Raw genomic sequence first — 57,671 nt, 5'->3', positions numbered from 1 at the left:
ACACGGGAATCAATAAACACTTTTGTACTTATTACTTTTGTTGAAGTAGTGAAAGGTACTACGATCTGTGTATTCACTGTTACCGGAACATAAATTTCAAACAAAGAAGCATTTATACCAAACTCTCTCATTTCATACATAATATCTGACTGGATACTCCCAACAATTTCAAAATGAACAGGTATCTTCGGGCCTAAATTAGCAAGAATCGTGCTACCTGTTGCTTGGCCAATAGGTATCTCCACAACAGTGGGATCTTGGTCCGCTAATTCAGCAGGTGTGTCTCCATATTGAATTGGATCTAATTCAGGATCGTCTGTATCCAAGGTTTCTCCCTTGTTCATCCCGTATAGAAAGTATTCAGCTTTTTCAGTGCTTTGCCTAAGCACTCTATTTACAATAGAAGAATTCCAACCAAGCTGAGCAACATTGCCACTGTTATCCATGCTCATACTTACAAGATCTTCAAATGTCATACTTTCTGTAGACTTTACTGCTGCATTGATCGTACGAGTGGCAAATTCGGTTGTCTTTTCTTCTGCTATTGCCATTAAAGGGGGTTTAATTCCCTTATCAATAATTATAATACTTACAATAATAGCCGCCAAAAATAATATACTAGTCACAGCAAAAGCAAGTTTTGCTGGAGAAGCTGTTCTAGTTTTACCAAGCTGTCTTCTGCGTTTCAACACAAAAAAACACCTCCTGTACAAAGCTTATGCTTGTATACGGGAGGATAGTATTTTAATTTCCATCAAGATTTACATCCACTATCGTAACATTCGTCACTTTTCCCAGGTCCAAATCATAGGGAGTGCTTAGTGTATAAGTATTTTCTTTCATTACACGTATGACAGGTCTATCACAAAGATTTTCATTCTGTCTTACAACTATTCCTTCACTTTTGTTACTAAGAAGGACTGTAATGCCATTAGGATAAATAATGATACTATTTTTAAAAGCCTCTACCATGTTTTTATCAAATAACCTCACCGCCCCTGCATAGAGGATCTCAAGCCCCTCATGCGGAAGCATGGCTTCACGATACACTCGGTTACTCGTAACTGCATCAAAAACATCAGCTATACCAATTAATTTACCGTATGGATGAATGTCATCATCCTTAATACCTCTCGGATAACCAGAACCATCTAGCCTTTCATGGTGCTGATAGACACAGTGGGAAACTACTGTTGGCAAATCTGCTTGCTTTCTTAAAAACTCAAAACCGAATACTGTGTGGCTTTTCATTGTTTCATATTCTTCTTCTGATAGTCTACCTGGTTTATTTAATATTTCCGGTGAGATGAACATCTTACCAATGTCATGCAGCATAGCACCGATTCCGATTTCAGTTAGCATCTTAGATGAATAATTCAATTCTACTCCAATTGCCAATGAATAAATTGCTACATTTAACGAGTGCTGAAATACGTAATTATCTGTAATAAATATATCTGTTAATAATGAGAATGATTTCTTATTCGATTGTATTTCTTCAAGAATTTGATTAACGACAATAGAAAGCTTCTTTTTGCTATTATCAAGAATAAAAGCTCGCCCTACCAGTCCGTTCTCCTGTATTTCATAGAAAATATCTTTCATCATTTTCGTTGCATCAGAACGTAGTTTGTTAGAAATAACCGGTTCTGCTTTAATATCATCAGTAAGCTTATCTTTTATGTACAAATAAGTTATCCCTTGCTTAATCAGCCGTGCCAGTATCTTTTCAGTTAAGGTTATCCCTTCCCTAATCAGCACTACACCATTATCATTATGTACGGTCTGAGCAAGAATCTCTCCGGGGTTAATCAAGTTGGTATTTACAAGCTTCATAAGGTTCTCCTAACTGTTAATAAATAATATTTTCAGCCATAATATGACACTTATCGACATATGTTATATTAAAATAATAGCAAATTTAATGACAAATAGCCATTATATAAAAGAGATGTAAGGAAGAATCGCTCATTTAGTTATTAAATAGTAGCGCAGGATAACCCGTTGTATAAACACCAAAAATAAAAAATGCCCTCCTCATTATGGAAGGCATTTCTTCATGCGATTTTTAACAATGCTTCTTTCCCTGTCATTCCAACTTCCCAGCCATAGGTTCTCGAAGCGTCGGTAATTTTTTCAAGTGGAGCGTTCAATAAATCATCAATGGATCGCACACCTACAGCTCTTCCTGCAACTACTTTTCGATGAGCTAATTTTTCATTAAGCACATCCACATCCAGTGCAGCACACATAATATAACCAGTTTCATTCGTAATCATAATAAGATTTGTTTTTGGTAGTTCAACTTGAATCGCCGTAAACATCATTCCATCTACCTCTAAGGGGTTTACTGTTATCATACATGGCCAGCCTCCTTTGATTGCTACACAATATATGTATGCAAACAAAGGAAGTATGGTCACGAACCCGGATCCATAAATCACTTAAATTTTGTTTGTAATGTCTTAACCAATAAATCCCTTAAAAATTCCGGCAAGAAGAAGTCCTTCCTTTCCGACTTGGCTACTTCTGGCAGGAGCCGACCGAATGTGAACGTATCTGCTGTTGCTACCGTATATACTTTATTTGAATCCAGAGAAGAACCTTTTACGAACACATCTTTTACATATTCTTCTCCATTTACATGTTTGCCTGTTTCTACTTCTAAACCAGCGAATACCATTCTGCCCAATAGCTCACCACGGAACCCAAATCCTTTTAATTTTAACTCCATAAAATCTTTTGTGAGCGAAGCCCTGATTACTTCCAACAACTCGTCTCCCCTTAATTCAACAACACATGGATTGATTGGATGTGGACATATACGATGTACGTCACTGTAAGTAATATCACCTGCTGTTAATTGATCAAGAAGCAAGCCGGAATTTAACATGGCACAGTCTGCTTGAGTCCATGTCTTTAATGTATTTGTCAGCTCGCTCATTAAAGGTGTTTCTTTAAACCAGTTGACTGTCAGCCCCTCATTTAAATGGATTACTTTTTTACCAAGTATTTCTTCGGCTTGTTTTTGTAATTCAAAAAGCTTTTGTTCTGTATGCATATCTCTTCCCATTGAAGTAATATCTGTAGTAAACGCCTCTTTCCTAACAAGCTTATTAGCAGTATGATCCCATGTTAATGAGACTTCGCCTACAAAGGCACAATGCTTTCCTGCAGCTGTAATTAGACTATTATTAACTTCTTCACCTGTACGCAACAAGTGATGGGTATGCCCGCCAATAATTATGTCTATAGCAGGGAATCTTCTGGCAATTTCCTGATCCTCATTAATCCCCAAATGTGATAAAAGAACAACAATATCAACAGATTCTTTTAGTTCAAAAATATACTTATCCAAAGCTTCAAACTGGGAAGATATATGCCATCCAAGCAACTCATAAAAATCATTAAACGGTGCTGTTAGACCAATAATACCGATTCGTACCCCTGTCTCCGTTTCAAAAGCTGTGACTCGCTCTAACCAGTTAGGATTATTACTATCTGTACTGTGTAGGTTTGCACAAACCACCTCAAATTCAGCCTCATCATACAAATGAAACAAATCTTTATGTGATAACGTTATACCTTCATTATTACCTATCGTTACCGCATCAAACCCTAGCTCATTCATCAATTGCACATTTGCTTTCCCTAAGGAAGCTTCGCTAATAGGATGCACGCGATCTACATGATCACCAACATCTAAAAGGAAACAGGATTCGTTGCGATAACGCTTCCCAGCAATACTGTCCTTTAGATAACCTGCAACTCTCGACCAGTTATTAAAATTGCTATGAAAATCGTTCGTATAAAATATGGATATATTTTCTTCCATTAAAAATCATTGCTCCTTACATCAGACCTTCAGCTATCATCCGTATACCTATGATAATTAAGATAGCCCGTAAAATCCATTCCAATGTTTTTCCAGTCAGACGTTGGTTCACGATAGCACCAAGTTTTCCACCAATCCATGCTCCCGGAATAAAAAATATAGCGTATTGCCAAATTACATGCCCTAAGACAATATGTGTGCTAGCTCCAATTATACTAACAAAGAAAATCATAAACATGGATGTTGCTGTGGCAATATGGGCTGGAATACCAAACAACAGAATCATCGCAGGTACCATAATAGATCCTCCACCAATTCCAAAAAGCCCGGACATCGTTCCAACCATAAACGCCAGTAAAAAAGCCAAATAGATATTAACTGTATAATTGTATGTTTCCCCATTTAATGTAAAGCTTCTTACGTTCTTTGCATGTGTTATATCTACAGCTTTCTGTTTCCTTTTAATAAAAAAAAGCATAGAGATTATGATCATTACAAATCCAAAATATAATTGAAAATCATCAACATTTACAAATTGATTCAGCCAAGAACCTAATATACTTCCTGGTATGCTGCCAGAAAGAAAATACAAACCAGTTTTATAATCTATTCTGCCAGTTTTAAAATAAGCAATTGAGGAAGATAGCCCGGTAAACACCATAGCAACAAGAGAAATTCCTACAATAGTTTGCGGAGTTGCCCAGGAAAAAGCCTCTGAAAATTGATAAAGAAATAGCATGCTGGGAATCATTACTATTCCCCCGCCGAGCCCCATTAAACCACCCACAAAGGCCGTAACTATACCTATAATAATGCAAATAATATATACCAAATGAATCCCTTCCATCCAAAATAATTTTCAAGATAACTATGTATATAAAAAGCTTTAAATTATGTAAAGCAATTCCTCTAATTTACCATTCTTATTTAAATTATATATCAAGAAGTCGGAAATAATTAAATTCCAAGTTCTATACTACAATATCCAAAAAAAGACTAAGACGCAATAGCTACGTCTTAGTCTTTTAAAATTTGGCCTTAACCGATTGAACCTTCCATCTCAAATTTGATGAGACGGTTCATTTCAACAGCATATTCCATTGGAAGTTCTTTTGTAAATGGCTCAATAAAGCCCATTACAATCATTTCAGTTGCTTCTTCTTCACTTAAGCCACGACTCATTAGATAGAAAAGCTGTTCCTCTGAAACCTTGGATACTTTTGCTTCATGTTCCAATGAGATATTATCATTATTAATTTCGTTATATGGAATAGTATCTGATGTTGATTCATTATCCATAATCAACGTATCACACTCAATGTTGGAACGAGCACCAGAAGCTTTCCGTCCAAAGTGTACGATACCTCGGTAGGATACTTTCCCACCATGCTTAGAAATTGACTTAGATACAATAGAAGATGACGTATTTGGCGCCAAGTGATGCATTTTAGCACCAGCATCCTGCAATTGTCCTTTTCCGGCAATAGCAATAGAGAGGGTCATTCCACGTGCACCTTCTCCTTTTAAGAGCACTGCAGGATATTTCATAGTCAACTTGGAGCCGATGTTACCATCAATCCATTCCATCGTAGCATTTTCATCACAAGTCGCACGTTTTGTTACTAGGTTATATACATTATTTGCCCAGTTTTGAATAGTAGTGTAACGACAATACGCATCCTTTTTAACAAAGATTTCTACTACCGCACTGTGAAGAGAATTTGTTGTATAAACCGGCGCAGTACAACCTTCCACATAGTGTACTGAAGCACCCTCATCCACAATGATTAATGTTCTTTCAAACTGTCCCATATTTTCTGAATTAATACGGAAATATGCTTGTAGCGGTGTACTTGTTTGTACACCCTTCGGTACGTAGATGAAAGAACCACCAGACCATACAGCAGAGTTTAATGCTGAAAACTTATTGTCTGTAGCAGGAATTACTTTACCGAAGTATTCTTTAAATAGCTCTTCATTTTCTTTCAGTGCGGTATCCGTATCTTTAAAGACAATACCCAACTCTTCCAGATCTTCTTTTAAGCTATGATAAACTACTTCAGATTCATACTGAGCAGAGACACCAGCAAGATATTTTTGTTCTGCTTCCGGGATACCAAGCTTATCAAATGTCTGCTTGATTTCCTCTGGAACTTCATCCCATGTGCGCCCTTGTTTTTCTGAAGGTTTTACGTAATAAACGATCTCATCAAAATTCAATTCTGATAGATCTCCGCCCCACTGTGGCATTGGACGTTCATAAAAATGTTCTAAAGCTTTCAAACGGTAATCAAGCATCCACTGTGGTTCTTCTTTCATTCTGGAAATTTCTTCTACTACTTCGCGTGTAAGTCCTTTACCAGAGCGAAAAACAGAAACATCTCGGTCGTGAAAGCCATATTTATATTCTTCCATTTCCGGCATATTTTTTGCCATGTTAAAAACCTCCTTTAAGGTGTATGTGTTTCTTTAACAACAACTTACTCTTCATTAACACCTTTTTCCATTGCCTTCCAAGCAAGTGTTGCACATTTAATACGTGCAGGGAATTTAGCAACTCCCTGTAATGCTTCTATATCCTCAAGGCTTAGTTTATCCATGTCGACATCTTCACCTAACATCATTTTGGAAAATAACTCGGACATTTCCAATGCATCATCTATTTTTTTGCCTTTTACAGCCTGCGTCATCATAGAAGCAGACGCCATACTTATGGAGCAACCTTCTCCATCAAATTTTGCTTCCTGAACAATTCCTTCTTCTACTTGTAATTGAAGCTGGATGCGATCCCCACAAGTCGGGTTATTCATATCTACGGTTAGTACATCTCCTTCGATAACACCTTTATTGCGGGGGTTTTTGTAATGATCCATAATGACTTGTCTGTAAAGGGTATCAAGGTTATTAAAAGACATTACCAAAGAACTCCTTCGTTTTTAAAAGTCCATCTACTAAACGGTCTACATCTTCTTCTGTATTATATAAATAAAAGCTTGCTCTTGCAGTTGCTGTTACATCCAACCATCTCATTAAAGGTTGTGCGCAATGATGACCTGCACGTACAGCAATTCCCTCTGCATCAAGGGCAGTTGCAGTATCATGTGGATGAACATCATCCAGATTGAAAGTTACCAACGCAGCTCGTTCTTCCGGACCAAATATGGAAATACCATCAATTGTTCTCATTTGTTTCATAGCATAGTCAGCTAACTTATGCTCATGCTCCAATATGTTATCCATTCCCACTTCATTTAAAAAATCGATTGCTGCACCTAACCCGATGGCCCCTGCAATAATAGGTGTTCCACCTTCAAATTTCCAAGGCAATTCCTTCCAGGTAGAATCATAAAGGTTTACAAAATCAATCATTTCTCCACCAAATTCTACTGGTTCCATTTTTTCTAACAATTCCTTCTTACCATACAATACCCCTATTCCAGTTGGTCCACACATTTTGTGACCGGAAAATGCATAGAAATCACAGTCCATTTTTTGCACATCAACCTGCATATGTGGTGCTCCTTGTGCACCATCAACTAGTAAAACAGCACCTTGGTCATGAGCCACTTTGGCTATGTCGGTAATAGGGTTAATTGTCCCCAACACATTAGAAACATGTGTAATGGCGACAATTTTTGTATTAGAAGTAACCGTCTTTTTGACATCTTCCATTGACACGGTTCCATCATCCTGTAAAGGAATATATTTCAACGTTGCACCAGTCTTCTTGACAACCTGTTGCCATGGGATTATATTGCTATGATGTTCCATTTGAGTAATAACAACCTCATCACCCGGCTCTAAATTGGCCTGACCATAACTTGATGCAACCGTATTTATTGCTGTAGTAGTGCCGCGAGTAAAGATAATTTCAGCTGTACTTTTTGCATTAATAAAGCGTCGAACCTTCTCACGTGCACCTTCGTATTTTTCAGTGGCTCTTGTTCCTAACGTGTGAACACCTCGATGGACATTTGAGTTGTCTTCACGATAATAATTGTTCACAGCATCTATAACTGAGGCCGGCTTCTGCGACGTCGCTGATGAATCCAAATACACTAATGGGTGTCCATTTACTTCCTGTTGTAAAATAGGAAATTGTTGCCTGATGGCTTTCACATCCATTAGTATACCTTCCTTTCAATAACTTGTGTTAATTGATTTTTAACAGATTCAATTGGCAATTGATTTACAACTGGAGCAAGGAACCCATGAATAATGAGACGCTCAGCTTCTGCCTGTGAAATACCGCGGCTCATCAAATAATACAATTGGAGTGGATCCACGCGTCCAACTGAAGCTGCGTGTCCAGCTGTTACGTCATCTTCATCAATTAATAGAATTGGATTAGCATCACCACGTGCTTTTTCACTAAGCATCAGCACTCGTGATTCTTGCTCTGCATTTGACTTGGAAGCACCATGTTCAATTTTTCCTATTCCATTAAATATAGAAGTTGCACTTTCTTTCATTACCCCATGTTGTAGAATATGCCCTTCAGAATTTTTACCGAAATGGACAATCTTGGCGGTAAAGTTTTGAATTTGTTTACCACGTCCGACAGATACTGTTTTTGCGTTGGAAACAGCATTATCACCAATCAGGTGCGTAATATTTTCAGATACGGTGTTTCCGTCGTTCATTTGACCTAATGCCCAGTCAATTGTAGCATCACGGTAAGCGACCCCACGACGGTTATTGTAGACGGTAGTACCGGAAGCGAAATTGTCAACTGCACCAAATGAAATCTTGGCATTATCCTGTGCAATTACTTCAGTAACTATATTGGCTACAGTTTCCTCGTTTTGGTTCTGGGAAATATAATTCTCTACATAAGTTAGAGAGCTATTTTCTTCTGCTACCACAAGGACATGATTAAAAAGTGCTGCTTCGGGATCTTCTTGCCAAAAAATAGTTTGGATTGGAACATCAATCTGAACATTTTTCGGTACATGAACAAATATACCGCCATTCATTAAAGCAGCGTGTAGTGCTGTTAAGCGATGCTCGTCAACGGATACAGCGTCTTTCATGTAATAACGCTGTACTAATTCTCCGTGCTCTTTAAGTGCTGTGAATATATCTGTAAAAATTACACCTTTGTCTCTTAATTCCTTACTTAGCGTGCTATAAGCAACAGAGTTATTCCGTTGGATAAGTAAGTTTTCAGGAGCATTATCCTTATCAAGGAATTCTTCCAGCTCGGCAGGCAATTCCTTCAAAGAAGAAAATGTTTCTCCCTCTGCACCATGCTTAAAACGAGTGAAGTTCCATCTGTTAATCTTTGTTTTATCAGGCTTTGGCATTTCTAAGTGTTCTGCTTGCTCCAAGGCCTGCAGACGCAATTCCTTCATCCAAGCAGGTTCGTTTTGATTTACTGAATAATTTTCTACATACGACTTATCGTATGGCAGCTTTGTTTCCACAGTCATGTTACCCCTCCTTACTTCTACGCGTTTTGCCCTACAGTTTCGTCTTCAATTCCTAGTTCTTCCTTAATCCAATCATAACCTTCTGCTTCAAGACGTTGAGCAAGCTCCGGTCCTCCTGATTTAACGACACGACCTTGCATCATTACATGAACATGGTCAGGTGTAATATAGTTTAGCAAACGTTGGTAGTGGGTAATGATTAAACAACCGAAATTATCATCACGTAACTTATTAATTCCTTTAGAAACAACTTTTAATGCATCGATATCCAACCCAGAATCAATCTCATCCAAAATAGCGATTTCTGGTTTTAACAACATTAATTGAAGAATCTCGTTACGTTTTTTCTCCCCACCTGAGAATCCTTCGTTCAGATAACGTTGTGCCATATTTTTATCTATTTCTAGAAAATCAAGCACACTGTCCATTTCTTTAATGAATTTCATTAATGAGATTTCGTCTCCTTCTTCGCGACGAGCATTAATAGAAGAACGTAGGAAATCAGATGTGGTTACTCCGCTAATTTCACTTGGATACTGCATTCCAAGGAACAAACCTGCACGCGCACGCTCATCTACTTCCATTTCAAGAACGTCTTCTCCATCAAGGTGGACAGACCCATCTGTAATTTCATATTTAGGATGACCCATAATTGCAGAAGCAAGTGTGGATTTACCAGTACCGTTTGGTCCCATAACAGCATGGAATTCTCCACCTTTTATTGTAAGGTTTACACCTTTTAATATCTCTTTACCTTCGATTGACACATGTAGATTCTTGATTTCTAACGTTGACCCTGCCATATCTATACCTCCAGTTACTAGTAATTTAATTATATTTGAATAGATAAGATATCCATTCTCAATTTATTCTCATTACAATCTTAAATCATTTCGAATGTATTATCAACTCTTTTAGGTTGTATGGTTTATAAGGATTAAAACTTTATTCTTCTAAGCTTAAGGATTGTCATTTTGGTTTCAGTTAAATTCATTTTTCTTTACCGTTTCTAAGTATAATGGATGAGGATATTTTTTAACCTTACATTATGTTATTACAATGTCACTCAACACACGTTCCAATTATTCTCAGAGTTGGAGTGAACTGTGACTAACTTGGTTGACTGTAAAGGGGTTTTATAAAATCACATCACTAAAATCGGCTAAATAACACCGCTACGGAAAAACACTGCGCTTTTCGGGGGCGGCTGATGAGCCTCGGGCCAACACGATGTTAGTCATGAAGGCGTTGCGACAAAGGTTTTCGATGGGGCGAGTATGCGCAGCCCCAGGATGTCGCGACTTTAGCCTTCCAGCCACTATAACGCATTCCGGGCTCTCACCTATGCCTCATCTCCCCCAGAAGTCTCCGTATTTTTCCTTCGCTAAGGTCTATTTTTTCTGCTATTAAATGCCTTTAATTAATAAGTAGCATATACTAATTGATTGGAGTGTAGGGAGGCGACTCATGCCGGGCGGCAAAGAAGACACTGCGAGATTACGAGCAGATTTCGCACTTGTACACGGAGGTGTGAAAGCGTCCGCATGCAACGGAATTCAATGGGGCTTACCTCTTCAATATTTCAGTGAGCTTTCCAACAACAAAGATATTTTTCATACGTAACTTAAATACCAAAAGTTAGTTTACATTTTATCTATTTCCCGAACTAATCTAATACTTCTACCTAATATAGTGCCCTTTCTTAAAACATAGCAATACCGATGCCCACAAAGACACCGGTACAATTAATTCTCTATTTATCTCTGTATTTGGCTTTCTAAGTCCGCTTTCAGCTGTTTGCATTGTTCATATTCACGTTCTCTTCTTTTTTCTACTGCGAGACGATTTTCCAACTTACGTTCATACTCTGCATACCCAATTTTATGGGATTGTTGCATTGCTTTCTCCATTTCAGGAGTGTAATTCATACTTATTCCACTATTAATAGTGAATCATCCTTTCGGTTTGTTTACGTTACTTATCGTAACACAAGGACAATTCCCGCTTCAATGAGCTTATAAACGTATGAGTAAGCATTTAACTCCATATGACGTGGTAATATTCAGTATGTGCATCCCCTACATAAACATTTCGCTTATTTCAAGCATATACTGTTAAATGCTCAGTATTTACTCATTGCTTCCCACTGGGACAACTGCACCATCATATTTTTCCAATATATAGTCCTGGATCTCTTTGGAATGAAGAACTTCAACCAATTTATTTAGTGCTTTATTATCTTTATCTTCAGCTTGGACTGCAATCACATTCACATATGGTGACTTTTCGTCCTCAATAAATAAGGCATCTTCTGTAGGATTCAGTTCTGCCCCAATTGCATAGTTTGTATTAATAACCACAAGGGCATTCTCTTCTGTTTCATATAGTTCCGGCAATAAAGCTGGATCATAATCTGGTGTGAACTTCAAATTTTTAGGGTTTTCTACAATGTCATCTACTGTAGCCTCAGCTTTTTTCACATTCTTATCCAATTTAATTAAACCCTCTTTTTCAAACAATGCGAGTACACGGCCACGATCAGAAACAGAATTGCTCATAATAACCTCAGTACCATCAGGTATTTCCTTCGTACTCTTAATTCCTTTTGAGTAAGCTCCCATTGGTTCAATGTGTATACCATCAATATAATCCAGTTCATAGCCTGTATCTTCTATAGTCTGTTCTAAATAAGGTATATGCTGAAAGTAATTCGCATCTAAATCTCCGTTTGCCAAATCATCATTAGGTAATACATAGTCCTCATATTGTTCTATTTCCAATGTAATGCCTTCTTCTTTAAGTAAAGGTTTTGCCTCTTCTAATATTTCAGCATGGGGCACACTCGATGCTCCTACTTTAATTGTATTTTCATCTGAAGCTTTGTCCTCCCCACCACATGCTGCTAAAACAAGTGCCAATAATAATGATACAAAAGCAATAAATTTATTCATGTTAAGTTCCTCCTGATTAATTTGAATTTATCTCTTATCCAGCTTGTTAGCGATATAGTCTCCAATAAATTGGAAAATAAATACAATAATTACAATGATAATGGAACAAATCAATACAATATCGAAGTCACGACGCTGGAACCCGGAATAATATGCATAGCTTCCCAAACCACCAGCCCCAATTGCTCCGGCCATTGCTGTATAACCTATTAAGGCAATTGCCGTTACTGTTAATCCTGAAATAAGAGCAGGCATTGACTCAGGCAGTAATACCTTGAAAATAATTGTGCTAGTTTTAGCTCCCATTGCTTTGGCTGCTTCCACAACACCTTTATCTACTTCTCTCAATGCAATTTCTACTAATCTTCCGTAAAAAGGAGCTGCTCCAATAATTAAGGCAGGCAATGCGCCATTTGGTCCCCGAATCGTACCCATGAGAAAATTAGTGAATGGAAATAACAATAGTATAAGAATAATGAAAGGGATAGCTCTAAATATATTTACAAACGCAGCTACAACAAAGTGAACAAACTTATTTTGCCATATTCCATTTTTTGTTGTTAGATATAAAAGTAACCCAAGTAATATACCAAGAATAAACGTTCCAATTAAAGCAATGATTGTCATATAAAAAGTTTCATAAGTGGCGACCCAAAAATCTTCCAAATTAATATTCGGGAATAAATCAGTTAACATGCTGTACAACCTCCAATTCTACAGAGGTTTCTTTTTCGATATACTGAATAGCTTGTTTTATTTCAGTCTGGTCACCATCCATTTGTACAAATAGTGAACCATAAGCCCCTGCCTGTGTCTGTGTGATTTTACCCTGTAATATGTTAATGTCTATATTAAATTTTTTAGCAACTTGACTGATCAGGGCTTGATTAGTAGTTTCTCCAACAAAATGCAATCGTATAATTGTCCCGTGTTTGTATGACTGGATAAGTTGCTGCAAATCTTCTTCCTCTTCATTACTACCCATTACCTGTTCTACAAATTTTCGTGTAACATCTTGTTTTGGTTTTAAAAAGACATCCAGGACGTTTCCTTGCTCAACAATCTTGCCACTCTCCATTACAGCAACTCGATTACAAATTTTGCGTATAACATGCATCTCGTGAGTTATCAAGATAATGGTCAAGCCAAGTTTATTATTAATGTCCACTAATAAATCCAGAATTGAATTTGTAGTTTCAGGGTCCAGAGCAGATGTAGCTTCATCACAAAGCAAAACTTTTGGTTTGTTTGCCAATGCCCGGGCTATACCTACACGCTGTTTCTGTCCTCCGCTTAGTTGAGAAGGATATGCATTTTCTTTACCTGCTAAACCAACCAAATTAATTAATTCCTGTACTCTGTCATCTCGCTCAGTTTTAGGCACACCTGAAATTTCTAAAGGAAACGTAATGTTCTCTTTTACCGTTCGAGACCATAATAGATTAAAATGTTGAAATATCATCCCAATTTCCTGACGAGCTAATCGAAGTCCTTTTGTTTTCAAGGAACTAATTTCCTGGTTATTAATTGTTATTTGGCCTTCCGTTGGTTCTTCCAAGCGATTCAACAAGCGTACAAATGTACTTTTTCCCGCTCCACTATAACCAATAAATCCAAAAATATCACCTTCATTAATGGTCAGGGTTATATTATCAACTGCTGTCACTTGATTATGTGCATCTGTGTTAAAAATTTTGCTTAAACCCTTTATCGAAATCACGCTTAATCCTCCTCATAAACTACAACAAGCCTATTTTACCCTAAAAGATTGTTTCTACATCAAAATAAGGGGGCTCAGAATAATTGTAAAAGCTTTATAATTTATACACCTACAAAATTAAAAACGTCTTTCTGCAAGAGAACAGAAAGACGTTAGTTATTGTCATTTCGTTCTCTCATCTTCCAAAGCTTTCACTTTGCTGGAGTTAGCACCTTTCAAACAGAAATGTTTGAAGGTTGCCGCGGTTTCACAGGGCCAGTCCCTCCACCGCTCTAGATAAGAGTCACGTTATTAAGTTTAAATTTAATAGACAAATAGTATCATGCGCCTGACATATTGTCAATCGTTTATATAATCAAGTCGATAAGAACAATTCTGGTTTATATTCCAATAGATACGTGTAAAGATTACCGATTGACTTAAATGCATACACTTTTTCTTTAATTTCATTTTTTTGCTTAATTAATAAGCAAGGTACACTCTCCACCTCATTTTCAAGCATAAATTCAGGGTGTAAAGAAGCATTCATAGTGAGAAAAAGATTCTCCTTATGAACAGTTTCAATCTTTTCAAGCATCCCTTTGGCTATTGAGCAGGTACCGCAAAAGGGGGTATAAATATAAAGTAAATACTCAGACTGCTCTAATTGATCTGTCTTAATTTCCTGCAAAAAATCACCTTCTAAAGAAGGAACATTGGGTTTACAGCTATCCGTTTATTTAACAAAGCTGCTGCCAAAATATGTTCCGGGGTTGTTGCAACTTCACGATATTCACTACTTACATAAATGTGCTCGGCGTGCGGTAGTTCCCGCGCTAGTTGTTTTCTGAGCTTCCAGCCGGAACGATCCTCATCAACAAAAATAAACACGTCTTTATAATCCAAATGATATGTTTCCAGAAGTTCATCGAACCTCTCGACCCCAAGGGTTCCATTTGTACAAATAATTGTAACATCATCTGTGATTACTTTGTTTATTTGCTTTTTGTCTGTTAATCCTTCCACAATAATTACCTTTTCAGATTCATGAGCCATGATTACACAACACCTCTCAGGAATTCAAGCAATATGGTCTACATAATTCATTATATGATGAAAACAAGGCTGGCTATACAACCTTTTTAAAAGTTATATGCCAGCCCAGTTAAATTGAATTTATTTATAATTAGTCTTCTTTAATGAATTCCTCATATTTATCGCTTGATAAAAGGTCATCCATTTCATCATTGTTGGATGGTTCAACAACGATCATCCATGCTTTTTCGTATGGAGATTCGTTTACAAATTCAGGGCTATCTTCAAGTTCTTCATTGACCTCTACAACTTTACCACTGATTGGTGCATAAAGCTCAGAAACAGTTTTAACTGATTCCACACTACCAAATGGCTCGTCTAACTCAATTTCTTCGCCAACTTCTGGTAATTCTACAAAAACAATATCTCCCAGTTCATCTTGAGCGAAGTCAGTAATCCCAATACGGACTTTATTATCTTCTTTTTTTACCCATTCATGTTCTTCTGAATATAAAAGATCTTTTGGTAAGTTCATTGCTATCCCTCCATTAGATAATTCCAATTTAACTATACAAGTTATAATCATTTTTTTCTAGTGTTTTATCTTATTTTATAACCAATTTTCGTTAAACGATTCTTCTTTATACCCTACTGTTACCTTTTGACCATCCGTTACAATCGGCCGCTTGATTAACATACCATCAGATGCCAGCCATTCTGCCATCTGAGAAACGGTTGCATCTTTAATCTTTTCTTTCATATTTAATTCCCGATATTTCATTCCACTAGTGTTAAAAAATTTCTTTGCAGGTAAATCGCTCTTATCAATTAACTCTTCTATTTCTCCCTTAGTGGGTGGGTTCTCCACAATATGTATAGGTTCGTAAGAAATGCTATGATCATCCAACCATTTTTTTGCTTTTTTACACGTACTACAGTTTGGGTACCAATAAAACGTTACCGCCATCACACATCTTCCTTTCTTATGTATACTATTAAGAGTATATCAAATTTGATTATATAGTAAGAAAAGTAATGCTTAGTTCTGGTTTTAAGAATATGGATTATGTGGTGTATGTTAACTAATTAACTACTTTTCACGCCTCCTACAAAGGAATAAAAAAATCCCACCGCGAGTAATCGGTAGGATTTCCAGTAAAATATTAGACTGTATATTTTTCTTCTTCAATTATTTTAGCTGCAATTTCACGTTTCTTTTCAATGACATTTGTCGGGGTGTGACGAGTTAACTTTCTTAATGAAGAAAGCATCATACGTAATGTGTCTCCTGATTCTACAGCAATTAATGTTTCTTTAGCATCTGCCTCAATTTTGTTAAATGCTTCTTGAACATAAACCTGTGTATAAAGAAGTTTTTGTTTATTCTTTTCTGCCCCTGATTTTTCTATTGCTTTTTCAGTTCGAAGAATAGCAGCTTCCATATTATAAACTTCAGCAGTCATATCAGCCAGATTAACTAGGATTTCCTGTTCCTGATCAAGCTTTTTCATATACTTTTGAGCTGCTAACCCTGCACCAAGCAATACCATTTTTTTAGCATTTTTTAATAGATGCTTCTCTTGCTCCAATGGTTCAATACCAACTTCCTCTGGCATCATCATCATAAGTTCCTCTTGTAAGCTTTGTGCTTTTTGAAGTAATGGCAGTTCACCTTTCATCGCTTTTTTCAATAGAGTACCAGGTACGATAAATCTATTTATTTCATTAGTTCCTTCGAAAATGCGATTGATTCTTGAATCGCGATACATCCGCGCTACTTCATATTCTTCCATAAATCCATAACCACCGTGCAACTGAACAGCTTCATCCACAACGTAATCCAGACACTCCGTTGCTGTATATTTATTCATAGAACACTCAATTTGATATTCAGCAATGGCTCGCGCAACCTCACGCCCATCCTTTAGTTGTTCATCACTTAGTGCCCCCATCCGCTGTTCAAATAAACCCACAGTACGATACACAGCACTTTCATTCGCATAAGTTTTAGCAGCCATAGTAGCTAATTTCTCCTTTGTTAAAGAAAAACTGGCGATTGGCGTACCAAATTGCTTTCTTTCTTTAACATACTTTGTAGCCACTTCTATTGCACGTTTTGAACCGCCAACTCCTCCAATTGCAAGCTTATAACGTCCAACGTTTAGAATATTAAATGCAATGATATGTCCGCGACCTTTTTCACCTAATAAATTATCAACAGGGACTTCTGCATCCTCTAAAATTAATGTGCGTGTAGAAGAACTCTTAATCCCCATTTTCTTTTCCTCTGGGCCGGTTGATACTCCAGGGAATTCTCTTTCTACAATAAACGCGCTAAAGTGCTCACCATCTATTTTTGCATACACAATAAATACATCAGCAAAAGCAGAGTTCGTAATCCACTGTTTTTCACCATTTAAAACATAGTGCGTACCTGCCTCATTAAGCTTTGCGGTAGTCTTTGCGCCTAAAGCATCTGAACCTGAACTTGGTTCAGTTAAAGCATATGCTGCCAACAATTCACCAGTTGCTAGTTTAGGCAAATATTTTTCTTTCTGTTGATCATTCCCAAAAAAGACAATTGGTAAAGAACCGATACCTACATGCGCTCCATGTGTTACAGAAAAACCTCCGGCTCTTGAAAATTTTTCAGTAATTAATGAGGAGCTTATTTTATCTAAAGCTAATCCACCATATTCTTCAGGTACATCTGCACCTAATAAGCCTAAATCCCCCGCTTTTTTCAACAAATCAACAGAATGTTCAAATTCATGATTCTCTAGGTTATCTATCTTAGGCAAAACCTCTCCAATCACAAAATCCTCCGTTGTTTTTGCGATCATTTTATGCTCTTCTGTAAAATCTTCTGGTGTTATTACATCTTCCCCTCTTAAATCCTCAACTAAAAATGCGCCACCTTTGAAAAGTCTTTCTTTTGTTTCACCCATATTAAATCGACCCTCTCCATTTTAGAATATTTTTTATCCTATACGAGTTCAAATACCCCTGCAGCGCCCATACCGCCACCAATGCACATTGTTACTACACCAAATTGAACCTGCTGTCTCTTCATCTCATTAATCAAGCTTAACGTTAGCTTTGTTCCTGTCATACCAAGTGGATGACCAAGGGCGATGGCTCCACCATTTACATTTACCTTTGCAATATCTAAATCCAATGCTTCGATAACACGTAAAGATTGGGAAGCAAATGCTTCGTTCAGTTCAAACAGACCGATATCTGCTAGTTGTAACCCAGCAATTTTTAATGCTTTAGGAATAGCCTCAACAGGGCCGACTCCCATAATCTCAGGTTCAACACCAGCTACAGCAAAGGACCGGAATTTCACAAGTGGTACTAATCCTTCTGCCAACGCTTTTTCCTTATCCATAACCAACACAGATGCAGCGCCATCACTCATTTGCGACGAATTCCCAGCTGTCACTGATCCTTTCACATGGAAAGCAGGGCGAAGTTTTGCCAATACCTCTGTAGTGGTTCCTACACGCACACCCTCATCCATTTCAAATGTGAATTTCTTTTCTTCTACTTTATTATTTTTTCCAATCACTCGCTCTGTAATTTCTACAGGAACAATCTCTTCAGTAAATTTACCTTCTTGGATTGCTTTGGCTGCACGTTCATGACTTTGAGCAGCAAACATATCTTGGTCAGTACGTGATATTCCAAAACGGTTCGCTACTTCTTCAGCCGTATGTCCCATCCCCATATAGTAACCAGGCGCATCCTGAACAAGCTTGGAATTAGGCTTGATAACATGACCACCCATTGGAATCAGACTCATAGATTCTGCTCCACCAGCTATAATGGTGTCACTTGACCCTACCATAATACGTTCAGCAGCAAATGCGATGCTTTGTAATCCTGATGAACAATAACGGTTGATCGTGATGCCGGGGACATCTTGCTTCAAGCCCGCAAGACCAGCTATATTACGGGCCATATTCATTCCTTGTTCAGCTTCAGGCATAGCGCATCCAATAATTACATCATCAATTGTTCCTTCATAATTACCTGCACGCTTTAATGTTTCTTTTATCGTTAAGGCTGCTAAATCATCTGGCCGACTATTTTTGAGTGATCCTTTTTTTGCTTTTCCTACAGGGGTTCTAGCTCCTGCAACAATAACTGCTTCCTTCACATTCCTTCCCCCTTTTAATTTCGTAATGGCTTTCCTTTTAATAACATGTGCTGCATTCTTGCTTGTGTTAATGGTTCTCCTATTAAACTAAGAAATGCTTCTCTTTCCAAATCCAACATGACCTGCTCGTCTAGTAAAGTACCTTCTTTAATTCTTCCCCCTGATAGTACAAATGCCAGTTTCTCAGCAATTTTCACATCATGATCAGAAGCATATCCGCTTAATTGCAAGTTTTTCGCTCCTAATAACATAGCAGCATAACCAGAATCACCGACTACTGGTACCTTCTCTCGTTTTGGTGCTTGGTAGCCTGCTTTCGCAAAAGATAACACCTTCTCTTTTGCATCATGCAATAGATGATCAGCGTTTTTACTTATCGCATCATTATAATTTAAGAAGCCATTCTCTCTTGCTTCTTCTGCAGAAGTAGATACTTTAGCTGTCGCTACTTTTTCAAATACATCATTAGCAACTTTTGAAAGATCAAAATCTACCCCGTCAGGTATATTACGCAACTCTTTAAGATAAAGCTCTTTTGTACCACCACCGCCAGGAATTAAACCAACACCGAATTCAACGAGCCCCATATACGTTTCCGGAGCTGCTTGAATAGCTGCCGCTGGTAAGGAAACTTCTGCTCCTCCCCCTAATGTCATATTAAATGGGGCAGCGATAACTGGTTTGTTTGCATATTTTATAGACATCGCCATATTTTGGAATTGACGTACGACCATTTCCAGTTCAAAGAAGTTATCATCCTGTGCTTCCATCAGCATCATACCCAGGTTGGCACCTACACAGAAATTTTTACCTTGATTACCGATAACAAGGCCCTCATAATTTCTGTCTGTTTCTTCAATGGCATAATTCATCATTTGGATTATGTCAAGACCGATAGCATTGCTCTGTGAGTGGAATTCCAACCCTAAGACTCCATCTCCTAAATCTATTAAACTTGCACCCGTATTCTTTTTAATGACCCCTTTTGTTTCTTTAATTAATTGAAGATTAATTTCTTTTTTATTAAACTTCTGCTTTTTGTACTCTCCTTGGTCATAATAATAGACCTTCCCATCTTCTTTCCTATAAAAAGATGTATTGCCATCTTCAAGGAACTTCATTACCCAAGCCGGTATCCTTTCGTCTTCCTCTTGCATACGCTTAATGGATTTTTCCACACCAATAGCATCCCATGTCTCGAAAGGACCAATTTCCCATCCAAATCCCCACTTCATTGCCTCATCAATAGAAACGATATCATCCGCGATTTCACCTAGTAATTCCGCTGAATAAAGCAGTACTGGCTTTAATATAGACCATACAAGATCGCCTGCTCTATCGCCCTTTGATGATACAAGCGCTTTCAATTTATTCGTCGTTCCTTTTTCTTGTTTAGCCATTTCAGTAGCTGCGGTTTTTAATTTCTGTCTTTCTTCATACTCCAATGTTTCCGGATTTAGTTCATATATAGTGCTGCCACTCTTTTCTTTTTTCTTAAGGAAAAATCCTTGCCCGCTTTTAGCACCGAGCCAGCCCTTTTCATGCATTTCTGTCATGAATTCCGGTACATCAAATACTTCTTTTTCTGGTCCTTCAACTTGATCATATACATTTTTAGCAACATGAATAAAAGTATCCAACCCAACTACATCCAAGGTTCTGAAGGTAGCGCTTTTCGGTCTGCCAATCATTGGACCGGTAACTGAATCTACTTCTCCAACACGATAGCCGCCTTTTAACATTTCTCTTACTGTCACAAGCAAACCATAGGTCCCTATCCTGTTTGCAATAAAGTTAGGTGTGTCCTTTGCTTCCACTACGCCTTTACCAAGTACATTTTCTGCAAATTTCTTCATAAACTGAAGTACTTCTTTATCTGTATCTTTTGTTGGAATGATCTCCAATAACTTTAAATATCTTGGAGGGTTAAAAAAGTGTGTTCCCATGAAATGTTTACGAAAATCTTCTGATCGTTCTTCTGCCATCGCTTCTACTGAAATTCCAGATGTATTTGAGCTTACAATAGAACCTTCTTTTCGATATTTATCTACTTTAGAAAATACTTTTTTCTTCACTTCCAGATTTTCAACAACTACTTCAATAATCCAATCTGCTTCCGCCAATTTCTCCATATCATCGTCCATATTACCAACTTCTATTAGATCTAACGTTTTCTTAGAAGTAATTGGTGATGGTTTTTGCTTTAAAAGAGCTTGTTTGCTTTCGGCTGCCATCCTGTTTCGTACAGCAGGATCCTCTAAACTAAATCCTTTCTCCAGCTCTTTTTTTGTTAACTCACGTGGAACGATATCAAGCATAATTGTCGGAATACCTAAGTTAGCCAAGTGAGCAGCAATTCCCGAACCCATTACGCCTGACCCTAATACCGCGGCACGCCTGATTGATTGCTTCATCTTTTGTCCCCCATTCTCATTTTGAATGAATACTCATTCATTTTATTGCGAAAATAAAAAGATAGCTCCCTATCCATCTATTACTACTATAAAATACTTTCTGACATTTCGCAATAAATAAGTTAAAAAATATTAATTATATTTAGATATGTGATCAACATCATATTGACCACATATCATTTATCTTAAACTTTTATTTTACTACCCCTTTTAATACGAATAGTACGTTTGCTGGTCGCTCTGCAAGCCGTCTCATGTTATAACCATACCAATCATTTCCATAAGGTAGATAAACACGTACTTTATATCCCTCCATACGCAAACGTTGTTGAAGATCTAACCGAATGCCATAAAGCATTTGAAACTCAAATTGATCACGTGAAATATCTTCAAGCTGCTCCAGCCGTTTTACATAATATATAATATCTTCATCATGTGTTCCAATAGCCGTGTAGTGGCCATTCTTTAAATTTTGTTTAATTAATTTTTTATAGTTCTCGTCTACATCCTTTTTCTTTGGAAAAGCCACTTCTTGCGGCTCTTTGTAAGCGCCTTTAACTATTCGCAGATATGGTTCATATGTGCTTAAATCTTGAAGATCTTCTTCTGTACGATACAAATAAGCTTGCAATACGGTCCCCACATTGTCATATTCTTTTCTTAGTTCTTTGAAAATTTCAAGCGTTTTACCACAGCGCGTATGGTCTTCCATATCTATCGTAACAGTTACATTATATTCTCTGGCAGTATCCAAAATTTTTCTCATGTTCTCCATCACAAGTTCTCTAGATATATCAAGACCCATGGAGGTCATTTTTAAAGAAACCTCTGAATCTAATTTTTTATTACCTATTACCGTAATGGCATGTATACATTCAGCAGCAGATTCTCTCGCTTCCTGTTCATTGTCGATAAACTCTCCAAGATGGTCTACTGTCACAGCAAAGCCTTCTTCATTTAGATTATTTATTTTTCTCGCTGCATGTTCAATGTCAATTCCGGCAACAAATCTTGCGGCCCCAAAACGAAGCCCATAATTTTTCGCTGCTTTTGTAAGCGTTTTATTTTTTGATAAAAATAAAAAGAAGTTACGCATAAGTTGTTCCATGCTATCTTACCCCCAAATAAAAAATATAGTACATTTATTAACTATTATTCTAGCATTTTTTTCTGAAAATAAATATCTTTTTATTAAAATAAATGGAAAACTGGTTTCCGCACTCGGAAACCAGTTATTTTTATACTACTACGTCATACCCTTGCTCTTCTATAGCTTCACGCATTTTAGCAATCGTTACTTGCGCATTATCATACGTAACATCTACTTTTCCAGTATTAAGGTGTACTTCCACACCAGTTACTCCAGATAATTCTTCCAAAGCATTTTTGACAGCTTGCTCACAATGTCCACATGTCATACCTCTTACATCTAATGTTGTTTGCATGATTTGAACCCCTTTCGAATAATTTTTTTATATCTTAACTCGCTTCAACCGAAGTGAGTTGGACACAACACTTACAGAACTAAAAGCCATAGCAGCTCCGGCAACCCATGGTGCTAGGAAACCTGCAGCAGCAATAGGGATTCCGGCGCTATTATAAGCTAACGCCCAGAATAAGTTTTGACGTATATTTTTAATTGTTTTATGGCTTAGTTTTATTGCTTTAGGAATAAGCAAAAGTTCTCCCCTTAGAATGGTAACATCTGCTGCTTCAATTGCAACTTCAGTCCCTGTTCCAATAGCAATACCAATATCAGCAATGGCTAAAGCTGGTGCGTCATTAATACCGTCACCGACCATAGCTACTTTTTTGCCTTGAAGTTGGATGTCTTTTACTTTATCCGATTTTTCTTGTGGTAAAACCTCTGCAATTACATTTTCTTTTTTTATGCCGACTTGAAGTGCAATTGCTTCCGCTGTACGTGTATTATCTCCTGTAAGCATATATACTTCTATATTTTGATCAACTAATTGATTAATTGCCTCTTTTGCAGTTTCTTTTACAGTATCAGCAACAGCTATCAGGCCGGAATAGTGATTATTTACAGCTATAAACATCGCTGTTTTACCTGCAGCTTCATATGCCCTTACTTGATCTTCTACATTAGAAATATCAATTTGATGATTTATCATTAACATTCTAGTACCTACAATAATATTGTTCTCTCCAATTTGCGCTTCAATACCATGACCAGGTACAGCACGAAATTCATCAGGATCCTCTAAATGTATTTCCTCTTCCAAAGCATATGCTACAATAGCATCTGCCAACGGGTGCTCCGAATTATTTTCTGCACTTGCTAACAGTTGCAGTGTCTCATGTGTGCCAGTAAAATCAGTTACTTCTGGCCTTCCTTTTGTTATGGTTCCGGTTTTATCGAAAATAATCGCATTTAGTTGATGTGTACGCTCAAGATGCTCGCCCCCCTTAAACAAAATGCCATTCTCCGCAGCCTTACCGGTACCTACCATAATTGAAGTTGGGGTAGCCAGACCCAGCGCGCAAGGACAAGCAATTACAAGCACGGCAATTGCAGCAACTAATGATGATTCAAAATTACCAGCATCTACAAAAATAAACCAAGCTAAAAATGTTAAAATGGCAATCCCAACCACTATTGGAACAAAGTAACCAGAAATAACATCTGCTAACCTTTGGATTGGTGCTTTTGAACCTTGAGCATCTTCCACCGCCTTAACAATAGAAGCTAATGCAGTATCTTGCCCTACCTTTGTTGCTTCCATGTCAATTGATCCGTTCTTATTCATTGTAGCCCCGATAACTGCAGATTGAGCATCTTTTTCAATTGGAATAGATTCTCCAGTGATCATAGATTCATCTACAGAAGTTCTCCCTCTCAATACAATACCGTCTACAGGTATTTTTTCACCAGGCTTCACACGAATAACATCCCCCACACGTACTTCTTCTATAGGTATCATCTTCTCCGTACCTTCTTCTATAAGTCTTGCCTGCTTTGCTTGGAGATTCAAGAGCTTTGATATAGCAGTAGTTGTTTTGGACTTTGCGTTCGTTTCCAAATATTTACCGAATAGAATAAGGGTGATTAAAATGGCACTCGTTTCAAAATACAAATGTGGTTCATATCCTGAAATGTATCCCGATTTAAATGCTTCATATAAACTATAGAAGAAAGCAGCACTTGTACCTAATGCAACTAATACATCCATATTAGCACTACGGTTACGTAAATTTTTATATGCTCCAACATAGAATTGCCACCCGATAATAAATTGAATTGGCGCTGCCAAAACGAGCTGGAACCAAGGATTCATCAATATAGCCGGAAGAGATAAACCCAACAAATGGTCAAACATGGTTAGTAATAATGGAAGAGATAATAATGCAGAAATAACCAGCTTAACTTTCATTCTTTTTATTTGCTTTCCTTTTTCTGTTTTTTTCTCTTGGTTATTTACTTTTACCTTAGCATCATACCCCAACTTTTGAATCTGCTTAATGATATCCTCTTCTTTATAAATGGCGGGATTATACTCTACAGAAGCATTTTCGGTAGTAAGATTTACATTTGCCTGTTTAATACCTTCCTGTTTATTTAATACTTTTTCTATTCTCGAGGAGCATGCAGCACATGTCATTCCCCTTACATGGAAATCGGATTTCTTCATTTCTACTCCGTAACCAAGTTTTTCAATTCTTGAAGTAATATCACCCATTTTTACCTTAGCAGGATCATATTGTACATTAGCCTTTTCCGTAGATAGGTTGACATTAGCTTCCACGCCATCCATTTTATTAAGTACCTTTTCTATTCGCGATGAACACGCAGCACATGTCATTCCCGTCACACCGACACTTGTTTGCGTTTTATTATCCATTTTGTTAACCTCCCTACTTGGAGAAATGCTTTAGGACCTCCATTAATTCTTCAATTGCTTCATTTCCTTCTCCCTCTTTAATAGCATGACTCACACAGTGTTTTGTATGCCGTTCTGTTATTGAAAAACCTACTTTTTTAAGCGCTGCTTGAATAGCATTGATTTGGACGAGTACATCAATACAATACCGGTCTTCTTCGATCATCTTTTGAATTCCCCGCACCTGCCCCTCTATTCTTTTCAGGCGATTAATGACTGCAGATTTTTCATCTTCAGACCTTGGTCGAATGGGATGTTCATATAAATTATTATCCAATGTTACACATCCTTTCATATCTTAACTATACAATACCCCCCTATAGTATTTATTGTCAATATTTTAGCTTTACTAATTTTATTTTGTATGAATCACTAGGTTGTTTTCTGTTCTCATACGTAATCATTACTGTTTACAAAGCGTAACCATTACGGTATTATAATTAAAGAAACTTAAACTGAGGTCTTTAATAATGTAGCTTTTTTGACTTTGTAAGTAATAATTGAACGAGCTATTCAAGTACAAAACAGAGAATGGAAGGAATCAAACAATGAAACAATTTTTCTTAGCAATAATTATTATCTTATTAAGCATAGGGACAGTGGCATGTTCCCAGCAAAAAGAGAATGCAGATGATCAGTTAACTATTTATGCTTCCATTTATCCTATCCAATTTGCAATTGAACAAATTGGCGGAGATCGTGTGAATACAAATACAATTTACCCTCCAGGGGTAGACGCACATACCTATGAACCTACCTCCAAGACAATGACAAGCCTAGCTGAAAGTAATGCATTTATTTTTTTAGGTGCAGGCATGGAGGCATTTGCTGAAAAAGCTGCAGATGCTCTTGCAAAACAAGAGGTTGAATTAGTAGAGCTTGGTAATCATGAAGAGTTATTCCACACAGAGCAAAGACAAGAGCACACACATGACGATGGGCATCACCATGGTGACCACAACCCTCACATATGGCTTGACCCACAGAGAATGATCAAGATGACTGAACTAATTAAAGATGAATTAATCAAATTACAACCGAGCTCGGAAAAATACTTCACCGAAAATTTCAACACGTTAAAACAGGAATTAATGGAATTGGATAAACTCTATACAGAAAAGCTGGAAAACAAGCAGGATAAACAAATCATGGTATCTCATGCTGCTTATTCTTACTGGGAAGATCGCTATGGGATTAAACAGATTGCAATAAATGGTTTATCTTCAAATGATGAACCATCCCAAAAAGAATTAACACAGATTATTGACCAAGCAAAAAAATTTGATATTAACTATATTGTTTTTGAACAAAATTCATCGAACAGGGTAACTGAAATTATTCAAAAGCAGCTTGGAGCTGAAGCTGTTACCATTCATAATTTAGCTGTATTAACAGATACTGATATTAAAAATGACGAAAACTATTTAACAATTATGAAGCAAAATTTGAAAGTACTTAATCAGATTACAAAGTAAGAATAGAGGGTTAGATATGACAGAAACGGTTGTTAGTATGAATAATATTAGTTATGCATATGAGCGGAAAAATGTATTGGAAAATGTAAACCTTGAAATACCCAAGGGCTCTTTCATGGGTTTAGTGGGACCAAATGGTGGAGGTAAAACAACTTTAATTAAAATTATATTAGGATTAATAAGACCGGATAGTGGAAATATTCAGCTATTAGGTAAAAATATAGATACATTCCGAGACTGGAACAAAATTGGCTTTGTTTCACAAAAAGCAAATGCATTTAACAAAGGCTTCCCAGCAACAGTATTTGAAGTTGTTTCAATGGGATTAACAGCAAAAATTGGTTACTTAAAATTTTTTAAAGCAAAGCATAAACAAAAGATACTTGAAGCCATTGAACAGGTAGGTATGCTGGAATTTGCTTACCAAAATATCGGTAACCTTTCAGGAGGTCAGCAGCAGCGGATTTTTATTGCAAGATCCCTTGTTAATGAACCAGAATTATTGATCTTGGACGAGCCTACAGTTGGGGTTGATGCAGAAAACGTAAAGCGTTTTTATGAATTACTTCATCGTTTAAACAGAGAACAAAATATAACTTTATTATTGGTCACACATGATACCGGGACAATGACGGAACATGCTACTGATATTGTATGTTTAAATAGAACCTTGCATTTTCATGGAGACCCACAAACGTATACGTCCTTGTCGGAAAAAGATTTATCAACTATTTATGGACATCCTGTAAATATAGTTGTACATGATCATTAAAGTTGGAGGAAGCTAAATGTTAGCAGATTTTTTAGAATATGACTTTTTGAGAAATACATTTTTGACCGGTTTACTAATTGGAATCATCGCCCCCTTACTTGGAACTTTTGTTGTTGTAAGGCGGCTGTCTTTAATAGCCGACGCGCTCTCTCACGTTACTCTAGCTGGGATAGCATTTGGTTTATTTATTGAAAAAAAATTCGCCATAACCTTTATTACACCTATTTATAGTGGAATGGCGTTCTCCGTGATTGGTTCTATTTTCATTGAAAAGCTGCGCGGGGTTTATAAGGCTTATCAGGAGCTTGCGATCCCGATTATACTGTCTGGCGGGGTTGGGCTAAGTGTCATTTTCATTTCACTTGCAAACGGTTTTAATACAGATCTATTTAATTATCTCTTTGGTTCTGTATCTGCAGTGAGCGTAAAAGACTTGTACTCTATCCTGACAATTAGTGTCATTGTCCTTTTATTGGTTGGCCTATTTTACAAGGAGTTATTTACTCTTTCATTTGATGAAGAACATGCGAAAATCTCAGGTATTCATTCAAAACCAATTCATTTTCTTTTTATTATATTAACCGCACTTGTTATAGCCGCATCTATTCGTATTGTCGGTGTGTTGCTCGTTTCTGCACTAATGACTTTACCGGTAGCAGCCAGCATGCGATTAGCTAAAGGCTTTAAACAAATGATGTTTTTGTCTATTGCTTTTGGTGAATTAGCTGTTATTATGGGGTTAATATCAGGCTATTACTTCAGCATCCCACCTGGAGGTACTATTGTTGTAATATCAATTGTTATACTACTGCTATCCATCGGAATTAAGAAATTTAAAATTAACAGGATCAGAAAGCAGGTGAACATAAATGGATATTAATGATGCAATGAAACGATTAAAGGAGCATGGATATAAAGCTACGGGTAAAAGAAGAGAAATTTTAGAGTTTTTTCAACAAGCAGATGGGTATCGGACAGCAAAGGACTTAATACAAAAGCTTGAAAAACGTTATAAGGGCATTAGTTTTGATACCATTTACAGAAACTTACATTTGTATACAAAGATAGGTATTTTGGAAGCAACAGAGCTTAACGGTGAAAAGCAATTCCGTTTCACGTGTACACATCATCATCATCACCACTTTATATGTAAAGATTGTGGAAAAACTAAAGAAATAGATGTATGTCCTATGGGTGAAGTAAAGCAAGCATTAGCAAATTACGAAATTGAAGACCATAAATTTGAAATCTATGGATTGTGTCCACTATGCAAACCCGCATAAGCATTAATCTACTTTTGATAATTGGAATTGGAGGAATGATTGGATCCACATTAAGGTACTTCATTTCTCTAATACTTATTTCACCTGGTTTTCCTTTATCTACCCTTACTGTCAATCTGTTAGGGTGTTTTTTATTAAGTTTCTTATTAAACATTGGAAATAGAAGAAATTTACTCTCTCCTGATCTAATGACAGGCTTAACAACAGGGGTTCTTGGTTCCTTTACCACATATTCGACTTTCGTGGTGGAAGCGGCTAATCTAAACTCGTCAACTACAACCTTCTTGTATATTGTGAGCAGTTTGGTAGGCGGCTTACTCTGCTGTTATGCCGGTTTTAAATTAGCTAATCGAAGGAAGGTTGCTACATGAGTATACTTTGTGTTGCTGCTGGAGGCTTCTTAGGCTCTATTTGTCGGTTTTCTATTTCTATCTTATTTAATAAACATACAATTGGCACATGGATCGCAAACCTATCTGGGGCAATCCTGCTTGCCTTCCTGTATAAGTGGCATTATAATGAGGTAATTGGTGAATTGGTATGGCTATTTTTAGGCATCGGGTTCTGTGGGGCCTATACTACTTTCTCTACGTTCGGGAATGAGACGCTTAATTATATTTTACAAAAAGAGTTTGGCAAAGCAACGATCTATATCTTTTTTTCATTAACTATACCTTTACTAGCAGTTTATTACATTTTTTAAGTTTATACCGCAGTAAAAAACAGCTTGGATATCCAAGCTGTTTTTTACTTATCCGAATACTTCTGCAAGAACTTTTGATTCTTCATGATCAAGCATATTCTTTTGAATTACTTCGTCTACTTGTTTATTCATTTGTTGCTTTAATTCTTGAGAAGGATCCGACTCTCCTACAATCACTATCTTCTCCCACTCTTTATCCTTAGCAGCTTTGTCTAATTTTGGAGCAATTTTTTTGTACCAACGCTGCTTATTTGCTTCATATCTAGCTGCGAAATTATCTTTTTGTGCGTTTGTAGCTCCTGGCGCCATGAAGAAGCATTTGCTTTTCGTGGACCTACTTTTTGTCTCCAATCATCCGTATCCATGTTTAGTTCGTATGAATAAATTTCTTCAATTTCATTGAGATATGATTCTATAACCTTTACTTCATTTTGTTGAACCAGTACAATTCCTGTTTTAGGATAACTTTCTTCCAATTTTTTAATTTGCCCTAGCTCAGGAGTTTCCTGCCAGAAAAACTCTGTCTTCAAACGCATTTGAACACGGTCTGCAAACCATACTTCCTCATCAGCAGTAGCTATAATAACTACTCCGCGGAGGAATTTCTGTTCATTTCCTTTTATAAATTTATCCACTTTCTGTTTAACTAATTGAAAGTTTTTAAGTTCTTCTTTATCTTCATCCTCTTTTAAATAGCTTTCGAAATTACGCATGCCATTTTTGTAATGGATTTTCCACTCTCCACCTTGCTGTTCAGGATCAGAGGGATCTGTATTTAAGTACATCGTAAAAACCTTATTTGAATCACTTCTTCTTATATTTTCCAATTCTTTAATTTCTTTTGTTAAATCCATATGCTCAGGCACTCCTTTGTTTTCTATAGTTAATAATATTTAACCTTTATTAACTTTCCTTAAACATACGAACAAAAGAATAATGTAGTTAAAAATGAAATTTTAGCTTATTAAATTGCGCGATTTACCAATTCACCAGGAACTAAATCTATTTCTTTTTGTCATTTGCTACTTTATATCTTTCTTAATCATTTTTAAAAATGAAACAACTATAATTAACAAAATAATAGTAAATGGCAACGCTGAAATTAATGAGGCTGTCTGCAAAGCATTTAACCCACCTGCAAGCAGTAATACTACAGCAATAGCTGTTATTAGCACACCCCAGATAATTTTTACTATTAAAGCTGGATTCAAGCTTCCTCTGGAGGTCATACTTCCCAGGATATAGGTAGCTGAATCTGCAGAGGTAACTAAAAATGTAAAGATTAAAAAGATAGACAAGAGAGAGAGTATTGTTGTCATTGGGAGATTCCCAAACGTTTCAAATAAAGCAACAGCAATATCCCCATTAACAGCTTCAGCTATCTGAGTACCATTAAATAAATCGCTATGAATCGCTGTTCCTCCAAATGCAGCAATCCATAAACAAGCAATTGCCGGAGGTACAACCAATACACCAAAAACGAACTCTCGTATAGTTCTACCTTTAGATACTCTTGCAACAAAAGCACCCACAAAAGGTGACCACGCTGTAGACCATGCCCAATAAAATATAGTCCAATCACGTACCAAGTATCTTCTGAATATGGGGTTAGCCGAAGACTGTATTGTATAAAGTTTGTAAAATAATCTCCGAGACCAAGTACAAACGTATCTAAAATAAATACAGTTGGTCCAGCAAAAAATACGAAAATCAGCAACAAAAGGCATAGGCCAAGATTTAAGTTACTTAGCCATTTAATACCTTTATTAAGACCTGTACTGGAGGATAAAAGGTAAGTTACTAGCATAACACCAGCTATTGCTACTTGTACCACGATTGAATTTGGAAGGTTAAAAACAGACTTTAATCCTCCATTCATTTGTAGTATTCCTAATCCAAGAGATGTAGCAACACCCATTACTGTAGCAATAACTGCTAAAGAGTCTATTGTTCCACCTAATGCTTTATTTTTACCGACCACCGGCTGAATCGCTGTAGAAATTAAGCCTTTTTTCTCTTTTTTAAATTGAAGATAGGCAATAACCAAGCCAACCACAGCAAAGACTGACCACTGGCTTACCCCCCAATGGAAGAAAGCATACCCCATTGCAGTTCTTGCAGCTTCTTCGGTTTGGGCTTCTATAGAAGGAAATGGTGTTTCAAAAAAATGACTCATTGGCTCAGCTACGCCCCAGAATACCAGGCCCGCTCCAAAGCCTGCTGAGAAAAGCATACCAATCCAGGTGAAAAAGGAGTATTCTGGCCGTGAATTGACTGGCCCTAAACGGACTTTACCATATTTACTGAATGCTAGACCAACAAGAAATATAATAAAGATAAAAACAGCTAAGAGGTAAAACCAGCCAAATGAACTGGTCGTGAATGTAAAGAGCTTATTTGCAACAGAACCAAATTTATCTGGCAAAATTGCTCCAATAATAACAAGCAATAAAACGATGATTGCGGATACATAAAGTACGGGATTTTTAAATGTTTTTTTTGTGTTCATAACAGATCCTTTCCATTGATTTTTTTATGTAATGTAAACTGTAAATATAGATCCGTTTACATATATGTATTATAAGTACCCCGGCAAGAAAAAATGAAACGCTTTATTTCTTCTTACAGACATTAAATCGAACTTATTATATACAGCAACGGACTATTATTTACATTAACATAAGCTAGTAAGGTAACTAAAGCGAAATATTAAATTCGCAGTTGGAGTAAAATGCGATGTAGTGGTGGAGCACCAAATCTCGCTGCGGAAAATTATTACGCTTTCCGCGGGCGGCCTGCAAGCCTCCTCGAACTCGGGCCTGCAGGATGCTGGTTACAAAGGCGTTGTCACAGGACGTGACGAACTTAGCCTTTGTTCCTAATTAGTTCCGTTCTGCGGGGTCTCGCTAGTCTCGCTTTTCCCGCAGGACAAGGAAAGCTACGTCAGCAAGGCATCGCACGAAGAAAATGTGCCTTTCCATTTTCGAGGAGTCTTCATATTTCCCCTTCGCTAAGGTGTATATCTCAAAAATTAAAGATAAGAGCTACTTATTCAATTCTTAAATACCTCAAATTAATCAATAGCACATACCAATTGATTGGAATGGAAGATGACGACTCCTGCCGGAATAGCATGAGCTGAAGACCCTGCACGGAGCGTAGCGGAGGAAGCGGCTGAAGCCATGCCGGCGGAAAGCGTTCATCTGTAATGGAAATCAATGGCGATAGATGATCATCAAAACGTATTAAAATATATTTTAGTGGTGTACCTTTTAGAAACAGTAATTTACAATACTTACAGTCACGTCCAAGTTTATCTATTTTGCGAAACACCGGATAATTTCAACATATATATTTGAACACAAAAAAATCCACCCTTTAAGGATGGATTTTTTGTTTATTATCTAACTCTTCTTACATGTCCTTTGAACGTGTCTTTCCAGTAACCACTGTTCATATTGGCAACTGCTACACCAGTTGAGCTTTGTGATCCAATAAATCTTCCGCCACCTAAATAGATTCCAACATGACCATTTGTTTTATATGTGTTAAAGAATACTAAATCACCAGGTTGTGCATTACTATATGAAACTTTAGAACCTACTCCAGATAGACCGCTAGTGCTTGCCGGGACTGAAACTCCACCTTGAGAGAATGCCCATGATACGAAACCTGAGCAATCAAATCTTCCTCTTGCGATATCAGAAGCACTTCTTCCGCCACCGAATACATAGACAGAATTACCAATATATCTGTTTCCGGCATTTAAGATTGCACTCATTCCACCACTGCCTTTAGAAGCTGTTGGCGCGGAAGTATTACTGCTCCCTTTACTCTTCTCGCTACTTAATGTAGACAATTGAGAACTTGAACTTTCAGAACGATTTGATGAAACAGCTTGTGCTGGTGGTGCAGTAGCTGAAGAAATATTTTGCTTTACTTCTCTTTCAAGAGAAGCAAGGTTACTATCTTTAATTTGCAATTCTTCCTTCATCGTAACAAGTTCACTTTTCTTTTCTTTAAGGGATTTCTTTTTTTCTACATTTTGTTTCTTTTGTTCATTAATAGTAGATTGCATATCTTCCAATTCTGCTTTCATATCTTTCAAGTTATCGAGCTTATCCACTACTTTATCTTGTTTTTCCTCAATTTCTTTTTTATCTGCTTCCTGTTCTTCCATAAGTTTAGCGTCGGAATCAGCAATTTTATTTACAGCAGATACTCTGCTGATAAAATCTCCAAAGCTTTGAGCTCCAAATACTACTTCAAGATAGCTAATATCTCCGCCACTTTTCTGATAGGAAACCATTCTTTCCTTAAGAATCTCAAATCGTTTTTCAATTGCAGCTTCTAAATCGGCAATTTCCGCTTCTAATTTTTCTACTTCTTCTTTTGTTTTTGAAATGGACTGCTCTGTCTCATCCATTTTTGCTTTATTTTCCTTTAAAGCATCGTTTACTCTTTCAATATCTTTATTAAGTGTCTCTAATTCTACTAAAACTTTTGATATTTTTTCTTCCGCTTCTGATAGATTTGCTTTCACCTCAGAGCGATCATTTTGTATTTGTTCTTGTTTATCTTTCAAATTATTCACTGTTTCAGCATGGACATTTGAACTGAAAAATGCACTACTCAAACCAACTACTGCTACAGTAGTCATTGTCATTATTGTTTTTTTCAACTTCTCTTCCCCGCTTCCTAATTCACATCCGCAACCACGTTATGTATGTATGTGTATGTCTCTCTCTCTATCTATCACTTAAAACATTGCGAGAATGTGTATAATATATAAGTAGTATGTAGTCCTCACTATCTTTAGGACATTTGTAGTATAACATCCATATTTTTCACTCATGTTATGACAATGTTACAATTATATTTCAATAATGACATTAAACCTCTTTTTATATAAAAAAATACTCCTTTCTTCGTAGAAAGGAGTACTTTAATGTAATTTAGTTAGTAAATTGCTCTTCTTCTGTAGATCCCTTTAAGGCCGCAGTTGAGGAAGTCCCTTCTGATATTACTTGAGCTACTTCGTCAAAATAACCTGTACCAACTTCTCTCTGATGTCTGGTAGCGCTATATCCATGTTTTTCACTTGCAAATTCTGCTTGCTGTAATTCAGAATATGCTGCCATGCCTCTATCTTTGTATTTTCTTGCTAGGTCAAACATACTATAATTGAGGGCATGGAAGCCTGCTAATGTAACAAATTGGAATTTATAGCCCATTTTTCCTAATTCTTTTTGAAATTCAGCTATTTTAGTATCTGACAATTTTTTCTTCCAGTTAAATGAGGGAGAACAGTTGTAAGCTAGTAATTTATTTGGAAATTTTTCATGAATGGCTTCTGCAAATCTTTGCGCTTCTTCCAAATTAGGCTCTGATGTTTCACACCAGATGAGATCCGCATATGGTGCATAAGCTAATCCTCTTGCAATCGCTTGATTCAAACCAGCTTTTGTTTTGAAAAATCCTTCTGGTGTACGTTCACCTGTAATAAATTCTGCGTCATATGGATCAATGTCACTTGTAATTAAGTCAGCAGCATTCGCATCTGTTCTGGCTATAATAACAGTTGAAGTTCCCATTACATCAGCTGCAAATCGTGCTGATATTAAATTTCTTACAGACGTTTGAGTAGGTAAAAGAACTTTCCCGCCTAAATGTCCACACTTTTTTTCAGAGGACAGTTGATCCTCGAAATGGACTCCTGAAGCACCAGCCTCTATCATTGCTTTCATTAATTCAAATACATTTAATTGGCCTCCAAAACCTGCTTCCGCATCTGCAACAATTGGAGCAAACCATTCAATGGAATGATCTCCTTCCGCATAATGTATTTGATCTGCACGCTGTAATGCCTGATTAATTCGTTTTACTACGTTAGGTACACTATTTACAGGATACAAGCTTTGGTCCGGGTACATTTGGCCAGCCATATTTGCATCCGCTGCTACTTGCCAACCACTCAGATAAATTGCCTTTAATCCTGCTTTTACTTGCTGAACTGCTTGATTCCCCGTCAGGGCCCCTAATGCATTAATATAAGGTTCATTATTAATTAGTTCCCAAAGCTTTTTAGCTCCCCTGTCTGCAAGTGTATACTGCATATCAAGTGATCCACGTAGACGAATAACATCTTCCGCCTCATAGGGTCTTTCTACACCTACCCACCGCAACTCATTATCCCACTCTTTTTTTAATACTTCTGCACGATTATTAACCATTATTTATTTCCCCCTTTTAATAATTGCTTATATGCAGGCAATGTAAGAAATTCAGCAAATTCATCCTGGTTAATTAACTGATTAAATAGCTCTGCAGCCTGATCAAACTTGTTATTCTTATAAACATCCTCACCAACTTGATTTTTAATTTTAACTAATTCTTCCTTCATCATTTTATCTACTAGTTCTGTAGAAATATTTTCCCCATTATTCAACTTCCCTTTCGGATGGCGAATCCATTGCCAAACCTGAGCCCGTGAAATTTCTGCCGTTGCAGCATCCTCCATTAAGTTATTGATAGGAACTGCTCCTCTTCCCATAAACCATGCTGCTATATATTGAATTCCCACGTTAATATTGGTTCGCAGTCCTGCTTCCGTAATCTCCCCTTTTGGTGGTTCCAATAAATCTGTTTGTGTTACTTGGACATCCTCTCTTTTTCTAAAAAACTGGTTTGGTGTCGGCATTCGTTCATTAAATACTTCTTTGACCAACTGTACCATTCCAGGATGAGCAACCCATGTGCCATCATGGCCGTCATTTACTTCACGTTGTTTATCAGCACGAACTTTATCATAAGCGAGTTCATTCGCCTTTTCATCATTTTTCACTGGTATATGTGCAGCCATCCCCCCCATTGCAGGAGCATTACGTTTATGGCAAGTTTGGATGGCCAATAAAGAGTAAGCTCTCATAAAGGGAACCTCCATTGTCACTACCGAACGATCAGGTAAAAGTATTTCAGGATCCTGATGGAATTTTTTCAAGAAACTAAAAATATAATCCCAACGGCCACAATTCAATCCAGCTGAGTGCTCTTTTAATTCATACAATATTTCATCCATTTCAAAAGCTGCGGTTATAGTTTCAATTAACACAGTTGCTTTAATCGTTCCCTGTGGAATACCAAGCTCATTTTGAGAGAAGACAAAAATATCATTCCATAAACGTGCTTCAAGATGATTTTCAATCTTAGGAAGATAAAAGTATGGCCCTGTTCCCCTACTTAATAATTCTTTCGCATTATGATAAAAATAAAGGCCAAAATCAACTAGGCTTGCTGAAACAGGTTTCCCATGAAAGGTAATGTTTTCTTCTTCCATATGCCAGCCCCGAGGTCTGACAATAAGCACAGCTGTTTCATCATTCAATTTATATTGCTTTCCTTTTTCTGATTGAAAGTCAATCTGTCTGCGAATGGCATCCCTTAAATTCTGTTGCCCATCCATAACATTCTCCCATGTCGGAGAAGTAGCATCCTCAAAATCAGCCATAAATCCAGTTGCTCCCGAATTCAATGCATTAATAATCATTTTTCGATCAACAGGTCCAGTTATTTCTACTCTTCTATCTTTTAAATCTTTTGGGATGGGGTCAATGGTCCAATTGTTATTACGTATTGCTTCCGTTTCTGATAGAAAATCAGGCTTCTTTCCTTCATTCATCTTTTCCTGTAACTGAGTCCTTATTTTTAGTAAATTAATTCTTCTCTCATTAAAATGCAGATGCAGTTTTTCAATAAATTCTATAGCCTTCGGATCTAAAATTGCTTCATACTTTTTCTCAGGTATAATCGTTAATTCCTCACTTTTCATTAACATCATCTAACCTCCTTGTTATGATACAATAAACCTTTAATTATATTGTTGTATAACAGTAATACCAAAAAAATTAGTCTTCCTTTTTAGAGAGACAGTAATCGCATTCCATAAGATAACTCTTTTCTTCCATCGGCTTTCCACACTCAGGACAAGTTCTTTTCGTCATTTCTACTCCCCCCTTATATATAACAGTTTTATTAATCTTTATTTTGTTATAATACAGTCTATTCGATTATTTTAAAAATTGCAACCCTTTTTCAGGAAAATATTTGATTATTTTACTTTCATGTTGGAAAATAGATAATGCAATAAGCTAAGAAATACGATAAAGACAACGTTTAATTGAGGTGTAGTTTCATTGAAAAAAATTGTAGGGGGACGAGTAATTAAGACAGGGGTTGCCATATTTTTAACAGCTTGGATATGTGAGCTACTGGATTGGCCACCGGTATTTGCAGTAATTACAGCAATCGTTTCTATAGAGCCAACTGTTTCTGATTCCATCAAAAAGGGTGTTATTCGGTTTCCTGCATCAGCAATTGGTTCAGCCTATGCTGTATTTTTTATTTCTATATTCGGTAACTCTCCACTAACTTATACCTTGGCTGCTGTCTTCACCATCGTGACTTGTTTTCGTTTAAGGTTACATGCAGGTTTATTAGTAGCAACATTAACAGCAGTAGCAATGATTGAAGTAATTCATAGTAACTTTTTATTCTCTTTTTTCATTCGTCTTGGTACAACTACTGTTGGTTTATTAGTATCAACTGCTGTAAATATGTTTGTGCTGCCACCAGATTACAAGAATGACATACAGAATAATATCCAATCCATGGCGAATCGTACTGGGAAAATTATTGAGAAAGTATTTAAAGACATTTTAGAAGATAGGCATGATGATCAAGATGAAATAGAAAAGGAAATGGTAGCCGAGTTGGATAAAAAAATCCTACAGACGGAGCTATTGATAAGGTTTCAGAAAGATGAATCCAAGTACCATCCACTAGCAGCTAGTGAAAAGCAGCAATTCCAAAAAGTTCAAGACCAAATAGTGAGGCTGCGCTTAATTCACTACCATATGGATAATCTCATTAATAGTCCTTTAAGAGATATTTCCTGGTCTGCAGAGGAAAGAAAGATTATTCTTCATGCTGTAACAGAATTGACGAAAGCATTAAGTGATCCCACTTACTATCAACCTGAAAAACATCAATTGGAATTACAACAAATTACTGAAATTTTTTGGGAGGATAATGAAGAGATTACAAAAGATAGTGACAAGCATCCAACAAAATTTCCGCCTGAACTTATTATTCTTTATGAATTAGTTGCGGTTTACAATCTTGTAGATCGATTTTATAACATTAAATAGGCTGGCATAACTAAGTAATATTTTTAAGTAAAAATTCAAATGTAGGTATGATTTGATCAAAATAACCGCGTCACTAAGTAGTAAAAAATAAAAATCCGAACCAAGATTTATTAATTAAATCGGTTCGGATTTTAGTTTTTTATTAGTCTCTTTTTAGTTGAACGTTTAACTTCAAACCAAATTATTGTTAAATGCATAAATAACAGCCTGGGTTCGGTCCTGTACTTGTAGTTTTCCCAATATATTACTTACATGTACCTTTACAGTTTTTACCGCAATAAATAATTCATCTGCTATTTCCTGGTTGGACTTCCCCTGTGCGATTAGTAATAAAATTTCTGTTTCCCTATCTGTCAACTGATTATGAAGGTATTCATCATTCTTTGACCGCATTCGGTTCATAATCTTTCCAGTCACTTCCGGCTCCAATATAGACTGACCTTGATAAGTTGCCCGAATCGCTTCTGCTATTTCACTTGCTTTAGACGTTTTCAACATATAACTTGCTGCCCCCGCCTCCAATGCAGGATACACCTTATCATCATCAAGAAAGCTTGTTACAATAATGATTTTTGCTTCCGGCCATTGTTGAATAATCTGTCTGGTTGCTTCTATTCCATCCATCTCTTTCATCACAAGATCCATTAAGATAATATCAGGTTTTAGCTTCAAGGCTAATCTGACAGCATCCCCTCCATCATCCGCTTCGGCAATTACATTTATATCTTTCTGTGCAGATAAATATGCTGAAACACCGATCCGCACCATTTCATGGTCATCGGCAAATAAGACATTAATCATGGTGCTTTCCCTCCTTGCCTAAATTAGGAACTTTTATTTCCATTCTAGTTCCCTCTCCTGGTATACTTATTATTTTAAATGAGCCGCCGATTTCAAAAGCTCTTTCCCGCATATTTTGCAAACCATATGAGTTTGTTTTAACAGTATCTATATTAAAACCAATTCCATTGTCAACCACCCGAAGGATAACCGTCTCATCTCTTTCCATAAGTATTACTTCAAGATTAGTAGCTTTTGAATGTCTTAAGGTATTCGAAACCGATTCTTGGGTAACACGAAACAGTTGGTCTTCAACACCCTTATCTAAATGAAATGCTTCAATTTTCCAGGTAATCTTCATCGGTACTTTTTCAGTAAGTTCTAGTAATAGTTCCTTAATTCCCTCGTGTAAAGACTTACCTTTTAATGCGACTGGTCGTAAATGAAGTAACAAAGCTCGCATCTCCATTTGGGACTGTTGAATCATATTTTCAACAAGGTGAAGCTGTTTTCTAACTGGTGTAGAAGTATTCTCTTCATTAATCGCAGACATCATCATAGATGCGGCAAACAACTGTTGACTAACGGAGTCATGCAATTCCCTTGCAAGCCTGTTTCTTTCCTGCACTACCACTTCCTGCAAACTCTTCTCTCTCTCTGTTGCCCTGTCAGTGGCCAGACGCTGAGCCGCTTCTGTTTGATCTCGGATTTTTTCCTGAATCTCTATTAGAAAAGTTTCTATTTTCTTTATCTCTTTAAATTCTGACGCAGCTTTTACCTTTCTGCCTTTCAATAACTCATCCATTTGTTTTTCTATATGGCGAAGCCGCTGTTGCCAATATGTACCTGTAACTATACCAATTATCGATCCGCCGACAAATGGTATACCAAACAAAATAACAAGATAATTGACTTCACCTACTTTTGTCCCGGCTATCAACGACCAGTCGTTAACAAAAACGAATAATGTAACAACAGTTACAATAAATGTCAAGATAAAACCAAGTAGAACAGCAGTGATGATATGACGAATAACTGTATTCATATTCGCTTCACCTCGATGTCTCCAGAGAAAACGGAAGTGATTATCTTTACGCGTGTTTGTGATTCATCATACTTTTCTGTCTTGTATATTAATGACTGATTCATTAGTTTTGTATGGTACTGATCTAAAATTTGGGCGCGGCCAAAGAAAGAGCTATGAAGAATGCTAACTTCTATGTCATATGGTACATAGATTTCTATATTACCAGCCATGTGACGAATAGATATAACAGCTGTGTCATTAGGAAGAACCGTATTACTAAGGTCAATCACTCTATCCCCAATTATTCCATGGATATTTACATCTCGCCAATGGTAAGCTGAGTCATCCGTTTTGTCTCCTTTAAAAAACGAGTTATCAAATAGCGGCTCTACCTTTAGTACAGCAGAATCTGCAATATCCTCTTTTTGATTTGGTGGTATAGTTGGATAGGTTACTTCTGTATTTTTTTTGGATTTAGAATAATTCATTATAAATAAAATGATGGCAGCAATAATCAGAAAGCGTACAGCAAGCATATTTAAAATAGAAAATGCAGCTCCTGCTATACCAAACCAAAAAAATATTTTCCCCCATAGTTGGAGGAAGTTTTTCCATCCAATATAGATAAAAAGTGCACAAAACAAAGCGGATGCGATCATCCCACCATGAAAAAAGGTTAACTCAATAATAAATAGGATAACGCCAATGATTAATATCCAATTAAGTGTATTTGTATTCAAATGCTTAAACATCAAGCGTCCTCCTTTATTTAAGTAAAACAGGCACAGATACCTGCGCCTGTTTAAGTATATCATCTTTTCTATCTACTCCACAGATTCTTTTTCCTTTTCCATCTTGCCTTCCATTTCTTTTTCTAATTTAGCTATCTTGCTGTCAAAGGTAGTACGGTAATACGCGCTATTTACTTTATACTCCAGGCCTTCAATATACCCTTCCATCTCGGCAAATTTAGAGTATGGCTTTTCTGCAGAAGAATCGACAACTTTATTCATTTGATAATTTGCTTTTGCAATATTTTCTCGGCCCATTAACTCCATGCGTCGTAAGTGCATATCTTTTAATTTATGTTTCATTTCTTCATATTTTTGTTCCAATGTTTCCAATTGCTTCGCTGCTTCTTCATACGATGCTTTCATTCTATCTGCTCGCAATTGGTATTCTTCATGCTCTTTAATGGCAAACTCATACATTTGTTGTTCTTCTGCTTTTTCAGCAATGCTAGCTTGTCTTAATCGCTTTTCTGCCATATCTTTTGCTTGAATATATTCTTTGGTGAATTCCTCCTTTAATTTATATTGACGATCAACCAATTTCCTTACTTTTTCCTTTTCTTGTTCACTTTGTCTTAAGTAATGGTTTAATGCCGCAATAGGGTTCTTTTGTTCTTTTTGATCCATCAAGTGATGAAGGTCTGTAGTAATAGAATCTTTTATTCGTGTAAATATGGAAGTCATTATAATCTCTCCTTTTAATTGTTTAAATCTGCCCATTGACGTTCAAAATTAGTAAACGGGTCGTCATCTTCCATTACCTTAACAACTGAGTCGTCTGCATCTTTTTTCCAATTACTTACGATTAGATAGAGGATATAGGCTGCTGCCACACCAATAACCGCAAATATGTTCGAAAAAGTGATACTCAGAATGACGAGTCCTAAAACGATCCAACCAATTTTCCCGGTAATAGAATCACTTTTAACAAATTTTTTAAATACCACATACAACAACCAAATGCTCAATCCTAACAAAATCAGTGGTCCAATATTTGCAATTAAAACAAACAATGCAATTAAACCAGCTACAAACAATAGAAATTTTTTCACCTTTACGCCTCCTTTCAATATCATAATTTAATTTTATTGGTAAGAGGATTTTTTGGTAATGAACCTAAGCAATATTTCTGACTAGGTCTTGAGGCGTAATAGCATGTAAACTTGCTCGGGTTATAGGGGTAAAAAAAGAACTGACTCCCTTTAAATAATGAAGCTTAACAGTTACATCATTTTATTTAAGTTACTATACAGTAGGAGGAAAATGCGAACTAGTGTAAGAACAATTAATAGCATAGCGGAGGTAATGCCGGAGAACAAACTAATCGGCAGCAGAGCAAGACTATCCGCCGGAAAGCAAACTAATCGGCAGCAGGTGAAGATAATCCGCCGGAGAGCAAATTAATCGGCAGGAGATCAAGACTATCCGCCGGAGAACAAATTAATCGGCAGCAGATGGAGATAATCCGCCGGAGAACAAATTAATCGGCAGGAGAAAGAGATAATCTGCCGGAGACATTCGCAAACAAACTTACTTCGCTTTCTATCCATACTGGGACTATTATAAGAGCTCTCTATGTAAAAAGACATAGCAGAGGGGTTACTCTACTATGTCTTTCTTTTTTTATTAAGCAGTCTTTATTTCAAGCTCTTTCTTTTTATTTTTCTGCTGTAAGCTTAGCATGGCTACGAATGAGATGCAGTATAACAGTGCAAGGTATGTCATTGCCACTGTCATATCAAAATGCTGTAAAATAAAACCAACTAATATAGGTGATAGACCACCGACTGCGCGACCAAAGTTAAAAATGGTATTCGTTGCTGTACTTCTTATGTGAATAGGATAATAGTTACTAATAAGTGCTCCATAACCAGCAAACATTCCATTGGAGAAGAAACCGACAATGGCCCCACCAATAAGTACTGCTGCTGCCCCATGTGCATAGGAATAAATAAATACGGCTGCCGCTGATGCTAGGAGGAAGATACCATATGCTGTTTTGGTACCAAACCGATCCATGAACTGACCAAACGTAAGCATTCCCAGAATCATCCCTACGGCGGTGCTTATTGTCCATATTGCTGAACTGGAAACTGATAAGCCTTGGGATTGTTGAAGCATGGATGGCAGCCAAATCATTAACCCATTATAACCAGCAATCTGAACTGTTGCCATTAATGCTAAAGCTATCGTAGTAAAAGCTGTTCTTGGATTATTTACCAATTGGATAAGTTTTCCTTTTTCTTCTTTTGTTTTATCCTTTTGTTTTTCTTTTTGGGCAGCAACCCATTCTGGAGATTCATCAAGGTTGCGTCTTACTATAAAAGCAAAAATGACAGGTAAAATACCAATAAAGAATAACGCTCTCCATCCAAGTGTAGGAAGAATGATTGCACTTAATAAAGCTGCTAGTATAACTCCATATTGTGCGCCAATACTTACATAGGAAGATGCTCTACCCTGTTTATTTTTTGGCCAAGCCTCCGCTACTAGTGCCATTCCAATTCCATACTCACCGCCAGCTCCCAGTCCAGCTATAAAGCGAAAAACGTAAATTTGTTCGATGCTTGTTGCCAATCCAGTCAAAAATGTCCCTATAGCAAATAAAATAATGGTGTACGTAAAAACTCTTACTCTACCATATTTATCTGCAAGTATACCGAAAATTGCTCCTCCGGCAAGCATACCTATATTTGTAATGGAAGATATAAGACCCCCTGTTGCCAGGTCGATATTAAAGTTTGTAATGATCATTGACATAGCGAAAGAAATAAACATAATGTCCATTCCTTCTAAAGTTAAACCTGCTGTTGATGCAACTACTGCTTTATTACGATATTTCATGTTGTACCACCCTCCAGTTTTTGATGTGTTTCTTGTAAGGCTCTGAAGAATGGATGAGGTATCCATTCCCTTTTCAAGTCTCACAGGACAAGTTTAAAAGAGAAAATAATTACCTTTATGTTTCGCAGATTTAGACATTAAAAAATGCCCTTTGTCTACAGAGGACAAAAGGGCATAGTTATATAACTATGTACATTTCCGACCCTTTTTAGTCTCTCTGGACTACTTTAAAGGTATTTTTCTTTATTCAGCTTACCATGCTAAAAAAAATTATTCAAGAAGAATTTTGTCGTTATAGGTCGAATTCTTTGGCCAGTAACTTATAAGACCTTCTTCTTGCTTCATAATTATGTGTAATTGTAAGAATCATAAATTCATCCACTTCGTAAACTCTTTGTAACTCTTCCAGTTGCTTTCTTACTTGTTTAGGGTCACCGATAATCAATTTGCTGTCCGAAGAAGCAAGTTGTCGTTTTTCTTCAGTTGTTAAATGTCCTGTTTTCCTACCGTCAGGCACACCATTCCCTTCACCTTTTGCCTGTTCTATTTTCCATCGTTTACTATCCATTGCCAATATGCTGGCTTCTTCATTCGTTTCAGCGCAAATAACCGACACAGCGATAAGTGCCTCTTTACTTGTCTTCCCTTGTTTGTACTTCTTTATAATGGAAGTGCCATCTCCATCTGCCATAAAATGTCCAAAAGCATATGGAAGACCTTTTTCAGCTGCTTGAATGGCACTTTTCTCACTTGTTCCCAGCAACCATGGAACTGGTGAGACTGGTGGCAAGGGTGTTGGATTAACCTTTGAAAACATGTGGTCCTTAGGAAAACTATGATTCAAAAAGTGTAACAAATCATTAATTGAATCTGGCATCTTGCGTACATTTTCCAAAAAATTAGCAGACAATGCCATTGTTACTTCTGCAGATCCGCCTGGTGCACGACCAATTCCTAGATCAACACGATTCGGATACAAAGTGGCTAGCAGATTATACTTTTCTACAACGTGGAAAGGCATATAATGTGGTAGCAATACTGCTCCAGCACCAATTCTGATATTATTTGTCTGACTCCCAATTAAGCTTAGTACTATGTCGGGGGCAGGACATCCAAGACCTTTCATGTCATGGTGCTCAGCAATCCAGTACCGCTTATACCCAAGTTCATCCCCAAGTTTTGCAAGTTTTACGGTTTCCTTCAAAGCTTCCTGAGAAGAACTTCCTTCTGATATGGGTACCTGATCAAGAATACTTAACTTCAATTTACGTCTCTCCTTCTTTATTCTGTTTCTTTTCTTCCAATTTCATCGACAATTCTTTCCGCCGCTCGCCGATAAAAATTACTCATATTTGTAAATACAGCAACTAATAGAAGTTGCTTCAAATAATCTTCGTGCCCATCCTGCAACTTGGATACCAACTGATTAACCTCTTCTTCATGGTTAACTACATCCTTTTTAAAAGTTTCTGTATTTGCCTCCGTTAACTTTAAATAAGATGAATATAGCTGTTGGAGGTCAAAATCTTCCTCAGTTATTTTAGAATTCAACAAATGTAATGTTTGCTTAACATCATTAATGGTTAAAGTACCTTTCATCTGATAGATCAAACTAATTAACAACAAATTGGTTTTTAGAATATTTTTTGTTATTAATTGGATAAAATAACTGCCCTTTTGCATAATTATTAATCATCGTTTTCGTTAAAATCTTATCTTCCGCATACCTTTTGGAAGATGCATATTTATTCTCAAATAACTGTATAACCTGGTCCATATATAAATCCAAATCAGGGATTTCTTCAATCTTCATATTCGTATTTAGATGCATATCATTAAGTAGTTCTTGTAAATTTTTCATTATAACTAACTCCAATTATTTTTAGTTCTATTATAGAAGAAGGTTGGTAACGTGTAAACCCTTGACTACTTGATAATATATGTATAGTATTGTAATATAGTTTTTAAAACTACATGATGAATTGAAGGTGTTAATAACATGAACAATATTATCCGGGAACCAATTAATTCACTAACACATTTGTTTGGAGCAATTCTCTCCATTATTGGCTTGGTCGCAATGATATGGAAAGCTTCAACAGAGACAGGTACGATTATTTCTATTGTTGCTGTTACTATTTTTGGTATAAGTATGACACTGTTATACGCAGCTTCAGCAACCTACCATATGGTTATTGCCAAAGATCATGTAATTGCTTTCTTAAGACGAGTAGATCATTCCATGATTTTTGTACTGATTGCCGGAACATACACTCCATTATGTTTAATCAGTCTAAATGGGATTACTGGTTGGGTACTATTTTCAATAATAAGTGCCATTGCACTCTTGGGTGTAACTTTTAAATTAATCTGGTTTCATGCTCCTAGATGGTTATCCACAGCACTTTATATTGCTATGGGGTGGATTGTCGTCTTCTTTAGTTCTTCGCTTGCGCCAATTATTGGTACAAATGGAATGATGTTATTAATAATTGGAGGAATAATTTATACTGTCGGTGGCTTAATTTATTGGTTAAAACCAGAGTTTCTATCATTTAAGCATTTTGGTTTTCATGAAATTTTCCACTTATTTATCTTGGCAGGCAGTCTGTTTCATTTCCTCTGCGTCTATTTGTATGTACTATAAAAAAACCGGGCTCCCATTGAGGAGTCCGGTTTTATATTGCTTCTTTCTAACTAATTATATTGTACCATTGGTGACTTGACATAGTGATACAGTAATTCTTCCGTATTTTTTAACGAATCCTCATGTGTTCTTTCATACGCATGGGAGGAATCAATTCCAGGTCCAATCAGACCATGCACAATGTCATGTCCTGCACGGATTGCAGCTGAAGCATCTGACCCATAATACGGATAAATATCCAATTTATAACCAATATTGTTTTGCTTAGCAAGTTCCGTTAAGTTGCGGCGTAAGCCTAGATGATATGGTCCGCTGGAATCCTTTACACAGATCGATACTGTATATTCATCAGTTGTCTGACCATCTCCCATTGCTCCCATATCTACTGCGAGATACTCTACTGTTTCTGGTGGAATATTGGAATTCCCACCATATCCAATCTCTTCATTATTTGATATCAGAAAATGAGTAGTATAAGGTAGAGTGAGTTTTTCTTCTTTAATTCTCTTTATGAGTTGAAGCAAAATCCCAACACTTGCTTTATCATCTAAATGACGTGATTTAATGAATCCATTGTCTGTTAACTCAACACGAGGGTCGAATGATACAAAATCTCCAACTTCGATTCCAAGCTTTCTGACATCTATCTCATTCTCCACTTTTGCATCAATACGCACTTCCATGTTTTCCTGATTACGCTTAGCTTCACCAGCATTTTTATAAACATGTACAGAGGTTTGATGCATTAAAATAGTGCCGGTAAATGTATTACCTTCCGGCGTATGTATTTCGCAATATTCACCTTCGATAGCATTAAACTTAAACCCACCAATCAAATCAAGACGCAGGCGGCCATTTGACTTAATTTCTTTTACCATTGCTCCTAGTGTATCTACATGTGCAGTAAGCATACGATGTTCCTGCTTATTTTCACCTGGAATTGTAGCGATAAGTCCACCTTTACGATTTTGTTTTGTCTCCACATCTAATTCTTTTAAGTAATCTTCCACAAAATGAATGACATGTGTGGTATAACCTGCTGGGCTCGGAATAGATACTAACTGTTTTATTAAATTTTTTGTTTCTGTAATATTTGGATATGTAGTCAAAAAAATTCCCCTTTCTTATTATAGCTTCATTTATACTATAACATGGTTGATCGTTTACAAGACAAATAACTAAGGAATCTATTGTATATATGAAGAATAAGGTATACAATAATAAGAACTTATGTTCTAAAGGAGAGGAGGATTTTCTTTGGAAAATTGGGAAGCAGCCTACTTAGCTGGTATAATTGATGGAGAGGGAACTATTACGCTTACTAGACATCATTCAAAAGAACATCGAAGGCCCTGCATATCTATATCATCAAACGATCTTGAATTACTTATTTATATTCAGTCAATAGCGGGAGGGCGCATTAATAGCAAGAAAAATTATCATCCTACAAAACATAAAAACTCTTATACTCTTTATATTTTAAAAAAATATGAAGTATTTTCACTGTTAAAAAGAATTAGTCCATATTTAAGGATTGAAAAGAAAAGAAAGAGAGCACAATGGATAATGAAATATTATGACAAAGTAACTGTTCGAAATGGAAAGTATACAAAAGTTATGTTAGAAAAAAAGAAAAAATTTGAGGAAGAATTCTTTTTGCAATAATGGAGACTTATTGACGTGCTTTAGTATATTATAAAAACATATAGCTTTCTATACTAAACTACCTTAACCCTCTTAAACATAAAAGAAGTATGTGTATAAGGGGTTGTTTGAATTTTTTACATTATCATTTATTAGGATTGTGGACAGATTTCATGTTAGCACTTATAAAGTTATGGAACGGTAACTTTACTGGTACGACACAACATTTAACACTGTGACGTAAAGCATATAATTTCCTAGAAATAAAGCATATAACTTCCAACCCTAGAGCCACAAGGTATCTCAGCTCTTTTTAAAAGACTTATTAACCCAAAAGACTACTACCATTCAAATACAATCGAGTAATAACCTCTTTTTTCTACTTTTAGGAAGCTTTATGCTTTACAATTTTATTTTAGGAAATTATATGCTTTACATTTCTATTTTAGGAAACTATATGGTTTACTTAATTTCAGTACCCTTTTACACTCAATTTTAGATTAACAATTGTAGAATTAAATATTCAATTATATCCTAAACTTTCCAAAGCCTCCTTCCAAGCCTGTTTTACCCATTCTTTTCTAAATAAATGCTTATTTTCGAGATTTTCTAGTACCTTATTTGAACTAGGATAAATTCCTTTTTGATGTAAAATATTTACAATTTCTTTAATATCTCTTTTTATAATTTGAACCCTCTTCCTTTTTAATTCACTAATATACTCTTCATATCGTTTAACGACCTTTTTGCATAAATTTGGGGCAACTCTTTTTGCAGTTATTAAAGTTATACCATAATCTCTTGAAAACTGATTTAAACTTATGGGGGTATCCAGACTTAAACAATCTGTTAACATTTTTTCAATTTCGATTCTTCTTTTTCTTACCTGTTGTTCTCTATAATAATTATAGCTTTCTGTTATCTCTTCACATAATTTAGGAAAATTCCCTTTTGCGGTGGGTACATAAAAACCATACTCTTTGGATATTTTATTTAGACTTTTTGGCTCATTTGAATTGACCTCTTTCCTTAGACAATTTTCAATCTCACTTATTGGGATAGGTTTCTGTGGTGTAAAGCTATCTTTTTTTATTTCAAGCACTACCTTTTTATTATTGTCATAAAGCATCTCATAAATAGTTAAACCTATTTTTCGACCAATTTTTAAAAGACTTTCACTTGAAGGATGTCTTCTTCCTTTTACCCATGAATTGACCGTTGCTGAATTTAACTCTAAAATATTTGCCAACTTTGCTACACTTTTAATATCTAATTTCTTCATTAATCTATTTAAAAAGTTTGAAATAAAAACTCTTGTTGGGTAAATTGATTGCTTTGATGAATTTGCAAGCAATTCCTTATAATTTTGGAAAATAAATATATCTTCCTCGGTTAAAATTTCTTTATTAAATACCAATTCACCTCCCAACCACGATCCACAATATTGACAATATCCAACCATTAGTTCCTTATGCAAATACGGTAAATTTCTTTTACAATTTGGACACTGGTCGTGTAGTACTACTTCATGTACTTCGCATTTTTTTATATCAGAAATATACCAAATTAGCGGTTCATATATAATCTTTGAATCGGATTTCATTTTATTTAAGCATATTGGACACCACTTTCTATATCTACAAAAGAGTTTTGTTGAAAAAATCCCTTGCCAATTTAACATTGTCAGATTACGTAGATCATCTCTACTTGTTAATAATTCCAATGCATTACAATATTCCAAAGTAACGGGACTATTCTCATTAATAAAATGTGAGGTATCCTTAATTATTCCTTGTCTAAGTTGATCTTTTAAATAATCTATATTTAGCATAGGTGCAATTACTTTACTCAGCAATGGTGATACAGCTAAATTATGATTTTCCGCGATTCTAGAAATATAACTTGATAGACTTTCTACATAAGGTGTGCCAATTCCAATCGGTTCAATATTATATAACTCTGTTCTGGTGGATAAAAAATAATCTACTATTCTTTGTTCATCTGTTAAACTGCTTAAATATAAATTCATTACTGATTCCTCCTGATGTATGATAATGCGTTAACAAGTAAATCTAAGAAATAAAAAATTGAGCAGGAAATACCTACTCAATTTTTCTTTAATATTTTATATCCCCTAAGCTTAGGCCAATCCTACAGTATCCCTTTCTGGTTTTCTAATTCCCGGCTTAGGATTATTTTTTCTTTTTGGTTTTTCATTATCTTTCTCATTTTTAATTCCCAGCAAGGTTTGAAGCTCATTTTTGTCTTTTTTATTATCACTGAAATAGTACTCTCCAGTAATTGCCTCTTTTGCTAGTGTTAAAAGCTTTTTTGTTTGTAAAGCATTTCTTTTCAAATTTTGATAGGTAATAGTTTTCTCTTCTTTTTCTATAGCATCTGAAAGGCATCTTTGTAACCAATTCTTCAGAATACCAGCACACCCAATGGAATTCTCATATATATATTCCGAGTACTTCTTTAAATCGGGTTCCTTCTCCACAGGTAGCAATTTCTGAAAGGTCAATAATAAAGCTTGGAAGTACCTTCTATCTTCCGCATTGGTATAATCATACCTCGGAAAGTGAATTTCCTTAACCCTTCTAGATAACTGACCATCTAAATTGAAAACAGCATTTAAATCATAAGTTCCAAATAAAACAATTTTTGTGGTACTCATGTTTGCTAATGATTTAATAGAATTAAATTGCCTTTGGTTCTGTTCACTGTTACCCCTTTTTTCTGAATTAATTTTAAAAAAGTGCTGAGCTTCATCAATTAGAAGTGCTTTTGTTTTCCTGTTAAAAAATGCACTCTCTATTGATCTACGTAGCTCTGGCGCAGTATTTGCATTAAGGGGGTTGTTACTGTTACTTTTCTTATTTTTCCTATTTTTCTTTTCAATATCAGTAACATCAATCTTATAATCAATTAATGGATCCCTTAATGATGAAAGTACTCTATAATAGAAATCTTTCCAATTGAACTTCCCTAAATCTGGATTTGGAAGCTCTATACCAGAGATAGGGATAATGCTTCTATCTTTCTCAGTTTCTTCTTCCATATCTTTAAGAACAGATAACATTGTTGCAGAAAAGAGTCTGGATTTCCCAACTCCTGATGGGCCAACGACCATAATGATGTTTTGAGAGCCTTTATAAATTTCATTTTTTAATTCATCTGAAACTTGTTTCATTTTTGTATGGCTAACAGTAAAATCATTAAAAAATTTTTCGCGCTCTTTCTTAGATTTTGTTAAAAGCTCTTCTTCAAATAATCTTTGTTTTTTTGTCACCTAAACCAACTCCTCGCAACCCCACAATCATCATATACGCTCTCTGAACAATTGAATCGCCCATAGTTTCACTTTATTTAATCAGGTTTCTTCATTATTAATTATCTTTAAGTCAGGCCTTACAGCTTATAATTTTATCCATTCTCTGTCTTACCATTTAAATACTTATAACACTAAGTTGGCATCGAATCCATTGATTATTAACATACGCATATAATATTCCAGTATTTAATGGATCAAATTTAACCTCAACCTTAGTATACTCAATCATTGGATCGTTAAATTGTTCGCACCAATAATATAAATAGTTTAATTTAATTCCCCGTCTTGGTTGAACTTTTCTGGTTTTACCTTTTGGGGAAGGTAGTGTCATCAAAATAAAATTTTCGTCATAAGGAATATAGATATTCGGACGTCCGGATACTTCAAAAGAATTAAGGAATATTTCTTTGGGACTTTGTTGAAGTGATAGGTTTATATAATTGTCATATACATTATAAATCCAGTTTTCAAGTCGTTTATTTAAGGTCTCAAGTGTCCATACAACGTAGTTTTTGGAGTCCACAGAATTATTAACCTGCTGTACATTTCTCGTGTTTCCCATAAGGATTTGGATAAATAATTTATTTGTTAAACCAAATAATCTTTCTACCACATTATTAAATCCTGCTTTTAGAAGTGGTCTTTGTTTCGTATGGATTCCATAAGTTGCAAGCAAAGTTTCAAAATCAACACTATTAAATTCCATTCCACTATCTACTACCAAATTTTTTGGAAGCCGGTTATATTTTTTTACGCACTTCCTTATAACCATCATACAACTATTGTAAGAGGGTTCTTCAAAGGTTAGATAAAAGGCAAGAACCCTTCTTGAATAATCATCAATCATTAGTGTTAACCAAAGTCGCTTAGAATGCTTACCATCAATTTCTACTTCTATATCTAATTTGGCATGGTCAATATATACTGTTTCGAAAATACCTTCAGCATATTTCGAAGTAGTAAATTCTAGTTCTTTATAAAATCCCTCATATTTATATAAGGTTCTTCTTCCTTCCTTTCCAAGTCCATACTTTTGCTCATTTGTAATTTCATTTAAAATATCTTCTCGTTCATTCTTAGATTCTGATGAAGGGTATTTTTCAAATAATCTTTTTTCCTTTGTCACCTATATCAACTCCCCAAATATCTCAAGATCGTCGTCATCATAAATATCATCTGTTTCATTAGAATTACTATCTTCCACATTTTCATCATTTGATCTATCGTTGCTTTCAAAGACCTTTAATTCAGGTTTAGTTGAAGCTAAATTTTCATTTATTAATTCTTCTTCTTTTAATTCAGAGTCTATAATATATTGTGCAATCATTTTTGCTGTCACTGTATTGTTTTGTGAATATAATTTATTCTTTTGCCTGATTTCTTCTGTAATAATTTTCATTTGTTTTTCACTTTTACCATATAAATATTTGTAACCTTCAGATTGGCATTCTACCCATTGATCTCCTACATATGCATATGCAATTCCAATATTGAAAGGATCATATTTTACTTCAACTTGGGAATTTTCAATTTTTGGATTTCTGAATTGGTCACACCAATAATATGAATATGATAATTTAATACCTTTACCCGGATGTACTTTTCTAGTTTTTCCTTTTGGAGATGGTAATGTCATTAAAATAAAAGTATCATCATAAGAAATATAGGTATTCGGACGACTTCCAGAAACATTAATTGATTCTTCATATGATTCTTTTGGACTTTGATGAAGCGATGGATTTATTTTATTGTCATAAACTATATTAAACCAGTTCTCAAGGGCTTCATTTAAAGTTTCTAGTGTCCAAATTGCATGGTTTTTCGGATTTACTGATTTAGTAACTTGTCTTACATTTTTTGTTAATTGTGTGTTTCCAGCAAGGTTATGAATAAACAATTTATTAGCTATGCCGAATAATCTTTCCACATCATTTCCATATCTTGATTTTGCAGCAGGTCTCTGTTTCTTGTGAACACCGTAAAAGGCCAGTAAAGACTCAAAATATACACTATGAAATTCTTTTCCCCCATCCAGAACAAGGAAGTTAGGTAGTCGGTTATAATTCTTTACACATTCTCTAATAATCATCATGCAACTCCGGTATGAAGGTGGTTCAAATGTTAGATAAAAGGCAAGGACCCTTCTAGAAAAGGCATCAATCATCACGGTAAGCCACGGTCTCATGGTCTTATGACTAGTAAGTTTTAGTTCAATATCTAGCTCAGTATGATCAATATGCGCCAGTTCGAAAATACGCTCCCCATGCTTCGGAGTAGTAAATTCTAATTCAGTATAAAATTCCTCAAACTTATATGCTGCTCTTCTTCCCTTTCTAGATTCTGCTACTTCATATTTAGAAAGATTATTAATCGCAGTACACAATGTTTGGTATGATGGTGGATCAATATTAAGTTCTTCACATTTAACTAACAATTCACGATAAACTTGTTTCGCTGTTTTAGACTTAATGTTTTTATAACTTTGATCAATTACACCACTCATTATTTTTTCTGTTTCCGGTGGCAATTTCGAATTTTTATTTCCTTTTTTTTTTGTTCTGGGAAGAAGTCCGACAAAACCATTTCCATATAATTCTTCTGCATCATTGTATTTTTTTACCCAATTTCTGAGACTTCTTCTAGTAACATTTAAATGAACATTTTCTCCGTTTAGATACTTTGTAACAATTTCATATTTCTTATTTGCCTCTTCTAAGTCCTTTTCACTAGCTTCGGCAATCATCTTGTTTAATTTAATACTTTCTTTATTGTTATTACTTTCCACAGCCTTTATATAACCTTCTGATATATATGATTCAAACAAGTGGATTGGTAATTCAGCATGTTCATTTGTACTTTTTGAATATAGAAACACTTTTTTATTGCCACTGTCGTAATTTAAGATAGTCCAAGCACTATCTCCCCATAAAATACTATTCCCGTTTTTTATTTCAATCATCTTAGGTGAAATTCTTTTTCTACTTGATTTTTCAATTATCGAAAAACCCTTATGCTGTTGTTTATTTAGATATACCTTTACACTCTCTGGTTCGGTTATTAAATCGTTGTACAAATCAATATAGATGATGTTATTTGCTATTAAGTCATATATATCATCAGAGGTAAACCGTTCCTCTGCATTTTGAATAAGCTCTAGTATGGTTATACCGGGCGCAGATATTATTGCCTCCTTAATCTTTGCAATAATTTGATCTTCGGGTTTATGCCCATTGGTAATATAATCTTCCAGAAATTCAAGGTTACGTTGAAGTATCCAATTAATCTCAGATGACGAACGTACAAGAAAATCCAAACCAAACTGTATTGCATAATTTTTTCCGAGTGCGAATTCCCATCTTCCATTATTTCTAAAATATCTATCTGGTTTTTCCTGAGACTTTTTAATAAGATGTTCTTCTGTCTTGCACTCTACCCAATAGGCTCTTTCCTTTTCGATTACAAAAAAATCTGCTGTATACCAATAAGCCATTTTTCTATTTTTATCTTTCTTACTTTGAAAATAATTCAATTTTATTTTGGGTGGTTGATCATAATACTCCAAAACATCATCATTAAATTCCATCATATAGATAGTTGGTAATTCAACCTTATGGCTCTCAAATTGAATGGTAACCCCCATCTTTTTACTACTATACCTTCCACTAACGTTATTTCTACCTCCCCCAACCCGTCTTGCTGGAGGGGACTGTCTTATCCGTTGAATTTCCTTCTTTGCCTCTTCCGTTAAGTCCATTCTTGCTGCCCATTCATCAAACTCACTTGAACTCATCATTTAAATATGTCCTCCTATTCTTATACTCATAACCACTTTGTACTAATAAAAATTTCCAATAATCTTGTAAAACCTTTTTCTTTTAAAACCCCATTTTTATTAATCTTGTCTTCAATTTTTCTACGACTAGGATATAATCCTTCATTTTCCAACTCATTAAAGGCTAGATTAATTTGTTCTTTTAACCTTTTAATTCTTAGCTCTGACTTTTCTTTTATATAGTCGTAATATCTCCTCGATATTTGTTTACAAAGATCCGGAAAATTTCTGTACAATACCCTCTTATCCCGACCAATTACTTTTGCAACTGAATTCATCGATATTGGAGTATCTGTACTTAAATGTTCAATCAGTTTTTTCTCAATTACATCATAATTAAGTGGTTTTCGAGTTTGTTTTGTTTTATTATTAATGACCCGCTTGTCATTAATTTGAAATATATTAACATCTAGTTTTTGAGATTCTAAGAGGAAATCTAAAATTTCTTTATTTAATTTAAAACATATTTTTAGTATGTTATCTAAAGAAGGAAAGTTTTGACCATATAGCCAATATCGGAGAGTGCTTTTTGGGATACTTAGGTGACTTGAAAAACCCGCAACATTATTTGAAAAACGTTCTTCATTTATTACTTTCAATTTGTTTATAAATGTATGCTTAAAACTTTGAACATCTATCTTGTTATGATTTATTGATAAAATATCCTTCACATTTTCATAAACATAAAGTTCCCACCTGAATTTTTCTAGATTGATCCTTTTGCTTTCACTTTCTTGGGCTAATATAGAGGAACAATTTGGACAATAGCCGGGAACCATTTGCCTGCGTATGATATCAACTTTCTTTTTACATATAGGACATCTATCAACTAAAAAACGACTATGTTTTTTGCAAATCTCTACAGGTTTTAAATGCCATATCAGCGGATAATATATAACCTCTCCATCCTTCTCCCAAGTTCTAATACAGTCAGGACACCAAGTGAGTGTATCCTTCAGTAAATTTCTCAATGGAATGAATTCTTTTAGGTTGTACAAGGTTAAATTAATTAGGTCATCTCTGGATGTTAACTTCTCAACTGTCCATGCAAGTTCAACAGCAATTTCCATGTATCCATTTACAGTTTTTGCCTTTTCATAAAAGCGGTTCCCTCCATAAGCTGAAGCCCGTTCTAAATAACTCTTATTCATTTCAGGAAAAATCATCTTATTGAATAAATGACCAACAGAGAGGTTGTGTTCATATGCTACCCTAATTAAATAACTGCTCAGGCTTTCAACTAACTCAGTTTGCAAACCAATTGGTTCAATACTGTATAAATCACTTCTAGAATCTAAATTTATTTCTATCATTCTATTACACCCCATAAATTTAATAGATTAATAGTTATTATTGCCATATAGAACATTTAACTATTCACCTTTTCCATATCAGGTCGTTTTACGGGCATAAACGGTCTGTTTTGGGCCTTATTTGGATTAAAGTAAGGTATTTTTGTATTTATTCACACATGAAAATAAGGTTTAAATATACGATTTAGAGTACATTTAGACCTTATTTTTAAATTAAAATAAAAAAATTATAGTTAGCTATTCGAATAGCTTTTTTAATAGAGTATAATACTTAAAATTATCTTAGGAGGTTTAATAAATGCTATCATTTAGAGCTGTTTTTACTATGGAAGAGGAAAAAAATAATTTTAATTGTGTAGATGTAACTTGGTACGATTGTCCAATTGACGAACCGTTTAACTACGAATACTTCGAAAATGAATCAAATAGTTATATTGCATGGACAGAGGACCTTATTAATTTTCACCGATGGATTTTCAAATATTTTTATCAAGGTTATGTACTCCAACAATTTGAGTTGATAATATACCAAGACCATAATCAGACTGAAGATGAAGTCCTATTCTCGATTCCACATTTTAATATTAAAT

At 35.7% G+C, this 57,671-nt stretch carries 57 protein-coding genes, 2 pseudogenes and 1 riboswitch (1 of these 60 running past the window's edge); of the genes and pseudogenes, 12 read left to right on the top strand and 47 right to left on the bottom strand.

Annotation, left to right across the window (positions count from 1 at the left end):
• From yunB to sufC, 10 genes are all read right to left on the bottom strand, one after another.
• A protein-coding gene (gene yunB / locus JCM12304_RS08805) for a sporulation protein YunB (protein ID WP_019378648.1) crosses the window boundary here: on the bottom strand, window positions 1–692 show its 5' portion. Its footprint begins 85 nt before the window's first position; the window shows 692 of its 777 coding nt (coding positions 1–692); it begins with the start codon at window positions 690–692; its stop codon lies off the left edge, out of view.
• Window positions 693–744: 52 nt separating this feature from the next.
• On the bottom strand, window positions 745–1,836 hold the full coding sequence (locus tag JCM12304_RS08800; RefSeq protein ID WP_060679824.1) for an HD-GYP domain-containing protein: 1,092 nt from the start codon (window positions 1,834–1,836) through the stop codon (window positions 745–747).
• A 221-nt stretch (window positions 1,837–2,057) separates the two neighbouring features.
• Complete coding sequence (locus tag JCM12304_RS08795) at window positions 2,058–2,360, bottom strand: YunC family protein (protein ID WP_019378650.1); 303 nt, start codon at window positions 2,358–2,360, stop codon at window positions 2,058–2,060.
• An 80-nt stretch (window positions 2,361–2,440) separates the two neighbouring features.
• On the bottom strand, window positions 2,441–3,835 hold the full coding sequence (locus JCM12304_RS08790) for a bifunctional metallophosphatase/5'-nucleotidase (RefSeq protein ID WP_060679822.1): 1,395 nt from the start codon (window positions 3,833–3,835) through the stop codon (window positions 2,441–2,443).
• Between the two features lie 16 nt (window positions 3,836–3,851).
• On the bottom strand, window positions 3,852–4,667 hold the full coding sequence (locus tag JCM12304_RS08785) for a sulfite exporter TauE/SafE family protein (protein ID WP_082388016.1): 816 nt from the start codon (window positions 4,665–4,667) through the stop codon (window positions 3,852–3,854).
• A gap of 206 nt (window positions 4,668–4,873) precedes the next feature.
• A complete protein-coding gene (gene sufB / locus JCM12304_RS08780; RefSeq protein ID WP_019378653.1) occupies window positions 4,874–6,271 on the bottom strand; it encodes a Fe-S cluster assembly protein SufB in 1,398 nt (465 codons plus the stop codon).
• Window positions 6,272–6,315: 44 nt separating this feature from the next.
• A complete protein-coding gene (sufU, locus tag JCM12304_RS08775) occupies window positions 6,316–6,750 on the bottom strand; it encodes a Fe-S cluster assembly sulfur transfer protein SufU (RefSeq protein ID WP_060679817.1) in 435 nt (144 codons plus the stop codon).
• Complete coding sequence (locus JCM12304_RS08770) at window positions 6,740–7,960, bottom strand: cysteine desulfurase (RefSeq protein ID WP_019378655.1); 1,221 nt, start codon at window positions 7,958–7,960, stop codon at window positions 6,740–6,742. The genes sufU and JCM12304_RS08770 overlap by 11 nt, the downstream gene beginning before the upstream one ends.
• A complete protein-coding gene (gene sufD / locus JCM12304_RS08765; protein WP_019378656.1) occupies window positions 7,960–9,267 on the bottom strand; it encodes a Fe-S cluster assembly protein SufD in 1,308 nt (435 codons plus the stop codon). Before sufD ends, JCM12304_RS08770 begins: the two co-directional genes overlap by 1 nt.
• A gap of 17 nt (window positions 9,268–9,284) precedes the next feature.
• Window positions 9,285–10,070 carry a Fe-S cluster assembly ATPase SufC gene (gene sufC / locus JCM12304_RS08760; protein WP_019378657.1) on the bottom strand — a complete coding sequence of 262 codons (786 nt, stop codon included), beginning with the start codon at window positions 10,068–10,070 and terminating at the stop codon, window positions 9,285–9,287.
• A 664-nt stretch (window positions 10,071–10,734) separates the two neighbouring features.
• Between sufC and JCM12304_RS19575 the strand changes: the two genes are divergently transcribed.
• Entirely contained in the window at window positions 10,735–10,890 is a 156-nt protein-coding gene (locus JCM12304_RS19575) for a hypothetical protein (RefSeq protein WP_172675275.1), read from the top strand.
• Window positions 10,891–11,024: 134 nt separating this feature from the next.
• Here the strand turns inward: JCM12304_RS19575 and JCM12304_RS19570 are convergent, their stop codons facing one another.
• The 15 genes from JCM12304_RS19570 to JCM12304_RS08690 form a co-directional block, all read right to left on the bottom strand.
• Window positions 11,025–11,195, bottom strand: coding sequence for a YuzK family famiily protein (locus JCM12304_RS19570; protein WP_019378659.1), 171 nt, complete (start codon window positions 11,193–11,195; stop codon window positions 11,025–11,027).
• A 201-nt stretch (window positions 11,196–11,396) separates the two neighbouring features.
• On the bottom strand, window positions 11,397–12,218 hold the full coding sequence (locus tag JCM12304_RS08755; RefSeq protein ID WP_060679815.1) for a MetQ/NlpA family ABC transporter substrate-binding protein: 822 nt from the start codon (window positions 12,216–12,218) through the stop codon (window positions 11,397–11,399).
• A 27-nt stretch (window positions 12,219–12,245) separates the two neighbouring features.
• A complete protein-coding gene (locus tag JCM12304_RS08750) occupies window positions 12,246–12,914 on the bottom strand; it encodes a methionine ABC transporter permease (protein WP_019378661.1) in 669 nt (222 codons plus the stop codon).
• Window positions 12,904–13,938: a methionine ABC transporter ATP-binding protein gene (locus tag JCM12304_RS08745; RefSeq protein ID WP_019378662.1), complete on the bottom strand. Its 1,035-nt coding sequence runs from the start codon at window positions 13,936–13,938 to the stop codon at window positions 12,904–12,906. The genes JCM12304_RS08750 and JCM12304_RS08745 overlap by 11 nt, the downstream gene beginning before the upstream one ends.
• A 172-nt stretch (window positions 13,939–14,110) precedes the next feature.
• Window positions 14,111–14,221, bottom strand: a riboswitch (SAM riboswitch).
• 72 nt (window positions 14,222–14,293) lie between these two features.
• On the bottom strand, window positions 14,294–14,608 hold the full coding sequence (locus JCM12304_RS08740; protein ID WP_060679813.1) for a thioredoxin family protein: 315 nt from the start codon (window positions 14,606–14,608) through the stop codon (window positions 14,294–14,296).
• Between the two features lie 11 nt (window positions 14,609–14,619).
• Window positions 14,620–14,973 (bottom strand): toprim domain-containing protein, encoded by a 354-nt coding sequence (locus JCM12304_RS08735; protein WP_019378664.1) that lies wholly within the window; start codon window positions 14,971–14,973, stop codon window positions 14,620–14,622.
• Window positions 14,974–15,103: 130 nt separating this feature from the next.
• Window positions 15,104–15,487, bottom strand: coding sequence for a glycine cleavage system protein GcvH (gene gcvH / locus JCM12304_RS08730; RefSeq protein WP_019378665.1), 384 nt, complete (start codon window positions 15,485–15,487; stop codon window positions 15,104–15,106).
• A 75-nt stretch (window positions 15,488–15,562) separates the two neighbouring features.
• On the bottom strand, window positions 15,563–15,919 hold the full coding sequence (locus JCM12304_RS08725; protein WP_060679811.1) for an arsenate reductase family protein: 357 nt from the start codon (window positions 15,917–15,919) through the stop codon (window positions 15,563–15,565).
• 196 nt (window positions 15,920–16,115) lie between these two features.
• Window positions 16,116–17,900 carry an acyl-CoA dehydrogenase FadE gene (locus JCM12304_RS08720; RefSeq protein WP_060679809.1) on the bottom strand — a complete coding sequence of 595 codons (1,785 nt, stop codon included), beginning with the start codon at window positions 17,898–17,900 and terminating at the stop codon, window positions 16,116–16,118.
• Window positions 17,901–17,938: 38 nt separating this feature from the next.
• Window positions 17,939–19,114: an acetyl-CoA C-acetyltransferase gene (locus JCM12304_RS08715; protein ID WP_060679807.1), complete on the bottom strand. Its 1,176-nt coding sequence runs from the start codon at window positions 19,112–19,114 to the stop codon at window positions 17,939–17,941.
• Between the two features lie 14 nt (window positions 19,115–19,128).
• The gene (locus JCM12304_RS08710; RefSeq protein WP_060679805.1) at window positions 19,129–21,528 is read right to left on the bottom strand and encodes a 3-hydroxyacyl-CoA dehydrogenase/enoyl-CoA hydratase family protein; all 2,400 of its coding nucleotides are present in this window, start codon (window positions 21,526–21,528) and stop codon (window positions 19,129–19,131) included.
• Window positions 21,529–21,721: 193 nt separating this feature from the next.
• On the bottom strand, window positions 21,722–22,636 hold the full coding sequence (locus tag JCM12304_RS08705) for a proline dehydrogenase family protein (RefSeq protein WP_019378670.1): 915 nt from the start codon (window positions 22,634–22,636) through the stop codon (window positions 21,722–21,724).
• 130 nt (window positions 22,637–22,766) lie between these two features.
• Window positions 22,767–22,973, bottom strand: coding sequence for a copper chaperone CopZ (gene copZ, locus JCM12304_RS08700; RefSeq protein WP_019378671.1), 207 nt, complete (start codon window positions 22,971–22,973; stop codon window positions 22,767–22,769).
• 27 nt (window positions 22,974–23,000) lie between these two features.
• Complete coding sequence (locus JCM12304_RS08695) at window positions 23,001–25,391, bottom strand: heavy metal translocating P-type ATPase (protein ID WP_060679804.1); 2,391 nt, start codon at window positions 25,389–25,391, stop codon at window positions 23,001–23,003.
• 13 nt (window positions 25,392–25,404) lie between these two features.
• Window positions 25,405–25,725: a metal-sensing transcriptional repressor gene (locus tag JCM12304_RS08690; RefSeq protein WP_019378673.1), complete on the bottom strand. Its 321-nt coding sequence runs from the start codon at window positions 25,723–25,725 to the stop codon at window positions 25,405–25,407.
• A gap of 253 nt (window positions 25,726–25,978) precedes the next feature.
• Between JCM12304_RS08690 and JCM12304_RS08685 the strand changes: the two genes are divergently transcribed.
• The 6 genes from JCM12304_RS08685 to JCM12304_RS08665 are packed head-to-tail and all read left to right on the top strand — an operon-like array spanning window position 25,979 to window position 29,663.
• Window positions 25,979–26,905: a metal ABC transporter solute-binding protein, Zn/Mn family gene (locus tag JCM12304_RS08685; protein ID WP_019378674.1), complete on the top strand. Its 927-nt coding sequence runs from the start codon at window positions 25,979–25,981 to the stop codon at window positions 26,903–26,905.
• Window positions 26,906–26,921: 16 nt separating this feature from the next.
• Window positions 26,922–27,677, top strand: coding sequence for a metal ABC transporter ATP-binding protein (locus JCM12304_RS08680; protein ID WP_060679802.1), 756 nt, complete (start codon window positions 26,922–26,924; stop codon window positions 27,675–27,677).
• Window positions 27,678–27,693: 16 nt separating this feature from the next.
• A complete protein-coding gene (locus JCM12304_RS08675) occupies window positions 27,694–28,557 on the top strand; it encodes a metal ABC transporter permease (protein ID WP_019378676.1) in 864 nt (287 codons plus the stop codon).
• A complete protein-coding gene (locus JCM12304_RS08670) occupies window positions 28,547–28,960 on the top strand; it encodes a Fur family transcriptional regulator (protein WP_019378677.1) in 414 nt (137 codons plus the stop codon). The genes JCM12304_RS08675 and JCM12304_RS08670 overlap by 11 nt, the downstream gene beginning before the upstream one ends.
• Window positions 28,945–29,331 carry a fluoride efflux transporter FluC gene (locus JCM12304_RS19040; protein ID WP_081504620.1) on the top strand — a complete coding sequence of 129 codons (387 nt, stop codon included), beginning with the start codon at window positions 28,945–28,947 and terminating at the stop codon, window positions 29,329–29,331. Before JCM12304_RS08670 ends, JCM12304_RS19040 begins: the two co-directional genes overlap by 16 nt.
• On the top strand, window positions 29,328–29,663 hold the full coding sequence (locus tag JCM12304_RS08665; protein WP_060679800.1) for a fluoride efflux transporter FluC: 336 nt from the start codon (window positions 29,328–29,330) through the stop codon (window positions 29,661–29,663). The genes JCM12304_RS19040 and JCM12304_RS08665 overlap by 4 nt, the downstream gene beginning before the upstream one ends.
• Window positions 29,664–29,711: 48 nt before the next feature.
• On the opposite strand, the gene JCM12304_RS20340 is transcribed toward JCM12304_RS08665, so the two are convergent.
• From JCM12304_RS20340 to JCM12304_RS19380, 8 genes and pseudogenes are all read right to left on the bottom strand, one after another.
• Entirely contained in the window at window positions 29,712–29,972 is a 261-nt protein-coding gene (locus JCM12304_RS20340; protein ID WP_369813152.1) for a VLRF1 family aeRF1-type release factor, read from the bottom strand.
• On the bottom strand, window positions 29,876–30,517 hold the full coding sequence (locus JCM12304_RS08660; protein WP_369813151.1) for a VLRF1 family aeRF1-type release factor: 642 nt from the start codon (window positions 30,515–30,517) through the stop codon (window positions 29,876–29,878). Before JCM12304_RS08660 ends, JCM12304_RS20340 begins: the two co-directional genes overlap by 97 nt.
• 168 nt (window positions 30,518–30,685) lie before the next feature.
• Window positions 30,686–32,172 (bottom strand): annotated as a pseudogene (locus tag JCM12304_RS08655) (BCCT family transporter).
• A 539-nt stretch (window positions 32,173–32,711) separates the two neighbouring features.
• On the bottom strand, window positions 32,712–32,996 hold the full coding sequence (locus JCM12304_RS19740; protein ID WP_218185780.1) for a hypothetical protein: 285 nt from the start codon (window positions 32,994–32,996) through the stop codon (window positions 32,712–32,714).
• A 67-nt stretch (window positions 32,997–33,063) separates the two neighbouring features.
• The gene (locus tag JCM12304_RS08650; protein WP_172675274.1) at window positions 33,064–34,344 is read right to left on the bottom strand and encodes a coiled-coil domain-containing protein; all 1,281 of its coding nucleotides are present in this window, start codon (window positions 34,342–34,344) and stop codon (window positions 33,064–33,066) included.
• 274 nt (window positions 34,345–34,618) lie between these two features.
• Window positions 34,619–35,896, bottom strand: a complete 1,278-nt coding sequence (aceA, locus tag JCM12304_RS08645; RefSeq protein ID WP_019377603.1) for an isocitrate lyase — start codon at window positions 35,894–35,896, stop codon at window positions 34,619–34,621.
• On the bottom strand, window positions 35,896–37,491 hold the full coding sequence (gene aceB, locus JCM12304_RS08640; RefSeq protein WP_060679858.1) for a malate synthase A: 1,596 nt from the start codon (window positions 37,489–37,491) through the stop codon (window positions 35,896–35,898). The genes aceA and aceB overlap by 1 nt, the downstream gene beginning before the upstream one ends.
• Window positions 37,492–37,567: 76 nt before the next feature.
• A complete protein-coding gene (locus JCM12304_RS19380; protein ID WP_019377605.1) occupies window positions 37,568–37,663 on the bottom strand; it encodes a hypothetical protein in 96 nt (31 codons plus the stop codon).
• Window positions 37,664–37,855: 192 nt separating this feature from the next.
• On the opposite strand from JCM12304_RS19380, the gene JCM12304_RS08635 reads away from it, so the two are divergent.
• The gene (locus JCM12304_RS08635; RefSeq protein ID WP_060679799.1) at window positions 37,856–38,869 is read left to right on the top strand and encodes an aromatic acid exporter family protein; all 1,014 of its coding nucleotides are present in this window, start codon (window positions 37,856–37,858) and stop codon (window positions 38,867–38,869) included.
• Between the two features lie 171 nt (window positions 38,870–39,040).
• Here JCM12304_RS08635 and JCM12304_RS08630 read toward each other — a convergent pair whose 3' ends face one another.
• The 5 genes from JCM12304_RS08630 to JCM12304_RS08610 form a co-directional block, all read right to left on the bottom strand.
• Entirely contained in the window at window positions 39,041–39,670 is a 630-nt protein-coding gene (locus tag JCM12304_RS08630; RefSeq protein WP_060679797.1) for a response regulator transcription factor, read from the bottom strand.
• The gene (locus tag JCM12304_RS08625) at window positions 39,663–40,694 is read right to left on the bottom strand and encodes a sensor histidine kinase (RefSeq protein WP_060679795.1); all 1,032 of its coding nucleotides are present in this window, start codon (window positions 40,692–40,694) and stop codon (window positions 39,663–39,665) included. Before JCM12304_RS08625 ends, JCM12304_RS08630 begins: the two co-directional genes overlap by 8 nt.
• A complete protein-coding gene (gene liaF, locus JCM12304_RS08620) occupies window positions 40,691–41,428 on the bottom strand; it encodes a cell wall-active antibiotics response protein LiaF (RefSeq protein WP_060679793.1) in 738 nt (245 codons plus the stop codon). The genes JCM12304_RS08625 and liaF overlap by 4 nt, the downstream gene beginning before the upstream one ends.
• A gap of 72 nt (window positions 41,429–41,500) precedes the next feature.
• Window positions 41,501–42,151 carry a PspA/IM30 family protein gene (locus tag JCM12304_RS08615; RefSeq protein ID WP_060679791.1) on the bottom strand — a complete coding sequence of 217 codons (651 nt, stop codon included), beginning with the start codon at window positions 42,149–42,151 and terminating at the stop codon, window positions 41,501–41,503.
• A gap of 14 nt (window positions 42,152–42,165) precedes the next feature.
• On the bottom strand, window positions 42,166–42,519 hold the full coding sequence (locus JCM12304_RS08610; RefSeq protein ID WP_060679789.1) for a lmo0954 family membrane protein: 354 nt from the start codon (window positions 42,517–42,519) through the stop codon (window positions 42,166–42,168).
• Window positions 42,520–42,730: 211 nt separating this feature from the next.
• Between JCM12304_RS08610 and JCM12304_RS19375 the strand changes: the two genes are divergently transcribed.
• Entirely contained in the window at window positions 42,731–42,871 is a 141-nt protein-coding gene (locus JCM12304_RS19375; RefSeq protein ID WP_157360451.1) for a hypothetical protein, read from the top strand.
• Between the two features lie 222 nt (window positions 42,872–43,093).
• Here the strand turns inward: JCM12304_RS19375 and JCM12304_RS08605 are convergent, their stop codons facing one another.
• From JCM12304_RS08605 to JCM12304_RS08595, 3 genes and pseudogenes are all read right to left on the bottom strand, one after another.
• Complete coding sequence (locus tag JCM12304_RS08605; protein ID WP_040955976.1) at window positions 43,094–44,311, bottom strand: MFS transporter; 1,218 nt, start codon at window positions 44,309–44,311, stop codon at window positions 43,094–43,096.
• 292 nt (window positions 44,312–44,603) lie between these two features.
• On the bottom strand, window positions 44,604–45,575 hold the full coding sequence (locus tag JCM12304_RS08600) for an LLM class flavin-dependent oxidoreductase (RefSeq protein ID WP_060679787.1): 972 nt from the start codon (window positions 45,573–45,575) through the stop codon (window positions 44,604–44,606).
• 17 nt (window positions 45,576–45,592) lie between these two features.
• Window positions 45,593–46,172: pseudogene (locus JCM12304_RS08595) on the bottom strand (DUF1836 domain-containing protein).
• Between the two features lie 138 nt (window positions 46,173–46,310).
• On the opposite strand from JCM12304_RS08595, the gene trhA reads away from it, so the two are divergent.
• Window positions 46,311–46,958 carry a PAQR family membrane homeostasis protein TrhA gene (gene trhA / locus JCM12304_RS08590; protein WP_019377615.1) on the top strand — a complete coding sequence of 216 codons (648 nt, stop codon included), beginning with the start codon at window positions 46,311–46,313 and terminating at the stop codon, window positions 46,956–46,958.
• A 50-nt stretch (window positions 46,959–47,008) separates the two neighbouring features.
• On the opposite strand, the gene JCM12304_RS08585 is transcribed toward trhA, so the two are convergent.
• Window positions 47,009–48,067, bottom strand: coding sequence for a M42 family metallopeptidase (locus JCM12304_RS08585; RefSeq protein WP_172675273.1), 1,059 nt, complete (start codon window positions 48,065–48,067; stop codon window positions 47,009–47,011).
• 148 nt (window positions 48,068–48,215) lie between these two features.
• On the opposite strand from JCM12304_RS08585, the gene JCM12304_RS08580 reads away from it, so the two are divergent.
• Entirely contained in the window at window positions 48,216–48,623 is a 408-nt protein-coding gene (locus JCM12304_RS08580) for an LAGLIDADG family homing endonuclease (RefSeq protein WP_060679785.1), read from the top strand.
• A 502-nt stretch (window positions 48,624–49,125) separates the two neighbouring features.
• On the opposite strand, the gene JCM12304_RS08575 is transcribed toward JCM12304_RS08580, so the two are convergent.
• From JCM12304_RS08575 to JCM12304_RS08555, 5 genes are all read right to left on the bottom strand, one after another.
• Window positions 49,126–50,631: a helix-turn-helix domain-containing protein gene (locus JCM12304_RS08575; protein WP_060679783.1), complete on the bottom strand. Its 1,506-nt coding sequence runs from the start codon at window positions 50,629–50,631 to the stop codon at window positions 49,126–49,128.
• A 111-nt stretch (window positions 50,632–50,742) separates the two neighbouring features.
• Window positions 50,743–51,894 carry a TniB family NTP-binding protein gene (locus JCM12304_RS08570; protein WP_060679781.1) on the bottom strand — a complete coding sequence of 384 codons (1,152 nt, stop codon included), beginning with the start codon at window positions 51,892–51,894 and terminating at the stop codon, window positions 50,743–50,745.
• 157 nt (window positions 51,895–52,051) lie between these two features.
• Window positions 52,052–53,062 (bottom strand): TnsB C-terminal domain-containing protein, encoded by a 1,011-nt coding sequence (locus tag JCM12304_RS08565; protein WP_060679780.1) that lies wholly within the window; start codon window positions 53,060–53,062, stop codon window positions 52,052–52,054.
• The gene (locus JCM12304_RS08560; protein ID WP_060679778.1) at window positions 53,063–55,729 is read right to left on the bottom strand and encodes a TnsB C-terminal domain-containing protein; all 2,667 of its coding nucleotides are present in this window, start codon (window positions 55,727–55,729) and stop codon (window positions 53,063–53,065) included.
• Window positions 55,730–55,755: 26 nt separating this feature from the next.
• The gene (locus JCM12304_RS08555; RefSeq protein ID WP_060679775.1) at window positions 55,756–57,081 is read right to left on the bottom strand and encodes a TniQ family protein; all 1,326 of its coding nucleotides are present in this window, start codon (window positions 57,079–57,081) and stop codon (window positions 55,756–55,758) included.
• Between the two features lie 298 nt (window positions 57,082–57,379).
• Between JCM12304_RS08555 and JCM12304_RS08550 the strand changes: the two genes are divergently transcribed.
• Window positions 57,380–57,671: hypothetical protein (locus tag JCM12304_RS08550; RefSeq protein ID WP_157360450.1), on the top strand; the 292-nt coding region annotated here is incomplete at its 3' end.

This window comes from Virgibacillus halodenitrificans JCM 12304 (genome assembly GCF_001310895.1).
Classification (GTDB): domain Bacteria; phylum Bacillota; class Bacilli; order Bacillales; family Amphibacillaceae; genus Virgibacillus_Q; species Virgibacillus_Q halodenitrificans.
Note: the sequence above shows the minus strand (reverse complement) of the source record. Positions and strands in the feature narration are given on the sequence as shown.

Excerpts from the sequence above, each read along its gene's own strand:
- JCM12304_RS08675 (WP_019378676.1), top strand. The coding sequence starts at position 27,694 with ATGTTAGCAGATTTTTTAGAATATGACTTTTTGAGAAATACATTTTTG.
- JCM12304_RS08755 (WP_060679815.1), bottom strand. The coding sequence starts at position 12,218 with ATGAATAAATTTATTGCTTTTGTATCATTATTATTGGCACTTGTTTTA.
- JCM12304_RS20340 (WP_369813152.1), bottom strand. The coding sequence starts at position 29,972 with ATGGCGCCAGGAGCTACAAACGCACAAAAAGATAATTTCGCAGCTAGA.
- JCM12304_RS19570 (WP_019378659.1), bottom strand. The coding sequence starts at position 11,195 with ATGAATTACACTCCTGAAATGGAGAAAGCAATGCAACAATCCCATAAA.
- JCM12304_RS08750 (WP_019378661.1), bottom strand. The coding sequence starts at position 12,914 with ATGTTAACTGATTTATTCCCGAATATTAATTTGGAAGATTTTTGGGTC.
- JCM12304_RS08625 (WP_060679795.1), bottom strand. The coding sequence starts at position 40,694 with ATGAATACAGTTATTCGTCATATCATCACTGCTGTTCTACTTGGTTTT.
- JCM12304_RS08710 (WP_060679805.1), bottom strand. The coding sequence starts at position 21,528 with ATGAAGCAATCAATCAGGCGTGCCGCGGTATTAGGGTCAGGCGTAATG.
- sufC (WP_019378657.1), bottom strand. The coding sequence starts at position 10,070 with ATGGCAGGGTCAACGTTAGAAATCAAGAATCTACATGTGTCAATCGAA.
- JCM12304_RS08630 (WP_060679797.1), bottom strand. The coding sequence starts at position 39,670 with ATGATTAATGTCTTATTTGCCGATGACCATGAAATGGTGCGGATCGGT.
- JCM12304_RS19040 (WP_081504620.1), top strand. The coding sequence starts at position 28,945 with ATGCAAACCCGCATAAGCATTAATCTACTTTTGATAATTGGAATTGGA.
- JCM12304_RS08555 (WP_060679775.1), bottom strand. The coding sequence starts at position 57,081 with ATGATAGAAATAAATTTAGATTCTAGAAGTGATTTATACAGTATTGAA.
- liaF (WP_060679793.1), bottom strand. The coding sequence starts at position 41,428 with ATGTTTAAGCATTTGAATACAAATACACTTAATTGGATATTAATCATT.
- JCM12304_RS08685 (WP_019378674.1), top strand. The coding sequence starts at position 25,979 with ATGAAACAATTTTTCTTAGCAATAATTATTATCTTATTAAGCATAGGG.
- JCM12304_RS08770 (WP_019378655.1), bottom strand. The coding sequence starts at position 7,960 with ATGGATGTGAAAGCCATCAGGCAACAATTTCCTATTTTACAACAGGAA.
- JCM12304_RS08725 (WP_060679811.1), bottom strand. The coding sequence starts at position 15,919 with ATGGCGGTAACGTTTTATTGGTACCCAAACTGTAGTACGTGTAAAAAA.
- sufB (WP_019378653.1), bottom strand. The coding sequence starts at position 6,271 with ATGGCAAAAAATATGCCGGAAATGGAAGAATATAAATATGGCTTTCAC.
- JCM12304_RS08735 (WP_019378664.1), bottom strand. The coding sequence starts at position 14,973 with ATGGCTCATGAATCTGAAAAGGTAATTATTGTGGAAGGATTAACAGAC.
- JCM12304_RS08695 (WP_060679804.1), bottom strand. The coding sequence starts at position 25,391 with ATGGATAATAAAACGCAAACAAGTGTCGGTGTGACGGGAATGACATGT.
- JCM12304_RS08605 (WP_040955976.1), bottom strand. The coding sequence starts at position 44,311 with ATGAAATATCGTAATAAAGCAGTAGTTGCATCAACAGCAGGTTTAACT.
- JCM12304_RS08615 (WP_060679791.1), bottom strand. The coding sequence starts at position 42,151 with ATGACTTCCATATTTACACGAATAAAAGATTCTATTACTACAGACCTT.
- gcvH (WP_019378665.1), bottom strand. The coding sequence starts at position 15,487 with ATGAACTTACCAAAAGATCTTTTATATTCAGAAGAACATGAATGGGTA.
- JCM12304_RS19575 (WP_172675275.1), top strand. The coding sequence starts at position 10,735 with ATGCCGGGCGGCAAAGAAGACACTGCGAGATTACGAGCAGATTTCGCA.
- JCM12304_RS19375 (WP_157360451.1), top strand. The coding sequence starts at position 42,731 with ATGCGAACTAGTGTAAGAACAATTAATAGCATAGCGGAGGTAATGCCG.
- JCM12304_RS08800 (WP_060679824.1), bottom strand. The coding sequence starts at position 1,836 with ATGAAGCTTGTAAATACCAACTTGATTAACCCCGGAGAGATTCTTGCT.
- JCM12304_RS08575 (WP_060679783.1), bottom strand. The coding sequence starts at position 50,631 with ATGAATTTATATTTAAGCAGTTTAACAGATGAACAAAGAATAGTAGAT.
- JCM12304_RS08660 (WP_369813151.1), bottom strand. The coding sequence starts at position 30,517 with ATGGATTTAACAAAAGAAATTAAAGAATTGGAAAATATAAGAAGAAGT.
- JCM12304_RS08690 (WP_019378673.1), bottom strand. The coding sequence starts at position 25,725 with ATGAAAGGATGTGTAACATTGGATAATAATTTATATGAACATCCCATT.
- JCM12304_RS08560 (WP_060679778.1), bottom strand. The coding sequence starts at position 55,729 with ATGATGAGTTCAAGTGAGTTTGATGAATGGGCAGCAAGAATGGACTTA.
- JCM12304_RS19380 (WP_019377605.1), bottom strand. The coding sequence starts at position 37,663 with ATGACGAAAAGAACTTGTCCTGAGTGTGGAAAGCCGATGGAAGAAAAG.
- JCM12304_RS08670 (WP_019378677.1), top strand. The coding sequence starts at position 28,547 with ATGGATATTAATGATGCAATGAAACGATTAAAGGAGCATGGATATAAA.
- JCM12304_RS08720 (WP_060679809.1), bottom strand. The coding sequence starts at position 17,900 with ATGGGTGAAACAAAAGAAAGACTTTTCAAAGGTGGCGCATTTTTAGTT.
- sufD (WP_019378656.1), bottom strand. The coding sequence starts at position 9,267 with ATGACTGTGGAAACAAAGCTGCCATACGATAAGTCGTATGTAGAAAAT.
- JCM12304_RS08665 (WP_060679800.1), top strand. The coding sequence starts at position 29,328 with ATGAGTATACTTTGTGTTGCTGCTGGAGGCTTCTTAGGCTCTATTTGT.
- JCM12304_RS08795 (WP_019378650.1), bottom strand. The coding sequence starts at position 2,360 with ATGATAACAGTAAACCCCTTAGAGGTAGATGGAATGATGTTTACGGCG.
- trhA (WP_019377615.1), top strand. The coding sequence starts at position 46,311 with ATGAACAATATTATCCGGGAACCAATTAATTCACTAACACATTTGTTT.
- JCM12304_RS08790 (WP_060679822.1), bottom strand. The coding sequence starts at position 3,835 with ATGGAAGAAAATATATCCATATTTTATACGAACGATTTTCATAGCAAT.
- aceA (WP_019377603.1), bottom strand. The coding sequence starts at position 35,896 with ATGGTTAATAATCGTGCAGAAGTATTAAAAAAAGAGTGGGATAATGAG.
- JCM12304_RS08680 (WP_060679802.1), top strand. The coding sequence starts at position 26,922 with ATGACAGAAACGGTTGTTAGTATGAATAATATTAGTTATGCATATGAG.
- JCM12304_RS08705 (WP_019378670.1), bottom strand. The coding sequence starts at position 22,636 with ATGGAACAACTTATGCGTAACTTCTTTTTATTTTTATCAAAAAATAAA.
- aceB (WP_060679858.1), bottom strand. The coding sequence starts at position 37,491 with ATGAAAAGTGAGGAATTAACGATTATACCTGAGAAAAAGTATGAAGCA.
- sufU (WP_060679817.1), bottom strand. The coding sequence starts at position 6,750 with ATGTCTTTTAATAACCTTGATACCCTTTACAGACAAGTCATTATGGAT.
- copZ (WP_019378671.1), bottom strand. The coding sequence starts at position 22,973 with ATGCAAACAACATTAGATGTAAGAGGTATGACATGTGGACATTGTGAG.